The organism is Actinosynnema sp. NPDC004786 (genome assembly GCF_053601135.1).
In genome coordinates this window covers 230,686-288,356 of the sequence record NZ_JBSGBG010000002.1, presented here as the reverse complement: position 1 = coordinate 288,356, position 57,671 = coordinate 230,686, and the positions used below count along the sequence as shown (strand labels likewise).

Below are 57,671 nucleotides of genomic sequence, written 5' to 3'. Positions count from 1 at the left end.
CTCGTCGGCGAGGGCCTTCGCCAGCGGGAAACCGGTCTCGAAGCGGGCCCGCAGCACCACCGGCCCGGCGCCGCAACCGGGGTCGGACACCGGCGTCGCCGACGTCCCGGCGGGGTCCGGGCGGTCGCCGCCGGGCGCCGCGCACCCCGCCAGGAGCGCCGCGGCCACCGCGGCGACGGCGATCGCCCGCGGGCCGGATCGTCGGGGCAAAGTGTTCTCCTCGCTTGAGCTAAATCGTGTTAGCCTCCCGGAGTTTCGAGACGGCACGACGCGGTGTCAAGGACCGCGAGTGTCCCTTGAGGACGGAGGACCGCCGTGGGGCGACGACGCGTCACGCTGGCCGACGTGGCCGCGGCGACCGGTGTCTCGACCACCACCGTGTCGCTCGTGCTGGCCGGTCGCGGCCGCGACTTGCGCATCTCCGAAGAGGTGGAGCAGCGGGTGCGCTCGACCGCGCAGGAACTGGGCTACCGGCGCAACACCCTGTCGGTCGGCCTGCGCACGGGGCGCACCCAGACGATCGGGTTCGTGTCCGACACCGTGGCGTCCTCGCTGCTGGCCGGGAACATGATCAAGGGCGCGCTGGAGGCCGCCCACCGGCGGGGGTGCATGCTGTTCTTCGGCGAGACCGGCGGCGACCCGGACGTCGAGCGCGCCCTGATCGAGGCGATGCACGACCACCGGGTCGACGGCATCATCTTCGCCGCCATGTACACCCGGAAGGTGGCCGTGCCCGAGGGCTTGGACCACGGGCCTGCCGTCCTGCTCAACGCCCTGCCGACGACGTACTCCCCGGTGCCCGCCGTGCTGCCGGACGAGGTGGAGGCGGGGCGGGCCGCCGCCCGCGTGCTCGTGGAGGCCGGTCACCGCGACGGAGTCCACGTGGTCGGCGCGGGTCCCGGGCTCGAGGACGTCCCGCCGAACAGCATCGCCGCCCGCGAGCGGCTGATCGGCATGCGCCAGGTGTTCGGCGCGGCCGGCGTCCGGGTGGTGAGCGCCCACCAGTGCCCGAAGTGGATGCCGGAGGACGGCTACGACACCACCCGGGGACTCCTGCGCCGCCACCGCCCGAAGGCGCTGGTGTGCCTGAACGACCGGCTCGCGTTCGGCGCCTACCAGGCGCTCGCCGACGCCGGGCTGTCCGTTCCGGACGACGTCTCCGTGGTGTCGTTCGACGACCACCCCATCGCCTCCTGGGTGCGGCCGCGCCTCACCACCGTCGCCCTCCCGCACGAGCAGCTCGGCGCGAAGGCGGTGGAGGTGCTCTTCTCCGCGCCCGAGCGGCGCAGGCGCGGCAAGGGCGCGCTCGTGGTGCACCGCGTCCCCATGTCCGTGCGGGTCGGCGAGTCGGTCAGGTCGCTGGTCGAGCCGGCGGGGCGGACCGGCCGACCGGGTTCTGTTCACGTTCACAAGGGCAGTTGATCCGGCGCTGCCGTTCAATGGGCTGAACGGAGCAATTTCCGGCAAAATTCCGTCTAGCTGGGCAAATCGGATCAAGGTGACCTGGCATTCGCGTGGTCCGGACGTGATCGAGCTAAAGTGAGCGCTCACAACTTTAGCTTTGACCGGGCTGTCGGGGCGCGGTTACATTGGCGTGACGATCAAGGCCGCTCCGCGCCGGACGCGACCCCGTCCCGCCGCCGGGCGTCGTCGTGCAGGCCGTCGATGATGACGTGGGGAAGTCCGATGCGACGCAGTCCGCTGTCACCCCGGGAAGGCTCGGCGAAGCCCGGCCGTGCGCGCGGACCGGCCGCGTCCGGGTCGGGTTCGCCGTCGGCTCCACCGCGGCGGGTCCCGCGTCGCGTCCGACCGGCGGGTGCGGCCCGGCCGGGCTCCCGGTCGTCGGCCCCACCGCGGATGGCCCGCCGCCAGGCGGCTGTGGACCGACTCGTCGGTCCGTCGCCGAACGTGCGACCGCTCGCGGACCGCGAGCGCACCGGTCCGGACCGCCCGTCGTCACGTCCCGGCCGACCGGAGTTCCCGACCCCTCGGCCGGGCTGAGCGGCACGCCCGCCGCCGGGGTGCGCCGCCGACCCGACCGCCGCGACCGGCTTCCCGACGTCCCTCCCGGAGGTTCCGCGATGAGATCGACGCTGTTGTCCCCGGTGATCCCCCGGCGCGCCCTCGCCGTGCTCGCCACCGTCCTCTGCGCGCTGGCCCTCGCGCCCGTGACGGCCCGGGCGGACAACCCGATCGTGCAGCACATCTACACCGCCGACCCGGCCCCGCTGGTCCACAACGGACGCGTGTACCTCTACACCGGACACGACGAGGACGGCTCGACCTGGTTCACCATGAAGGAGTGGCGGGTCTGGTCCTCCGACGACATGGTGAACTGGACCGACCACGGCTCGCCGATGAACCTGTCCACGTTCGCCTGGGCCAAGCAGGACGCGTGGGCGGGCCAGGCGATCGCGCGCAACGGCAAGTTCTACTGGTACGTGCCGGTGGTCAACCGGTCCACGGGCCGCATGGCGATCGGCGTCGGCGTGGCCGACAGCCCCACCGGCCCGTTCCGCGACGCGATCGGCCGCCCGCTGGTGGAGAACGGCGAGATCGACCCGACCGTCTTCATCGACGACAACGGCCAGGCGTACCTGTACTGGGGCAACCCGAACCTGTGGTACGTCCGGCTCAACGCCGACATGGTGTCGTTCAGCGGCAGCCCCACCCAGATCCCGCTCACCACGGCGGGCTTCGGCGCCCGCACCGGCGACGCGGCCCGGCCCACCCTCTACGAGGAGGGCCCGTGGGTGTACAAGCGCAACGGCCTGTACTACAACGTCTTCGCGGCGAAGTGCTGCTCGGAGTTCATCGCCTACTCGACCGCGCCGAGCCCGACCGGCCCGTGGACCTACCGCGGCACGGTGATGCCGACGCAGGGCAGCGCCTTCACCAACCACGCGGGCATCGTCGACTTCAAGGGCAGCTCCTACTTCTTCTACCACAACGGCGCCCTGCCGGGCGGCGGCGGCTTCACCCGCTCCGTCGCGGTGGAGCGGTTCAGCTACAACGCCGACGGCACCATCCCGACCATCACCATGACGTCGGGCGGCGCGCCGCAGGCGGGCACGCTGAACCCGTACGTCCGTCAGGAGGCCGAAACCATCGCGTGGGGTTCGGGGATCGAGACCGAACCTTCGTCCGAAGGCGGCATGAACGTCGGGTGGATCGAGAACGGCGACTACATCAAGGTCAAGGGCGTCGCGTTCGGCGGGGGAGCGCGCTCGTTCAACGCCCGCGTCGCGTCCGCCGGCGCCGGCGGCACGATCGAGGTGCGGCTGGACGGTCCGAACGGCACGGTGGTGGGCCGCTGCGGGGTTTCCGGTACCGGCGGGTGGCAGAACTGGGCCACGGTGTCCTGCCCGATCAGCGGTGCGACCGGCACCCGCGACCTCTACCTGCGGTTCGCCGGCGGCAGCGGCTACCTGTTCAACGTGAACTGGTGGCAGTTCAGCGCTTAGCGGGCACGGCGCGACTGACTTCGTTCTCCGAACTTAGATAGTTCGCGCTCACAAACCGCCTTGTCAGCGCTGGTTTCCGGGTGCTGACGCCACGCACATGCACTGTCGGACAAGGCTTCTTGACGGAGGTTGTGACACAGCTTACTGTCGTGAGCGCTAACAATCGGTGTTGAGGCCGAAACTTTCGGACAGGGGGTCCGGGAGGCTCGACCCGGTTCGCGCACACGCCGACCGGCGGTGGCCACCTGCCCGGTGGCCACCGCCCGTCCTCGCACACCTTGGAGAAGCGTCGTGAAACTCCGCTTGCCCCTGCTCGGCACCGCCGCGGTCCTGGCCCTCGTCGCCGCCTGCACACCCGGCACCGGAGGCGGCGGGGGCGGGGACGGGGACGGCAAGTCGTTCGAGTTCTGGTCGTTCTCCGCGATCAACCAGAAGCTGACCGTGGACGCCTACCAGGCGAAGCACCCCGACGTGAAGATCAAGCTGACCGAGGTGGGCACGTCGACGGAGACCGCCCAGTCCCTCACCACGGCGCTGGCCGGTGGGAAGGTGCCGGACCTGGTGCTGATCCAGGGCGACAACCTGCCGCAGTTCGTGGAGCAGCCGCAGAACTTCGTCGACCTGCGGACGCTGGGCGCGGACGACATCAAGGACGACTACCTGGACTGGGTGTGGGAGCAGAGCGTCGCCAAGGGCGGCGAGGTGCTCGGCGTCCCCACCGACGTGGGCGGCATGGCGGTGGCCTACCGGACCGACCTGTTCGCCGCGGCCGGGCTGCCCACCGACCGTGAGTCGGTGAGCGCGCTGTGGCCGACGTGGGACGCGTTCATCGAGACCGGCAAGCGCTACAAGCAGGCCACCGGCAAGGCGTTCACCGACAACGCCGCCACCAGCGTGTTCTACCAGGCCGTCAACCAGGTGTCGGAGAAGTACTACAGCGCGGACCGCAAGCTGATCTACGCGACCAACCCGCAGGTGAAGGCGGCGTTCGACCTGGGCATCAAGGCGGCCACCGCCGGGATCACCGCCGGCCAGTCGTCGTTCGAGAGCGCGTGGAGCGCCGGCATGGCGCAGGGCCAGTACGCGGCCGTGTCCGCGCCGTCGTGGATGCTGAACTCCATCCGCAGCACCGCCCCGGACACCAAGGGCAAGTGGGACATCGCGAAGATCCCCGGCGGCGCCGGCAACTGGGGCGGCAGCTACCTGGCCATCCCCAAGCGCGCGAAGAACCCCCAGGCCGCCTGGGAGTACATCAAGGAGATGCAGTCGCCGCAGGGGCAGCTGGAGCACTTCGCCCGCGTCGGCGCCCTGCCGTCCACCCCGTCGGTGTACGAGGACGCCAAGCTCACCGACGCCAAGGACCCGTTCTTCTCCGACGCGCCGACCGGCAAGATCTACACCGACTCGCTGCTGGGCCTCAAGCCGTTCTACATCGGCCCGGACAGCGCGGCCATCGGCCAGGAGTTCCTCAACGCCATCACCAACGTCGAGCAGAGCGGCGGCAACCCGGCCACGGCGTGGGACGACGCGGTGCGCAACATCAAGACCGCCATCGGCGAGTGACCGACGTGACCGCCACGCTCACCCCGGCCCGCTCGGCCGCGCCACCCCCGCCCGCGCCCCGCAAGGGGCGGGGGCTGGTCGAGCGGCTGTCGCCGTACGCCTACATCGCCCCGTTCTTCGTGATCTTCGGGGTGTTCGGGCTGTTCCCGTTCGCCTTCACGTTCTACGTGGCGCTGTTCGACTGGAACCCCATCGGCGACCAGGTGTTCATCGGCGCGGACAACTTCACCCGCATGTTCGCCGACCCGCGGTTCTGGAACGCGGCCGGCAACACGGTGAGCATCTGGGCGCTGTCGACCGTCCCGCAGCTGGCGCTGGCCCTGGTGCTCGCGCACGTGCTCAACCACGCCCGCCTGCGGTTCGCGCTGTTCTTCCGGATGTCGGTGCTGGTCCCGTACATCACCTCGGTGGCGGCGACGGCGATCGTGTTCGCGCAGCTCTTCGACCGGGACTACGGCCTGCTCAACTGGCTGCTGGGCCTGGTCGGCGTGGAGCCGGTCGACTTCGTCCAGTCCACCTGGGGCAGTCACGTGCTCATCGCGACGATGGTGATGTGGCGGTGGTTCGGGTACACCACGCTGCTCTACCTGGCCTCGCTCCAGGCCGTGCCGCGCTCGGTGTTCGAGGCCGCGGCCATCGACGGCGCGGGCCCGTGGCAGCGCTTCCGGCACATCACCGTGCCGTCGCTGCGGCCGGTGATCATCTTCACCGTGGTCACCTCGACCATCGGCGGGTTGCAGATCTTCACCGAACCGCTGCTGATCGCCACCGGCGCGCCGCTCACCTGCGGCTCGGTGCGGCAGTGCCAGACGCTCACGCTGTTCCTCTACGAGCAGGGCTTCGGGCAGTTCGAGTTCGGCTACGGCTCGGCGATCGGCGTCGCGCTGTTCGCCATGGTCGTGCTGATCGCCGCGATCAACTACCTGCTGTCCACCAGGATCAAGGCGGACCGATGACGAGCACTCCGACACGAAGCCGCGCGACCGCGGCCGGCCGGCGCGTCGGCCGGGTCCGCTGGTGGACCTACCTGCTGCTGTCGGCGGCCACGGTGGTCTGCCTGTTCCCGCTGTACTGGATGTTCATCGTCGCCACCACCGACACCGCCACGGCGACGAAGATGCCGCCCGAGGTCGTGCCCGGCGGCAACTTCTTCCACCTGGTCGGCCTGGTGCTGGAGACGGTGCCGTTCGTGCAGGCGCTGCTGAACAGCCTGTTCGTGGCCACCGCCATCGGCGTCGGGCAGGCGGTGCTGTGCGCGCTGGCCGGGTTCGCCTTCGCCAAGCTGCGCTTCCGCGGCCGCAACGCGCTGTTCCTGGTCGTCGTGCTGACCATGACCGTGCCGACCCAGCTCTCGGTCATCCCGCAGTACATGATCATGTCGTGGCTGGGCTGGGTGGACACCCTCCAGGCCCTGGTCGTGCCCGGCCTGGCCAGCGCGTTCGGCATCTTCTGGATGCGCCAGCACATCACCGCGACCATCAACGACGAGCTGATGCAGGCCGCCCGCATCGACGGCGCGAGCACCTGGCAGGTGTTCTGGCGCATCGCGTTCCCGATCGTCCGGCCGGCCGCGTTCGTGCTGGGCCTGTTCGGGTTCGTCACGGCGTGGAACGACTTCCTGTGGCCGTTCATCGTCCTCAAGTCGCCCGAGCGCTACACCGCGCAGATCGCCATCAAGGCGCTGCAGAACAGCTACGACGTGGACCTCGGCCTGGCCATGTCCGGCTCCTTCCTGGCCACGATCCCGCTCGTCGTGCTGTTCGTCGTGGTCGGGCGGCGCATGGTGGCCGGGATCCTCGAAGGCGCTTTCAAGGGCTGACGCCCACGCACAACAAGGGAAACGATGACCTCACCGAAGCCCGAGGCCCTCTACGACAACCCCGTCATCCCCGGGTTCCACCCCGACCCCAGCGTGTGCCGCGTGGGGGAGGACTACTACCTGGTGTGCTCCAGCTTCGAGTACTTCCCCGGCGTGCCGATCTTCCACAGCCGCGACCTGGTGCACTGGCGGCAGATCGGCAACGTCCTGGACCGCCCGGCGCAACTGCCGCTGCCGGCCGACGCGATGGCGTCCGACGGGATCTACGCGCCCACGATCCGGCACCACGACGGCCGGTTCTGGGTGATCACCACGAACGTCTCGCACGGCGGCAACTTCATCGTCACCGCCGAGCGGCCCGAGGGCCCCTGGTCGGACCCCGTGTGGATCGACCTGCCCGGCATCGACCCCGACCTGGCCTGGGACGACGACGGCGCCTGCTGGGCGGCGTTCGCCGGCGCCAGCGGGCCGTCCTTCTCCGGCGTGCACGTCGCCCGCGTCGACCCGGAGGCCGGGAAGGTGCTGGAAGGCCCGGAGCCCTCGTGGGCGGGGACGGGCCTGCAGTGGCCGGAGGCGCCACACCTGTACCGCATCGGGGACTGGTGGTACCTGATGATCGCCGAGGGCGGCACCGAGCGCGGCCACACCGTGGCCATGGCGCGGGCCCGCTCGCCGCGCGGCCCCTGGGAACCCGCGCCGGCCAACCCGATCCTGTCGCACCGCAGCACGGACCACCCGATCCAGAGCACCGGCCACGCCGACCTCGTCACCACCCCGGACGGCGACTGGTGGATGGTCCTGCTGGCCACGCGCCCGGTCGGGTACAGCCCCAAGTTCCACGTCCTGGGCCGGGAAACGTTCCTCACCCCGGTGGCGTGGGAGGACGGCTGGCCCCGCGTCGGTCCGGTCCGGTCGCGGGAACGCGCGCCCCGCGTCCTGCGCCCGGTGGAGGCGGCCCCGCGCCGCGACGACTTCGACGCCCCCGTGCTCGACCCGCGCTGGATCTCGCCGCGGGCGCGCGAGGACGGCTCCTGGTCGCTGACCGAGCGGCCGGGCTGGCTCGCGCTGCACGCGACCGGCCCGTCGCTGGACCGGCCGGGCTGCACCTTCCTCGGCCGGCGCCAGCAGCACCCGGAGAGCCGGACGGCCGTCCTGCTCGACCACGCCGCCGGTCGGGCGGGTCTCACCGTGCGGTTGGACGAGGGGCACCACTACGACCTGGAGGTGGCCGACGGGCAGGCCGAGGTCGTCGCCAGGATCGGACCGCTGCGGCACACCGTGGCGACGCGCCCCGTGCCGCCGGGCCCGGTGACGCTCGCGATCACCACCCGGCCGTCCCGGACGTGGGCCGAGGGCGAGGAGCGGCGGTCGGGCCTGCACGTCGCCGCGCCGGACTACCTCACCTTCCACGTGGGCGACGACCCGGAGCCACTGGCCGAGCTGGACGGCCGGTACCTGTCGACCGAGGTGGCCACCGGCTTCACGGGCCGGGTGATCGGCATGTACGTCACCGAGGGCACGGCCTGGTTCGACTGGTACGACCACGGCCCGCTCGACGGGTCCTGACCCGAGCCCGCGACGTCCCGGCCACGGGGGTGGCCGGGACGTGTCGGTCGGGGTCGCAGGTGCACGAGCCGAGGGCCGGGGCGGGTGGTGTTGCCGCGGTGCACGAGCCGGGTGGCCGGGACGCGCCGGCGTCGGTCTCAGCGTTCCAGGCGGCCGGGGTCGCCGGCGCCGCTGCGGCGCACCAGCCACGCTTCGGTGATGTGGGTGAACATGGCCTCGGCCGCGCCGGCGGGGTCGCGGGCGGCGATGCGCTCGTAGACGCGGCGGTGCCCCTGGTTGGAGGCGACGCACAGGGCGCGCTCGCTGCGCCCCATGTAGCGGGCGGTGTTGATCACCTGGCTCTCCAGCGAGCGCACGACGCCGCGCGCGATCCGGTTGCCGGACGCCTGCATGACGGTGTCGTGGAAGGCCCGGTCCTGCTCGCGGTAGGCGACGGGGTCGTCCACCAGCTCGTCCATGCGGTCCACCAGGGCGCGCAGCCGCTCGACGGTCTCCTGGTCGGCGGTGCGGGCCGTGACCTGGGCCATGTCCGATTCGAGCAGCCGCCGGGTGACCACCAGGTCGTCCAGCACGGCGAGCGTCTCGTCCTCGGCGATGGTGGCCGCGAGCACCATCTCGTCGAGCATGTTCCACGTCGTCGGCGGGGTGACGGTCGTGCCGGCCCCCTGCCGCACCTGGACCAGGCCCTTCTCCTGGAGGATCTTCACCGCCTCCCGGATGACGGTCCGGCTCACCGAGAAGGTCTCGCCCAGCGCGGGTTCGGGCGGCAGCGGCGTGCCGGGCGGGTGCACCCCGCGCACGATCCGCTGCACGAGTTCCGCGGTGACCGCCCTGGCCAGGTTGGCCGGCCGCCGCGTCCACTCCGGGGGAGCGGGTGAGCTTCCGGTCGGTTCCTGGCTCGCTGCCGTCATGTGCCCTCCGGTCGCCCCGCACCACGCCCACCCGCGGTTGGATCAGTATACGTAGTACGTTGGCGTGCCGGTTCGGTCACGGCCCCGCGGGCGACCCCGTCCGGTCGGGCGCGCAGTCGGGCTCGCCGAGCAGGCCGCGGACCAGGTCGGCCACGGTGTGCGCCTGCACGTCGGTGAGCGGGTCGGTGGTGAACCGGCCGGCGACGGCCCGCACGTGGTCCTGCGCGGGACCGGCGAGCCCGTCGTACACGGCCGCGAACAGCTCCCTGGCCGGCTCGCGCGGCCATCCCGGCGGGAGCAGGTCCAGGGGCAGCCTCGGGTCCAGGATCGGCAGGCGGCGGTAGGTGTCCATCACCTCGGTGCGGGCGCGGACCGCCTGGACGCCGGTGATCCGGGCGGCGCGGATGTCGGGCAGCAGCGGCCGCCAGCGCCGGAGGAAGCTCTCGTAGTGCCGGGCGATCTCGCCGGTGTCCCAGGCGTCGAGCGGGTCGCGGCCGGTCGACGCGCCGAGGTCCACGTGCCGGGCGCGGAAGACTGTCATCGTGCCGGGGGCGAGGTCGGCCACCTGCGCCCTGGCCCGGTCGGTGAGGTCGTGCGGCGAGATCCACAGGCCGTCGTAGAGGGGCGCGCAGCCCAGCCACCGCAGCTTCCCGCGGAGGTCGCGCCGCCGGCCGACCTCGTCCTGGGGCAGGGAGAACGCGATCAACGTCCACCACCGGTCCCACGGTTCGTCGTCGGCCCCGGCGGAGATGATGGCCCGACCGCCGGCGGCCAGGTTCAGGGCGGCGGTGACGGTGAGCCGGTAGGAGCTGTTGCGGCCCTGCCTGCTGCCCTCCAGCACGCCCCGGCGGGCCAGTCGGCTGATGGTGGCGCGGGCGCCGGCGTGGCTGACGCCCGCCTCGCCGAGCAGCGCGACGATGGCCGCCGACGGGAGCCAGGCCCTGGTCCGCAACGTGTAGTCGGCCAGCAGGGTCACCGCGAGGCCCTGCGGCGAGTTGCCGGACTGCCGGCGCGGGAGCCGGACCGCGTCGCCCGGGAAGATCTCCTCGATGTCGTAAGGGCTGGTCACGGCGGCTCCGGCGGTCGGCTCGGGGACGGTTGCCACCGACTGTAACCGGCTCCGAGTGGAGCACACCGCGCTGTCGAGACGGTTGATTGACAGTTCGTTGGCCGGCGTGCACGCTAAGTGTCACGCGACTGCCGGCCTCGATCAGGCCGGGCGCCATCGGCGGCACGTCCACGCGTGGGACCGCGCTCCGCCGCGCCGCGGGTCGCACCGGTCCGCGGCACCTCACCTCCCTTATCCGGTCGTGCGCGAAACAAAGGAGTCGAGCGCATGAAGGTCAGATCGAGCCTGTTACTGGCCGCGGCGGCGTCGTTGCTCGTCGGCGGCCTCGTCACGGCCGTGCCCACGCCCGCGTCCGCGGCGTCGTTGACCGAGGTCACCAACTTCGGCGCGAACCCGGGCGGGATGCGCATGCACGTCTACGTGCCGGACTCCCGTCCGGCCAACCCCGGCATCGTGGTGGCCATGCACGGCTGCGGCGGCTCGGGTCCCGGCTTCTACTCGGGCAGCGAGTTCGCCTCGCTGGCCGACCGGTACGGGTTCGTCGTCATCTACCCGAGCGCCCAGCAGGAAGCGGGCTTCGGCAAGTGCTTCGACACCTGGTCCGACGCCGCGAAGCGCCGCGGCGGGGGCAGCGACCCGGTGTCGATCGTGTCGATGGTGACCTACGTCCAGCAGCGCTACGGCGGCGACCCGAACCGCGTCTACGCCACCGGCTCGTCCTCGGGCGGCATGATGACCAACCACATGCTCGCGCTGTACCCGGACGTGTTCAAGGCCGGCGCGGCGTTCATGGGCGTGCCGTTCAACTGCTTCGCCAACGCCGCCGACTACCCGCCGGGCAGCAGCCGGTGCACCGGCAACGGCGGCGCGAACCGCACCCCGCAGCAGTGGGGCGACGCCGTCCGCGCGGCCTACCCCGGCTTCACCGGGACCCGGCCCCGCGTCCAGCTCTGGCACGGCACCGCCGACACCCTCGTGCCGTACGCGCTGCTCCAGGAGTCGATCGAGCAGTGGACCAACGTGTTCGGCCTGAGCCAGACCCCGTCGTCCACCGACACGCCGCAGACGAACTGGAACCGCCGCCGCTACAACGACTCCTCCGGCACGACGCAGGTCGAGGCGTACAGCATCCAGGGCGCGGGCCACAGCCTGCCCTCCGGCGGCATGGCGGCGCGGGCCATCTCGTTCTTCGGCCTGGACGGCACCGGCAACCCGACGTCCACCACCACGACCACCACGACCACGACGACGACCACCACCACGACCACGACGACCACGACGACGCCGGGCGGGTCGGGCTCGTGCCGCGTCACCGCGACGGTGAACGCGTGGAACAACGGCCTGACCGAGAGCATCACCATCACCAACACCGGGGCCACCGCGGTCAACGGCTGGTCGCTGGCGTTCACGCTCCCCGGCGGCCAGACCATCACCAGCGGCTGGAGCGCCACCTACTCGCCGACGTCCGGGCAGGTGACCGCACGCAACGTGGCCTACAACGCCTCGATCCCGCCGAACGGGTCGATCGGCATCGGCTTCCAGGCCACGCACACCGGCGACACCGCCAAACCCGCGTCGTTCACCCTCAACGGCGCGCCGTGCGCCACCGCCTGACCGGCGGCGCGGACGGGACCTGAGCCCGACCCGGCACCGCGCGCGGTGTGCGGCTGCCCTCCCGCACCGCGTTCGGTCGGGATGGGGGCGAGGCGGCCCGGAGCACGCTCCGGGCCGCCTCGTGGTGGTCAACGACAGGTGCGCGCGTCGTACCGGGCCGGAACCCGGACCGACACCTCGCTCCCGTCGACCGTCGCCGTCGCGGTGACCGTCGCCGAACCGGCGGCCACGCTCCGCTCGTGGGTCGTGAACGGGTGCGAACGGGTCTTGCCCGGCTGGACGTTGTGGAACGACTTCGAGCCGTACGGCGTCTCGACCTCCACGTCCACCGGCCGGGACTCGTCGTTGGTCACCTCCACGGTCAGCTTGACGTTCGGGCCGGCGCACCGGGTGTCCGCCGCCGCCGCGACCTTCAGCGACGGCTTGGTGAACCGCCAGCTGTCGACCTCGACCAGGTCCTGGCCGTCCGGCCCGACGAACGTGAAGTACACGTCGTGCACCCCGGAGACGCCGTCGAGCGCGGCGCCGACCTCGGTCCACTCGCCGACCGGCCCGTCCACCGGGATGGTGGCCACGACCGGCCCGGTGCGGTCGTCCAGCCGGAGCTGGATGCTGCCGCCCGCGACCAGCGGCTTGACCCGCGCCGACACGCCGGTGGCGCCGGAGCCGAAGTCGGCCGCCGACAGCGACGTCCAGTCGCCGTTGTCGACGTCGTGCAGGGCGAGCGCCGGCACGTCGTTCGGCGCGTTGAGCCGCTTGGTGGCCAGACCCTGCTGCCAGGCGATCGTCTCCGCCTCGATCACCCGGTACGGGTCGAGCCGGCGGATCTGCTCCACCCCGTCGAACGTGCCGAGCACCTCCTTGATGGTGCCGTCGGCGTTGAACTCCAGCTTCGCGATGTGCGGGCTGCGGAAGCCCTGCGTCGCGCCGCCGGTGATGCGGCGGTTCAGCGTCTGGGCGTGGTAGGTGAAGTAGTACTCCCCGTTCAGCTCGAACACGGACTGGTGGTTGTTGCCGCCCGCGCCGAAGTAGACGCCGGGGTTCTTGAAGATGACGCCCGCGTACTTGTCCGGCGTCCACGGGCCCATCGGGTTGTCCGCCACCAGGTAGGCGATGGCCCCGGTCGGCGGCCCGTTCGGGTCGATCGGCCCGCCGAAGCCGAAGTTGGACGAGTAGGAGTAGTAGTACTTGCCCTCGCGCTTGAAGACGTGGCCCGCCTCGAACATCAGCGGCGCGTCGATGGTCTCGGCCGCGCCCTCGATGCTGATCATGTCGTCGCCGAGCTTGATCACCCGCGTCGACTTCGGGTGGTTGGTGTTCTCGTAGGAGTTGGAGCCGTCGTTGCCGCCCCCGCCGAAGTAGAGGTAGCCCTGGCCGTCGTCGTCGATGAACACGCCCGGGTCGAACAGCCAGTTGCGGCCGTCCGAGGCGCCGGGGGTCTGGCTCGTGATGAGCAGGCTGCCGCGCTCGTCGCGCCACGGGCCCAGCGGCGAGTCGCCGACCAGCACGCCCGTCGCCGCGCCGTTGTTGGCGAAGTAGAGGAAGAACTGCTCCTTGCCGTTGACGACGCGGCTCTCCACGGCCGGGGCCCACGACTGCGACGCGTACTTGGCGAGGCCGTTCGGGCCGGCCACCGGGATCTCGCCGTGGTCGGTCCAGTTCACCAGGTCGTCGGACGAGATCACCGTGATGGTGTTGATCCCGCCGTAGGTGTTGGTGGGCGACGTGCCGTCGGGACCCGGGTTGTAGACCTGGGTGTCGTTGGTCATGTAGAGGTAGACCCGGCCGTCGTGCACGAAGGCGTTGCCGTCCGCGCCGAACTTGTGGGAGATCAGCGGGTTCCCCTCACCGGGGTTCTTGCCGAGGACCTCGATCGTGGTCGACGGCGTGAACTCGCGCAGCACGACGTCGTCCACCTTGAAGTCCATCAGGTGGGTCGCCGGCGCGGCCGCCGGGTCCGCCGTCCACGGCGTCTCCACGAAGATGCGCGGCGTGGCGACGCCCTGCCCGGCCGGGATGGTGAACGTGCCCTGGAGCAGGCCCCACTGGCCGCGCGGCACCGTGCCGGTGCCGAGGTTGGTGTAGGTCGAGCCGCCGTAGTGCATGGTCACGAAGAACTGCTTGGTGGCGGGGCTCGCGGGGTTCTCGTACTTCACCCGCGCGGTGACCGTGTACGTCTTCCCGGCCTGCACCTTGCCGGCCAGGTCCTGCGCCGGGCCGGACCCGGTGGTCTTGCGGTTCGTCACCAGGACCGCGCCCGAGCCCGCGTAGGCGTCGGTGGTCGGGGACAGGGTCGCGCCGTCCGTGGGGTTGCCGTTGTTCACGGTCCAGCCGGACAGGCCGTCCTCGAAGCCGGGGTTGGCGATGAGGTTCGGACCGGCGGCCGACGCCGCGGGGGCGACCACGAGCCCTCCGGTCAGCAGGGCGCCGACGGCGGCGAGGACGACGGCTCTGCGCCGCCCCGACCACTGTGGACGTTGTCGATGCACTGGGTTCTCCTTGTCAGCGGTGTGGATCACTCGCCCGCGGCGCGCCGGGGCCGAGGTACTGGGGGTGTGGGTGTCGGAGGTTCCGGGTTGTGGGCTGCCGGCAGCCGCCGGAAGCCGCCCGGTGGCCGCCGGATCCCGGACGCCGGCTGCCGCCCGCTGGCCGCACGGCCGGCAGCCGCCGCAAGCCGCCCGCTGGCCGCCGGGCCGGCCCGGCCGCTGCCCGCTGGCCGCCGCCTGCCGCCCGCCGGGCACGGGTCACTGGCTACCGGTGGCCGGCAGCTGGTCGCTGGCCACCGGTAGCCGGCTGCTGGTCGCTGGCTGCTGGTCGCCGCTCGCTGGCCGCCGGGCCGGCCTGGCCGCTGCCCGCTGCCCGCTGGCCGCTGGCCGGCTTGGCCGCCGCCCGCTGGCCGCCGCCCGCCCGCCACCCGCCGGCAGCCAAGAGCCGGAAGCCCTCGCCGGAGCCGGAAGCTGTGCCGCCGAGAGCCGGACACCGGCCGCCGGGCCGCCGGCGGTGGTTGGCGGTGCCGGGTGCGGGTGGCCTTGCGGGTCCGGGGTGCCGCCGCCGGTGGAGCGGGTCGGGAAGGCCGGGGGAGGGCGGCGCACGCCGGTCGGTGTGCGCCGCCCCGGCGGTCAGCGGCAGGTGTGCGCCTCGTACGGCGCGTTCAGCTCGACCGACCGCGCCTCGCCGTCCACCGTCGCCGTGGCGGTGACCGTCACCGACCCCGCCGGCAGGTTCCGCTCGTGCGTCATGAACGGGTGCGAGCGGGTCTTGCCGGGCTTCACGTCGTCGAACGACTTGCTGCCGTACGGCGTCTTCACCGTGACGTCGACCGGCACCGCCTCGTGGTTCGTCACCTCGACGGTGAGCTTCGCGTTCGGCCCCGCGCACCGGGTGTGCGCGGACGCGCCCACCGCGACCGGGAACCTCGCCACGCCCAGCCGGGCCAGCTCCAGGCTGAGCGCCCGCTCCGGCGCGTCGAGCTGGTTCTGGGTGCCGAACCGGGACGCCCGCACCGCCTTGGCCTTCGCCAGCGCCTCGCGCATCGCGGTCCACGCGTCCGCCGGGTAGTGGTCGCGGTCCAGGCGCTCGGCGTGGGCGATCGCCGCGTCCAGGGCGTTGGTGTCGAGCGGCTTGCCCTCGGCGGTCACCGTGTCGCTGAGCAGGTAGTGGTCGAAGTCCACGTGCCCGCCCGCCTGCCGGGTCGCGTAGTTGAACAGGCCCCACCGGTGGCCCATGAAGTGCGCCAGGCTGCCGTCCAGCGCCTGCGGCCCGACCCGGTCGCCGAGCTGGTGCCACGACAGGCCGTCCAGGCTGTAGTAGAACGTCGTCCAGCCCTGCCCGGTCGGCGCGTCGAACCGGACGTCGCCCTTGAGGTGCACCTCGGTGGCGTCGCCCAGCGGCACCTCGGTGCCCGGCACGAACGCCTCCGCCGTGGCCTGGTCGAAGGCGACCGGGAACGGCTGCACCCGGTTCACCACGCCGACCGTGCGCTGCCCGTTGACGCGCTTCACCGCGACGTAGGAGAAGCCCCGGTTGTACATCGCCAGGCCGGCGACGTCGCCGTCCCGCATCCCGGAGACGTCGAGCTTCGTCTCCGCCGACCCCTTCGGGCCGAAGACCCGCTGCGACAGCGTGTTGCGGGCCTCCTCGAACCACGTCAGCTCGGCCCGGTTCGACAGCTTGGTGTAGACGTAGTCGCCGGTGACGACCTTGCCGGTGGTGAGCCGCAGCCAGCCGTCGCGGTCCGTGAGCGACCAGTGGCGGTTGTCCGGCGCGTGGTTCCACTCCCAGACCAGGCCCAGGCGCGAGCCGTTGGGCTCGACCTCCTCCCGGGTCGGGTGCTCGGTGGTCACCGGCTGCCCGACGACCGACACGTCGTCCAGCAGGTACTCGACGCTCGACGACGGCGGCTGCGGGTTGGCCCACGGCGTCTCGACGGCGAACTTCACCTTGGCGGTCGCGGCGTTGGCGGGCACGGTGTACCGGCCGGAGACCGTGGTCCACCGACCCGCCGGCACGTCACCGGACGCCATCACCTGCACGCCCGACCCCCAGTCCGCGACCAGGTTGAACCGCACGCTCGCCGGCCCGGCGGAGTACTTGACCTTCGCCGACACCGCGTAGGTCACGCCGCGCTGCAACACCCCGTCCAGGGACTGGTTCGGCCCCGAGCCGTTGAGCGTCCGGTTGGCCACCCGGAGGGCCGTCGACCCGCCGGCGGCGTCGGTCGGATCGAGTGCGAGCGTCGCGCCGAACTGACCGGCCCACGGCGACACCGAGCCGTCCTCGAAACCGGGGTTGCGCACCAGCTCCACGCCGAGCAGCGACTCGTCGAAGTCGGGCGGCTCGGGGATGGTCCACCGCTCGTCCATGTACGCCTTGTGCGGCGCGTCGTTGGCGAAGTCGTCCGAGGCGACGACGGCCTTCTGCCGCTCCAGCGCCGCCTGCGCCGGGCTCAGCTCGATCGGCTTGGCGAACACCCCGTTCACCGGCACCACGCCGCGGTCGCCGAACGTCGGCCAGCCGTCCTGCCAGGTCGCCGGGATGAGCGCCGGGATGCGGCCGACCGGGAACGAGTCGCGGAAGAACATGCCGTACCAGTCGGTCCGGCCGCCGTCGCGGGCGATCGGCACGAGGCTGCCCTGCGCGAAGCCGTTCGAGTTCAACGCGCCACGCGCCTCGTACGGGTTGGCGCCGTCGGCCGTCGCGTACCGCCCGAGCAGGTGCGGCGAGCGGAACAGGACCACCTGCCGGCCCTGCCCCGACGGCCACGTGATGATCACGATGTAGTAGTTGCCGTCGATGTACTGCACCTGCGCGCCCTCGAACAGCCCGCCGAGGAACGGCGAGCCGGGGTAGTCGGCCGGCCGCAGGATGTTCGGGTACTCCGCGACCACGCGGGTCAGCCCGGGGTCCAGCTTCACCGCGCTGGTCGAGCCCGACCCGTAGAAGATGTACGGCGTGCCGCCGTCCCGCTCGTCGAAGAACAGCGACGGGTCGTGGAACGCGCGGCCCAGGGGCAGCCGCGTCCACGCGCCGTTCTCGATGTCGTCGGTGCTGTAGAGGTAGGAGCCGCCGAGGTTGTTGGTGTTGAACGCGACGTAGAACCGGCCGGCGTGGTAGCGCAGCGACGACGCCCACTGGCCCTGCCCGTAGGAGTTCTGGCCGTTGCGCAGCGAGAACGAGTCGCCGATGTCCGCCCGGTCGAAGACGTAGTTGACGATCTCCCAGTTGACGAGGTCGTACGACTTCATGATCGGCGCGCCGGGGCTCAGGTGCATGGTCGTGCTGATCATGTAGTAGAGGTCGCGGCCCTCGTCGTTCTCCGCCGCCGGCACGCGCTCCACGCTGACGTCCGGCACGTCGGAGTTGAGCAGCGGCACGGAGTAGGTCCCGTCGCCCCGGTCGGTCGACGTGTACGACGGCTTCGGGGACCACTCGCCCGCCGCCCGGGCGGGCGGGCCGACCGACGCGAGGGACGCGGCGAGCAGGGCGGTGGCCGCGAGGGCGGTCAGCAGCACGCGCCCCGGGCGCCGGACGAGCGGACGAAGGCGGGCGGTCAGCGGCATGGACGACTCCAGACGCGGTGTGGGCGGCGAACCGTGCGGTGGGGAGGCGGTCGGGGACCGGCCGGCGGCGCGTTCCACCGGCGGAACGCGCCACGCTGTCCACTCAGGACAGAGCAGAGCGGTGTCCGAAACTTTCGGACACGGCCGACCGCGGGCGCTGTGATCGCTAACATGCCGCCCGCATCGGCCACGCTGCACGTGGTGTGTCGAAGTAACAGGGTTTGGTCAAAACGGTCAATATCGTGTTGCCGGACAGTGTTAGCGATAACACAAATGGGTGTCAAGCCTGTCGCCCGAGTGGACGGTTGCCGTCCACACGCGACGGTCGGCTGCTAAAGAAAGACGGCTCAACATTTAGCGCACAGCCGCGTTGACTGGCCAAAACCCGCTGGATAGATTGACGTGTCGATCACCGTCGATCGGCGGGGGGTTCGAAACTTTCGGTCGTCGGTGGACGTCCACGCGGCGGTGCCCGGTCGGTGTTCGCGCCGGGGCCGGCCCGGTGCGACGGGACCGGCGGCGCGGTCGCGCGTGGATGGGGCGGGTTGTGGAGAACAGGACATCCGGTGCGCCCGCGATGGCTGACGTCGCCCGGCTCGCCGGGGTCTCGCACCAGACCGTGTCGCGGGTGCTCAACGGCCACCCGTACGTCCAGGAGCAGACGCGCCTGCGCGTGCAGGCGGCGATCGAGGAGCTGGGCTACCGCCCGAACCGGGTCGCCCGCGCGCTGGTGACGGGCCGCTCGCAGCTGATCGGCGTGGTCGCCCAGAACACCACCCTGTGCGGCCCCATCTCGCTGCTCGCGGCGTTCGAGCAGGTGGCGGCGGAAGCCGGGTTCGTGGTGACCGCGCACCGGGCCAACGTGCTGGACCGCGAGTCGATCACCAAGGCCCTGGAGCGGCACCGCGACCAGCGGGTGGCGGGCATCGTCGTCATCGCGCCGACGGCCTCGGCGCACGACGCGGTCGACGCCGTCCCGCCGAGGGTCCCGCTGGTGATGGTCGACGGCGACTCCCGGCGCGAGACCCCGACGGTGACCGTCGACCAGGTGGCGGGCGCGATCGCCGCGACCGAGCACCTGCTGGAGGCGGGCCACCGCACGGTGTGGCACGTGTCGGGTCCGCCGGACTGGTTCGACAGCGCGGGCCGGATCGAGGGCTGGCGGATGGCGCTGGAGGCCGCGGGCGCGGAGGTGCCGCCGATCGTGCCCGCGGACTGGAGCGCCGCGTCGGGGTACCGCGCGGGCCAGGTGCTCGCCCGGATGCCGGAGGTGACGGCGATCTTCGCGGCGAACGACCACCTGGCGCTGGGCATCCTGCGGGCGATGAGCGAGCGGGGCCGCAAGGTGCCGCAGGACGTGAGCATCGTGGGCTTCGACGACGTGCCGGAGGCCGCCTACTTCATCCCGCCGCTGACGACCGTCCGGCCGGACTTCGCCGCCGTCGCCCGCGACGCCCTGGCCCTGCTGATGGCGGGGATCGAGGGGACCGAGGTCGCCGGGCTGCGGCGCGTCACCCGCCCCACCCTCGTGCCGCGCGACAGCGTCCGCCCGCCGTCGCGGTGAGGGCGCGGGCGCTCAGCCCGCCCCGTTCGTCGCGATCACCACCGCGGCCCGGGTGGTCCAGCCCAGGGACGCGTAGAGCGCCCGGCCGTCCGGGCTCGCGACCAGGACGCCGTCGCGCGCGCCCAGGTCGACGGCACCCTCGGCCAGGGTCGCCATCACCACGCTGCCCAGGCCGCGGCGGCGGTGGGCCGGCGCGGTCTCGATCCGGTCGAAGACGGCGTCGCCGCGGCCGACGGCGGCCTGACCGCGCGCCGCCGGCGCGTCGGACCCGTGCCCGTGCCACACCTCGACCGTGAGCAGGCCCGTCCCGCTGGTCGTCGTCCGCGCCCGGTAGGGCGACGGGGCCGTGCGCGGGGGATGGGTGGCCAGGGCGCGGGTCATCAACCACTCGCGGGTGGCCTTGACGTGCAGGCCGGCGTCGCGGAGGACCGGTTCGACCTCGTCGGGGCGCGTCGTCGGCACGGTCAACCAGGTCGGGTCGCGGTCGCCGGCGGCTTCCCCGGCCAACGCCCGCAGACCGGGCAGGTGGTCCGGGCGCAACGCGACGATCTCGCGGTGGCGGCCGAGCCGGCGTGGCAGGAGGTGCAGCGCCTCGCGCTCCTCGCGCGGTGGTTCCCAGCCCCGGCACGCGCGCCAACCCCGCTCCCAGCGGCGCACGAGGTCGGTCAGGTCGGCGTCGGTCGCCGGGGAACGGGTCGTCATCGTTGCCACTCTATTGCAACAACGTCGGCGACGGTGGTCAGGCGGTCCCGGGGGTGTGCCGGACGGTCAGCAGGGCTATGTCGTCGGGCGCGGGGTGGTCGCCGATCAGCGTGTTCATGATCCGGACGCAGGCCGTCTCCGGCGGCGCGGGCGTCACGACCTCCCGGAGCTTCTCCAGCCCGCGGTTCAGCTCCTGCCCGCGGCGCTCCACCAGCCCGTCGGTGTAGAGGGCGAGCAGCGCGCCGGTCGGCACGTCGAACCGCGTGCTCCGGCGGCCGGTGACGGCCAGGTGGTAGCCGACGGGCGGGCCGACCGGGGCGTCCACGAACCGCGCCGGCTGGTCCGCCCGGGCCAGGATCGGCGGCAGGTGCCCGGCCAGCGCGAGGTCCGCCTGTCCGGTGCCCCGGTCGATGACCGCGTAGGCGACCGTGGCCATGGTGTGCTTCTCGAAGTGGCTGGCCTTGCGGTCGAGCTTGCCGAGCACTTCCGCGGGTTCGGCGAACTCCAGCGCGTAGGCGCGCAGCGCGCTGCGCAACCGCCCCATCACGATCGCGGCCGGCAGCCCGTTGCCCGCCACGTCGCCGATGACCAGGCCGAGGCGGTCGTCGGGGAGGTCGAACACGTCGTACCAGTCGCCGCCGACACCGCTGTCGGTGCCGGGGACGTAGCGGGCGGCCAGCTCCCAGTCGGCGGTCGACGGCAGCGTGCTCGGCAGGAGGCTTTCCTGGAGCATGGTGGCGGCCGCCCGCTCGGAGTGCGACCGGTGCATGTGCGCGGCGGTGGCGAGCCGGTCGGCGACCAGTTGCAGCAGCTCGATCTCCCCGTCGCCGAACCTGCGCGGGGTGGTGCTGCCGACGTGCAGCACGCCGATCAGGTCGCCCTGCGCCACCATCGGCACGCCCAGCAGCACCTTGAGGCCGCGCTCCCACAGCAGGGGGTTGACCACGGTGGACTCGTCGACGTGGTCGAGCCACACCGGTTCCCGCAGGTGGGCGACCCGCCCGGCGAAGCCCGAGCCGACCGGCACCCGGACGCCCTGGAAGACCTCGGCCTCCAAACCGGACGCCGCCTTGGCGACGAGTTGCCTGCCGGAGGTGTCGATCAGCAGGACGGTGGCCGTGTCGACCTCGAACAACTCGCGCACCTGCCACAGCAGGACCTCCAGCACCTTGTCCAGCTCCAGCTGGCGCAGGGCGCTGTCGGTGACGGCCTCCAGCACGCGCAGGCGCATCTCCGGCCTCTGCGGATCACCCATCCGTCAACCCCGTCCACTGCCGATCAGGTACGTCGTGCGAACAGCACGAGCCCGTGACGAATGCCAGGCGCGCAGGTGCCGAACACCTCAGGGTACCCATCCGGGTGGTGATCGAAACGGACCGGTTCCGCAGCGGCCGGCCGTCGCCGCCGGTCGGATCGGTTCCGCGGCGGGAGCGGGGTGGCGGTGGCGACGGCACCGGGCGGGCGGCGATGGGGGTGGTGGCGGCGGCACCGGGATCGGTGGCGACGCGGTCGCCGGCGGGCGGGTCGTCCGCGTCGCCGTTCGCCCGCGCCGGGGTTCGTGCGCGAGCGGGTGGGCGCTACTTGTGCTGCGCCAACTGGATCAGGTTGCCGCAGGTGTCGTCCAGCACCGCGATCACGACCGTGCCGACGTCCAACGGCTCCTGGGTGAACCGCACACCGAGCCCGCGCAGCCGCTCGAACTCCGCGTGCACGTCGTCCACGGCGAACGCGGTGATCGGGATGCCGTCCTCGACCAACGCCTCCTTGTACGGCTTCACCGCCGGGTGGCCGTCGGGTTCGAGCAGCAGTTGCGTGCCGTCGGGGTCCTCCGGCGACACCACGGTCAGCCAGCGGTCCGGTCCGACCGGGACGTCCTCCTTCTTCGCGAAGCCGAGCACGTCGGTGTAGAAGCGCAGCGCCTTCTCCTGGTCGTCGACCGGCACGCTGGACAGGTGGATCCTCATGGGTTGTGCTCCGGTGCGTCGGGCTTGAGCCACCTCGTGACGATGTGCTCAAGCGGTTCGGTGTTGAGGTGGTGGAACTTGTAGCGGCCCTCGCGCCGCGTGCGGACCAGGCCCGCGGCTTCCAGCACGGCCAGGTGCTGGCTCACCGCCTGCCGGCTCAGCACGACGTCGTGCCTGCTCAGCAGCCGTGCGCACAGCTCGAACAGGGTCTGACCGTCACGTTCGGACAGCTCGTCGAGGATGCGTCGGCGGTTGGCGTCGGCCAGCGCCTTGAACAGCTCGTCCGGCATGCCGCCACAATAGGCAAGTGAACACTTGCCTGACAAGTCGTCACCGGAGCCGTGACCTCCAGAACCCTGGCTCCTGCCCCCGCCCTCGGCCCTCGGCTCCGGGCCTCGGACCCGCCCCGCCCCGCTCCGGTCCCGCCCCGCTCCGGCTCCGCCCGCCCCGGCCCCGCCCCGGCCCCGCCCCGGCCCCGCCCCGCCCCGCCCCGCTCCGGTCCCGCCCCGGCCGTACCCGGCCCCGCCCGGACCCGCGCCGGACCGGACCCGCGCGAGACCGGACCCGCCCCGGGCGGGGGTTACGCGTCGTACGCCGTGTCGGGCACCGACGCCTCCACCAGGCCCGGCAGCCCGGCCGCCTCGTGGTAGACCCGCAAGGTCTCGGCGGCGACCCGGACCGCGCTGTACCGGGCCTCGACGCGGTCGGCCCCCGCGACCCCGTACGCCTCGCGCCGGGCACGGTCGGCCAGCAGGGGGCGCAACGCGCGGGTCAGGGCGCGGACGTCGTCCGGCGGCACGAGCAGGCCCGTGATGCCGTCCACCACCGTGTCCGCCGCACCGCCGGCGGCCACCGCCACCACCGGCACGCCGCACGCCATCGCCTCCAGCGGCGTGACGGCGGCGCTGTCCGGCGCGGCGCACACGACCACGTCGGCGGACCGCAACAGCGCGGGCATCGCCACCTGCGGCACGCGGCCCACGAGCCGGACCCGGTCACCGACGCCCTGCTCGCGGGCGTGCTCCCGCAGCGCCCGCACGTCCTCCGGCCGCCCGCCGACGACCACCAGCTCCGTGTCCCACACCGACCGCAACGCGGTGATCGCGTCACGCCCGCCCGCGGCCGGCGAGATCACCCGGTGCGGTGACGCCCGGTTCAGCCGCGGCCCCTCCGGCCTGAACCGCTCGACGTCCACCCCGGACGGCACGACCGCGATCCGCGCCCGCGGCACGCCCAGGCGCACGAGCTGCGCCTTCTCGTCCGTGCACCGCGCCACGACCCGGCTCGCCTCGCGCCCGATCAGGCGCTCGGTGGACAGCCGCGCCTCGGGCACGGTCTCGTCGCCCGCCTGCCGGGCCACCGCGCCCAGGGAGTGGAACGTCTGCACCACGGGCACGTCCAGGCCGTTGGCCGCCAGCACCGAGGCCACGCCCGACGTCCAGTAGTGGGCGTGCACGACGTCCGGCCGGTCGGCGCGCCACCGGTCGCGGAGGAACCAGGTGAACTCGTCCAGGTGAGCGAGCAGGTCGTCCGGGTGAAGCGGGCTCGGCGGCCCGGCCGGCACGTGCACCACGTCGTAACCCGGTCGCGTGCGCACCGCGTCCGGCAGCCGAGGGGAGTCACGCCGCGTGTGCACCACCACGTCGTGGCCGAACGCCACCAGGGCCGCCGCCAGCTCCGCCACGTGGACGTCCTGACCGCCCACCTCGGCATCGCCGAGCACGGGCAACGGGCTGGCGTGCGCCGAGACGACTGCGATCTTCATGGGTTGTCCTCCAGTCACGGGTGCGGGCACGCCGCATCACGCCGGACCAGGCTGTCGTCTCAACCCCCGACACGGACCGTACAAGCAACCCCCGGCACCCGCCACTCAGAGCGACCGGCCATCCGGCGGTTGACGGCGTCGCTGCCGGGTATGGCACTGGGCGATCGCATTCGACACGACGACCGAGGAGGCGCCATGGCCACCGGGGAGACCGGCTTCGACGACGTCAGCTACGACCTGATCTCCGTGCAGTACCACGCCCTCAAGGCGGGGCACGACTACGGCCAGTACGTCCGCGACGCGGAGAACGCGGGCAAGCAGGAGATCGCCGACTTCTTCCGCCGGGTGATGGAGGAGGACTCCGCCCGCGCCAAGCAGTGCCACGAGTTCCTCAAGGAGCTGTCCGGCAGCTCCGAGTCGGGCCCGGCCCTCACCTGACCGGGTTCCGTCACGATGCGGGTGGTCGTGCTGTCCGACACCCACGCGCCCCGGCGCTGGAAGTCGTGCCCGCCCGCGGTGGCGGAGCACCTGCGCCGCGCGGACGTCATCCTGCACGCGGGTGACGTCTGCGTGGCGTCGGTGCTGGACGAGCTGGCGCAGTACGCGCCGGTGACCGCCGTGTGCGGCAACAACGACGGCCCGGACGTGGTCGAGTGGGGCGCGCCGGAGACCGTCGAGCTGGACCTGGGCGGGGTGCGGGTGGCGATGATCCACGACAGCGGGCAGGCCGCCGGCCGCACCGCGCGGATGCGCCGCCGGTTCCCCGACGCGGACCTGGTGGTGTTCGGCCACTCGCACATCCCGATGGACGTGACCGGCGACGGCGTGCGCGTGTTCAACCCCGGTTCGCCGACCGACCGCCGCCGGCAACCGCACGGCACGGTCGGGCTGCTCGACATCTCCGACGGCGCGCTGGTGTCCGCCCAAATCGTGCCCGTGACCTGACCGCGGGCCCGGTCACCGGCGGCCGAAGAGCACGCCGCCGGGCACCTCCTGGTCCGGGTCGACCAGCACCTGGGCCTCGATGGCGAAACCGGCGTCGCGCAACCAGCCCGCGACCCGCGCCACCGGCCGGCGGTGCACGTGCAGCGACATGGGGTGGCCGCCGTAGCCCTCGGTCTTGAGGTGGTGGCGGTCGCCGACGTGGAAGCCGACCGCGACGACGCCGCCGGGCCGCAGCACGCGGTGGAAGCCCGCGAACACGCGCGGCACCTCGGCGTCGGGGACGTGGATGACGGAGTAGAACGCCAGCACCGCGCCCACCGAGCCGTCGGCGAGGTCGAGGTCGGTCATGGAGCCGACCCGGAAGCGCACGTCGGGGTGCTCCCGGCGGGCGATGTCGACCATCCGGGGCGAGAGGTCGATGCCGACCACGTCCAGGCCCTGCCCGTGCAGGTGACCGCTGATCAACCCGGGGCCGCACCCGATGTCGGCGACCGGTCCGCCGGCCGCGCGGGCGGCCTCGGCGAACATCGCCAGCACGCCCCGCAGCACCGCGTGCCGCGCCAACGCGTCGCGGGCGAAGTCGGTGTAGCTCTCGGCCACCGTGTCGTAGGAGGTGCGGGTGTCGGCCAACCAGTCCTGTGCGGTCACCGGCGAGACGTTAGCGCTCCCGTGAGCGGGGCCGCGCCCGGCCGGGGCGCCTCGCGCGGGAGGGATGTCGCGGCAGGTCGCAGGACTCGCGCCAAGGCCGGGGCATCGCCCTGCGGCAGCGCGGTGATCACCCGCCTGCGGCGGCTTGTGCTCCCGGCGGAAGCGGGGTGATTGTCCGGCTCCGGCTCCGGCTCCGGCTGCGGGTGCGGCTCCGGCTGCGGGTGCGGCTGCGGGTGCGGCTGCGGGTGCGGCGGCGACGCGCGGCAGCGCGTGCAATGCGGCGGCGTTGTGCTGCCCGGTGATCGTCCGGCTGGTCCGGCGTTGTCCGTGTCGCCGGCGGCGGCGGGCGGTCGTTGCGGCGGCGTTGTGCCGGCCCCGCCGCAGGCGTGCGGCCCACGGGCGGTGAACCCGTGGGCCGCGGGGCCGGATCAGCCCATCGCCGCCCGCAGCGACGCCGGCCGCATGTCCGTCCACACCTCGTCGACGTGCGCGGAGCACTCGTCCTTCGTGCCCTTGGTCCCCTCGAACCGCCACCCGGCGGGCACGTCGTGGTGCGCGGGCCACAGCGAGTACTGGCCCTCGTCGTTGACCAGGACCTGGTAGGTGATGTCGTCCCTCATGCTTCCTTCTCCTCCTGTGCTACCGCGTACCCGCGCAGAGTCGGGCTGACTGTGACGAAAACCGTGATCACGACTATGCCGACCGCGCACGCCACGACGGCGGTCCGCGCGGACAGCGCTTCGGTCAGCACACCGCCGACGAGGGGGCCGACGGCCCCCGCCGTGCCGACGACGACGCCCATCACCCCGCTGAGCCGCCCGCGCAGCTCGTCGGGGGTGAGCAACAACTGGTGCGTGCCGATGGTGGTGTTGGCCGTGGGCGCGAGGAAGCTCATCAACGCGAAGAGCACCCCGAGCAGGTACGCCGACTCCACCACCAGCGCCACCGGGACCAGCAGCGACAGCACCCAGAACACCGAGGCGATCGACCGGTGCGGCCCGAGCGCGCGGTGCAGCGCCGGCGCGGCCAGCGCGCCGAGCACGCCGCCGACGCCGAGCATCGCCGCCATCACGCCGATCTCGCCCTCGGACGCGCCCCCGTCCCGCACCAGCACGATGACGACCAGGTAGAACGCGGTGAAGAACAGGTTCAGCACGACCGCGCACAACGCGGTCACCCGGATCTCCCGCCTGGTCCACACCCACCGCAGGCCCTCGCCGATCGACCGCAGCAGGTGCGGGTGCGACTCGACCGGCGCGGACGGCGGCACGCGCAGGAACAGCAGCGCCACGAACGCCACCACGTGCGTGACCAGGTCCACCAGGAACGGCAGCCACCGCGCCACGGCGAGCAGCACACCGCCCAGCGCCGTGCCCGCCATCTGCCCCAGCGACGACCGGGCCCCGTTCAGCGCCACGGCCGTCGCCAGCTGCGACTCCGGCACGAGCCGGGGCAGGCACGCGTCCTCGGCCGGCTCGAACAACGCCCGGCACACGCCGAGGACCGCGGCGACCGCGAGGACGTGCGGCACGGTGACCGCGCCGGCGACCACCGCCACCACGAGCCCGCCGAGCGCCAACGCCTGGGCGGCCTGGCACGCCAGCATGATCCGGCGGCGGTCCCACCGGTCCACCAGCGCGCCGGCGGGCAGGCCGACCAGGAGCTGCGCGGCGGCGTCCACCGTCAGCACCAGGCCGGACAGCACCGGCGACCCGGTCAGCGCCAGCACCAGCAGCGGCAGGGCGAGCACCGTGGCGCTCGACCCCACCTCGGCCAGGGCCTGACCGCTCCACAACAGCGTGTAGTTGCGGTTGCGGGCCAACGACGTCGTCACAGCGCACCCCGGCAGTCGGCGGCGATCGCCCGCAGCGCGGCGGCGAAGTCCGCGGCCGCCGCCCCGACCTCCGCGGCCGACAGCGCCGACGGGTGGTAGTACCAGGTGAAGCCCAGCGTCCGGCCCGCCTCGCCGACCACGTCGAGCAGGTGGTCGCCGACGTCCGACGGGTCGTGCGCCTCGCCGACCGACGGCCGCACCGCCCGGTACAGCCCGGTCGACTCGGCCGACCCGCCGTCGAACTGGCCCAGGTAGTTGAACGACACCGAGGGCCGGCCGGTGTCGGGCACCAGGCCGTGCTGCCGCAGCGCCCCGTACCCGAACCCGTTGGCCGGCACCGCCCGCAGCTGCCGGCGCACCGCCTTCACCCGGTCCCGCCACGTGCCGTCGGGGACCTCCAGCGACACCGGGAACACCGTGGTGAACCAGCCGACGGTGCGCGAGAGGTCCACGTCCAGCACGTCCTCGCGACCGTGGCCCTCCAGGTCCACCGCGACCCGCGACGAGCCGGTCCACCGCGACAGCGCCCACGCCAACGCGGTCAGCAGCACGTCGTTGATCCGCGTGCGGTAGACGGCGGGCGCGCCGCGCAGCACCGCTTCGGTGTCCTCTTCGGACAGCTCCACGGTGACCGCCTCGGGCGCGTCGGACGGCGGCGGGAACGGCGGGAACTCGCGCGTCCAGTAGCCGACCTCGTCGTCCAGCGCGCCGCCGAGCACGTGCTCCTCCAGCCGCCGCGCCCACTCCCGGTAGGACGTGGTCTTCGCGCCCAGGTCCCCGCCCCGGTAGGCGGTCTCCAGGTCGTCCAGCAGGATCCGCCACGACACCCCGTCGACCACCAGGTGGTGCGCCACCAGCAACAACAGCGGCTGTTCCCGTCCCGGCCCGAACAGCACGGCCCGGAACAGCGGCCCGGACGCCAGGTCGAACGAGGCGTGCACCTCGTCCGCGACCCGCTCCAGCGCCGCCGGGTCGTCCACGACGGTCAGCACGTCCACGTCGCGGACGTCGTCGTTGTGCTGCCGCCACACGCCGTCCTCCAGGGTGAACCGCAGCCGCAGCGCGTCGTGGTGCGCGACCAGCACGCCCAGCGCCCGCCGCAGCGCGTCCACGTCCACCGCCGGGTCCAGCTCGACCAGGTGCGACTGGTTGAAGTGGTGCGGGTTGCGCCGCCCGGAGTGCAGGAACCAGTGCTGGATCGGCGTCAGCGGCACGTCGCCCACCACCGGCGCGCGGTCGGCCGCCGACGACACCTCCACCGCGACCACCGGCGCGAGCGACGCCACGGTCTGGTGGGTGAACAGGTCGCGGGTGCTGAACCGGTACCCGGCCTGCCGCGCCCGCGCCACCACCTGCATGCTCAGGATCGAGTCGCCGCCGAGGGTGAAGAAGTTGTCCTCCGCGCCGACCCGCGGCACGCCCAGCACGTCCGCCCACACCGCGGCCAGCACCTCCTCCACCGGTCCGGAGGGCGCGACGTACTCCGCGCCGCCCGCGGCGGTGAAGTCCGGCTCGGGCAGCCGGGCCCGGTCCACCTTCCCGTTGGGGCTCACCGGCAGCTCGGCCAGCGGCACGAACGCCGACGGCACCAGGTAGTCGGGCAGCGTCTCGCCCAGGAACTCCCGGAGCTTCGCCACCTCGCCCACCACGTAAGCGACCAACCGCTTGTGCCCGCGCGCGTCCGCCCGCGCCACCACGACCGCCTCGCGGACGTCCGGGTGCGCGAGCAGCGCCGTCTCGATCTCGCCCAGCTCCACCCGGAACCCGCGGATCTTGACCTGCTCGTCGGCCCGGCCCACGAACTCCAGCGACCCGTCGCGCCGCCACCGGACCACGTCGCCGGTGCGGTACATGCGCGACCCGGGCGGGCCGAACGGGTCGGCCACGAACCGCTGCGCGGTCAGGCCCGGCCGGTCGAGGTACCCGCGGGCCAGGCCGACGCCGGACACGTACAGCTCGCCCGGCACGCCGACCGGGGTGGGCCGCAGCGCCGCGTCCAGCACGTGCACGGTGGTGCCGGGGATCGGCCGCCCGATCGGCGGCGCGCCGCCGCCCGGTTCCAGCGGCCCGCTCCACGACGTGACCACGGTCGACTCGGTCGGGCCGTAGGCGTTGATCATCCGCCGGCCCGGGGCCCACCGCCGCACCAGCTCCGCCGAGCAGGCGTCGCCGCCGACGACCAGCGTCCGCAGCGTGGGCAGGTCCGCGCCGTCGGGCACGGTCGCCAGCGCCACCGGCGGGATCAGCGCGTGCGTCACGCCGGCCGACGTGACGACGTCGGCCAACTGGTCGCCCAGCAGCGGCCCCGGCGGCGGCACGACCAGCGCCGCGCCGGCGGGCCAGGACAGGCACAGCTCCAGCACCGAGGCGTCGAAGCTGGGGGAGGCGAACTCCAGCACCCGGTCGCCCGGCCGCACCCCGAAGTGCTCGACCTCCGCCGCCGAGAACGTCGCCAACCCGGCGTGGGTCACCACGACGCCCTTCGGCCGCCCGGTCGAACCGGACGTGTAGATCACGTACGCCGGGTGCTCCGGCCGCACGGCCACCACGGGGTCGGTGTCGGGGTGCGCCGAGGTGTCCACCGGCCCGTCCAGCACGACCAGCGGCTTCGCGTCGGCCAGCATGAACTCGATCCGGTCCGCCGGGTAGGCGGGGTCCACCGGCAGGAACGCCGCGCCCGCCTTGAGCACCGCCAGCTCGGCCACGAGCAGGTCCGCCGAGCGCGGCAGGCGCAGCGCGACCACCCGCTCCGGTCCCGCGCCCAGCCCGATCAGGTGGTGCGCCAGCCGGTTCGCGCGGGCGTGCAGCTCGGCGAAGGTCAGCTCCGCCGCGCCGGTCACCGCGAGCGCGTCCGGCGTCCGCGCCACCTGCGCCTCGACCAGCCCCACGAGCCCCGGGCCCCAGCGGCCGGGACCGCCGGAGCCCCACGACTCCAGCAGGTCCCGCTCGCCCGCGGGCAGCACCGGCAGCGCCCACAGCGGGCGGTCGGCGTCGGCCGCGATGCCGGCCAGCAGCACGCCCAGGTGCTCGACCAGCCGCTCGACCGTGGCCGCGTCGAACAGGTCGGTGTTGTACTCGACCGACCCGTCCAGCCCGCCGCCGTCGGTCTCGGTGAACTCCACCGTGACGTCGAACGCGGTGCTCGTCACCGGCTGGGCCACGTCCTCCGCGACCAGGCCGGGGAAACCCGGGGCCTGCGGCGCGTTCTGCAACGCGACCACCGCCTGGAACAGCGGCGTGCGGCTGGTGTCGCGGTCGGGCTGCACCGCGTCCACGACCCGCTCGAACGGCACGTCCTGGTGGGCGAACGCGTCCAGCACGGTGCGCCGCGTCCGGGCCAGGAACGCCGGGAAGCTCTCGGCGGGGTCGATCCGCGCCCGCAGCGCCAGCGTGTTGACGAAGAACCCGACCAGGTCCTGCGTCTCGGGCCGCTCGCGCCCGGACGCCACCGTGCCGATCGCGAAGTCGTCCTGCCCGGACCACCGGTGGAACAGCACCTGGCAGGCCGCGACCAGCGCGGTGAACAGCGTGCCGTCCGCCGCGCGGGCCAGCTCGCGCAGCCGCGCCACCACGGGCGCGGGCACCGCGAAGTCGGTCCGCGTGCCGGCCGTGGTCTGCACCGGGGGCCGGGGCCGGTCGGTCGGCAGCTCCAGCGCGGGCACGCCCGCGAGCTGGTCCCGCCAGTACCCGAGGTGCTCGTCCAGCGGCTGCTCGCGCTGCCAGGCCGCGAAGTCGCCGTAGCGGACGGGCAGCGGCGGCGGCTCCTCGCCGCCGTAGAACGCGGCGAGGTCGGACATCAGGACCCCGCTCGACCAGCCGTCGGTGACGATGTGGTGCATGGTCAGCGCCAACGTGTGGTCGTCGTCCGCGTGCCGCACCAGCACCGGCCGGAACAGCGGACCGGTGGTCAGGTCGAACGGCTCCACCGCGGGCATCCCGTCCACCACGGGCAGCGCCACGTCCGCGGGCGGGTGGACCTCGGCCACCGGCAGCCCGTTCTCCGCCGGGAACGTGGTCCGCAACTGGTCGTGCCGGGCCACGAGCGCCGTCAGCGCCCGCTCCAGCCGCGGCACGTCCAAGTCGCCGCGCAGCCGCACCGCCAGCGGCGTCACGTACTCGGTGCCGCCGGGGGAGAACTGGTCGAGGAACCACAGCCGCTGCTGGGCGAACGACAGCGGCGGACGCCCCTCGACCCGCGGGATCACCGCGTGGTCGGCCGCCGAGAGCCGGGCGGCCAGCGCGGTCACGGTCGGGTGGTCGAACACGTCGCGCGGCGACAGGTCGAACGTCGAGCGCAGCTTCGACACCACCCGGATGCTGGAGATCGAGTCGCCGCCCAGCGCGAAGAAGTTGTCCGTCGCGCCGACCGCGTCCAGCCCGAGCACTTCGGACCACACGGCCGCGACGAGCCGTTCCGCCTCGGTGCGCGGCGCGACGAACCCGCCGGCCGCGGACGCGTCCCGCTCGGGCGCGGGCAACGCGGCCCGGTCCAGCTTGCCGTTGGCGTTGAGGGGCAACCGGTCCAGCGCCACGTACGCGGTCGGCACCATGTAGTCCGGCAACGACCGCGCCGCGTGGTCACGCAACTCCGCCGCGCTCGCCGCCCGGGTGGCCGCGCCCGCCGCGCCGGTGCTCGCCGCACCGCCCGAACTCGCGCCCGCACCGCCCGAACTCGCGCCGGTCGCGGCCGGGCCGCCCGCACCCGCGCTGGCCGCGGCCGGGCCGCCCGCGCCTGCACCGGCCGCACTCGCTCCGGTGCCTGCCGCGTCGGCCGTGCCGGTGCTCGACGTGCCGGTGCCTGCCGCGCCCGCACCGCCCGTGCCCGCACCGCCCGTGCCCGCACCCGCGGGCACGTGGTAGGCCACCAGCCGGTCCTCGCGCACCACCACGGCCACCTGCGCCACGGCGGCGTGCCGCGCCAGCACCGCCTCGATCTCGCCCAGCTCGATCCGGAACCCGCGGATCTTCACCTGCTGGTCGGCGCGGCCGAAGTACTCCAGCCGGCCGTCCACCCACCGGGCCAGGTCGCCGGTCCGGTACATCCGCGAGCCGGGCGGCCCGAACGGGTTCGCCGGGAACCGGGACGCGGTCAGGCCGGGCCGCTTCAGGTACCCGCGCGCCAGGCCCGGCCCGGCCACGTACATCTCGCCCACCACGCCCGGCGGCACGGGCCGCAGGTCCTCGTCCAGCACGTAGACCCGCAGGTCGGGGATCGGCACGCCGATCGTGCCGTCGGCCTCGGTCCACGTGACGTGCACGGTGGTCTCGGTGATCCCGTACATGTTGATCAACCGGCCGGGTCCGCGCCACGCCGCCACCTTGCGCACGTCGAGCGCCTCGCCGCCGAAGACCACGTACCGCACCGACGGCAGCTCGGGCGTCTCGGCCAGGAGCTGGTAGAACGCCGACGGCGTCTGGTTGAGCACCGTCACGCCCTCGTCCCCGATCAACCGGGCGAAGTCGCGCGGCGACCGCGACACCTCGAACGGCACGACGACCAGCCGACCGCCGTACAGCAGCGGTCCCCACAGCTCCCACACCGAGAAGTCGAAGGCGTAGCTGTGGAACAGCGTCCACACGTCGTCGGGGCCGAACCCGAACCAGTGGTCGGTCCGCGACATCAGCCGCACCACGTTGGCGTGCGGCACCACCACGCCCTTGGGCTTGCCGGTCGAGCCGGACGTGTAGATCACGTACGCGGCGTTGTCCGGCGACAGCGCCACCTCCGGCGCGGTGGCGGGCAGCGCCGCCAGGTCCGGCAGCGCCTGCAGCGTCAGCACCGGCCACGCGTCGGCGACCATGTACGCGACCCGGTCGGCCGGGTAGTCCGGGTCGATCGGCAGGTACGCCGCGCCGGCCTTGAGCACGCCCAGCACCGCCACCACCAGGTCCAGCGACCGCGGGAACTTCAACGCCACCAGCGTTTCCGGCCCCGCGCCCGCCCGGACGAGGTGGTGGGCGAGCCGGTTGGCGCGCTCGTCCAGCTCCCGGTAGGTCAGCGACTCGCCCCGGCAGGTGACCGCCACCGCGTCGGGCGTGCGCGCGACCTGCCGCGCGAACAGCGACGGGATGGTGTCGGCCACCGGTTCGGCCGGCGCGGCGCCGTTCCACGAGACCAGCACCTGCTCCAGCTCGCCGTCGGACAGCCACGGCAGGTCCGCCACGCGGCGGTGCGGGTCCGCGCCGAGCGCGTCGAGCAGCCGGGCCAGCCGGTCGCCCAGCGCGGCGATCGTGCGCTCGTCGAACAGCCTCGGGTCGTAGGTCAGCTCGACGTGCAGCGACCCCTCGGCGTAGGCGCGCACGGTCAACGGGAACGTGGTCGTGTCCAGGCTGTCGATCTCGCCCACGGCGGGCGCGTCGTCGGGCGTGTCGGCGTCCGCCGGGTAGTTCTCGAACGCCAGCAGGCTGTCGAACAGGCGGGTCCCCGCCCACTGCTGCACCTGCGCCAGCGACACGAAGTCGAACCGCCGCGACTCCATCTGCTCGGCCTGGAGCCGGCGCAGCCAGTCCACCGCGGTCGCGTCCGGGTCCACCACCACGCGCGCGGGCACGGTGTTGATGAACATGCCGGCGATCGACTCGACGCCGGGCAGCTCGGCCGGGCGGCCCGACACCGTGCTGCCGAACACCACGTCACGCCGGCCGGAGGTGCGGGCCAGCAGCAGTGCCCACGCGCCCTGCACCAGCGTGTTCACCGTCAGGCCGGACGCGCGGGCCACCGCGTCGAGCCGGTCGAGCGGCAGGTCGAGCGCGACCTTCGCGGACGACTCCGCGCGGTGCGCCTGCGCGGGCTCCCGGTCGAACGGCAGCGGCGTCGGCGACTCGACGCCCGCCAGCACGGCGCGCCAGTGCGCCTCGGCGTCGCCCTGGTCCTGCTCCGCGAGCCACGCCAGGTAGTCGCGGAACGGCCGGCGCGGGGTCGGCGCGCCGCCCGCGTACTCCGCCAGCACGTCGCCGAACACCTGCGGGGTGCTCCAGCCGTCCAGGATCAGGTGGTGCGAGGTCCACAGCACGTCGACCTCGGTGTCGGACACCCGCCCGATCACCACCCGCATCAGCGTCGGCGCGGCCAGGTCCAGCCCGGCCGCGGCGTCGGCGGCGACCAGCTCGTCGGTCACGTCCGCGTAGGTCACCGGCAGCCGCACGCCGCGCCGCACGACCTGCACGGGCTCGTCCAGGCCCTCCCAGGCGACGCCGGACCGCAGCACCGGCGTGCGGTCCACCACCCGCTGCCACGCCTCGCCGAGCCGGCGCGGGTCGGTCACGTTCGACAGCCGCACCCGCATCTGGTTGAGGTACGCCGTGCCGTCGTCGACGAGGTCGTGGAACAGCATCCCCGCCTGGAGCGGGGTGAGCGGGTAGACGTCCTCCACGTCCGGGTCGGCGATCCGGTCGACCTGCTCCTGGGTCAGCCGCGCCAGCGGGAAGTCCGACGGGGTGCGGCCCCACGCGCCGGGCCGGGCGCAGAACTCGGCGATGCCGCGCAGCGCGTCGAGCATCCGGTCGGCCAGCGCCCGCACCGCGGCCTCGTCGTGCGCGGAGGTGGAGAACTCCCACTCCACCACCAGCTCGCCGCCGGACACCGCGGCGGTGATGTCGAGCAGGTGCGGTCGCACGAAGTCGTCCGGCACCTCGCGGCCCGACGCGGCCTCGGTGACCGAGCCGTCCCACTGGCCCAGGTAGTTGAAGCACACCCGGGGCAGCGACCCGGTCAGGCCCCGGTCGTCGTACCGCAGGGCCTCGTAGCTCAGGCCCTTGTCGGGCACGGCGCGCAACTGCTCCTTCACCGCCTTCAGCGCGGTGTCCCAGTCGCCGGCCGGGAGTGCGAGCGCCACCGGGAACTGCGCGGTGAACCAGCCGACCGTGCGCGAGAGGTCCACGCCGTCGAACAGCTCCTCGCGGCCGTGGCCCTCCAGCGCCACCAGCGCACGCCCGTCGAACGCCGACGCCAACGCGGTCAGCAGCACGTCGTTGACCTGCGTCCGGTACGCCTCGGGCACCTCGCGCAGCAGCGCGTCGGTCTCGGCGCGGCCGAGGCGGACGGTGACGCTGCGCGCCGTGTCCGCCCGCGTCGGCACGGGCTCCTCGACCGGCACGTCCGCCCAGTGCGGCAGGGCCGCGTCGAACCCGCCGGCGCGGACGTGCCGGTCCAGCCGCCGCGCCCAGTCGGCGAACGCCGTGGTCTTCGGGCCGAGCGCGCCGCCCGCCAGCAGGGTCTCCAGGTCGGAGACGATGATCCGCCACGACACCGCGTCCACCACGAGGTGGTGCGCGGTCAGGAACAGCCGCCCGTCGGGCAGCAGCACCGCGCGCAGCATCGGCCCGTGGCGCGGGTCCAGGCCCGCCCGCGCGCGTTCCGCCTCGGTGCGCAGGTCGTCGGCGCCGATCCGGAAGACATCCGCGTGCTCGGCCTCGGCGACCTCCTGCCGCCACGTGCCGTCCACCAGGGTGAACCGGGTGCGCAACGCGTCGTGGTGGGCCACGACGGCGTGCACGGCGTCCCGGACCGCGGCCGGCGGCACGTCGCCCGGTTCCACGACCACCGACATGGTGAAGTGCGCCAGCGGTCCGTGCTCGGTGAAGAACCAGCGCTGGATCGGGGTGAGCGGCACCGGACCGGTGACGACCTCGTGCACCCGCCCGACGTCCTCGGTGACCGCGAGCGCCAGGTCCTCGACGGTCTGCCGCAGGAAGATGTCCTTGGACGTCAGGCCCAGCCCGGCCTGCCGGGCGCGGGACACCACCTGCATGGACAGGATCGAGTCGCCGCCCAGCGCGAAGAAGTTGTCGTGCGCGCCGACCCGCTCCACGCCCAGCACCTCGGCCCACACCTCGGCCAGCCGGGCCGCGACGCCCGCGCTGGGCGCGACGTAGTCGGCGCGGTCGGCGAACTCCGGCGCGGGCAGGGCGCGGCGGTCCACCTTGCCGCTGGGCGTCAGCGGCAGCCCGTCGAGGGCGACGAACGCCGAGGGGACCATGTGGTCGGGCAGCCGTTCCTTCAGCCACGGCCCGAGGTCGGACGCCGGGCCGACGGTGTAGGCGACCAACCGCGGGTGGCCGTGGTGCTCGCGCACCGCCACCGCGGCCTGCGCCACGTCCGGGTGGGCCAGCAGCGCGGCCTCCACCTCGCCCAGCTCGATCCGGAACCCGCGGATCTTGACCTGGTCGTCCGTGCGGCCGAGGTACTCCAGGCCGTCGGGGGTCCACCGGACCCGGTCGCCCGTGCGGTACATGCGCGAGCCCGGCTCGCCGAACGGGTCGGCCAGGAAGCGGGACGCGGTCAGACCGGGTCGGTCGAGGTACCCGCGCGCCACCTGCGCGCCGGCGATGTACAGCTCGCCGGGCACCCCGGTGGGCACCGGCCGGAGGTCGTCGTCCAGCACCCGGGCGACCAGGTTCGCCAACGGCGCGCCGATGACCGGCCGGTCGCCGACCACGCGGCAGGAGACCGCGTCCACGGTGGTCTCGGTGGGGCCGTAGAAGTTGTGCACCGCGGTGTCCACCCCGGCCAGCTCCCGCCACAGCGGTCCGGGCAGCGCCTCGCCGCCCAGCATCAGCACCCGGGGCCGGTGCTCGCCGGCGAGCAGGCCGGCGGGGATGAGCTGCTGCGCGTACGACGGCGTGAGGTCGAGGAAGTCGATCCGGTGCCGCCGCACGTAGTCCACCAGCGCGGCGGGCTCCAGGCGCACGTCGTCGGTGAGCAGGTGCAGCTCGTGGCCCGCGGCCATGAGCACCGGGCCCTCCCACGAGGTGTCGAACGAGAACACCGCCGACAGCGCGACCCGCAGGTGCTCCCGGGCGAAGTCCGTGACGTGGTTGTGCAGCAGGTTCACCAGCTGCCGGTGCTCCACCACGACGCCCTTGGGCGTGCCGGTGGAACCCGACGTGTAGATGACGTACGCGGCGTGGTCGGGCCGCACCGCGACGCCGGGGTCGGTGGCAGGGAGCCCGGCCAACTCCGGCCACGACTCCAGCACCAGCGCGGGCCGCGCGTCGCGGAGCAGGAAGTCCACCCGCTCGCGCGGCAGGCCCCGGTCGACGGGCAGGTAGACCGCGCCCGCCTTGTGCACGCCGAGGATGGCCACCACGGCGTCCGCCGTCCTGGGCAGCATCACCGCCACCACCCGCTCGGGTCCCGCGCCGCGCTCCACCAGCCAGTGCGCGAGCCGGTTGGCCCGCGCGTCCAGCTCGGCGAACGTCAACCGCTCGTCGCCGCACACCAGCGCGGTCGCGTCCGGCGTCCGCGCGGCCTGCGCGGCGAACACGGCGGGGAACGTGGTGTCCGGGACGTCCAGCGCGCGACCCCGGCCGTCGGGCTCGTCGCCCAGCAGCAGCGGCACCGCCGACAGCGGCCGGGCCGGGTCGGCGACGACGCCCGCCAGCAGCGCGAGCAGGTGCCCGACCACCCGGTCCACCGAGGACGCGTCGAACAGGTCGGTGCTGTACTCGACCGCGCCGCGCAGCACGCCGTCGGAGGCGTCGAACTCGAACGTCAGGTCGCACGTGGACGTGAGCTGGGGCAGCCGCACCGGGCTCAGCTCCAGCCCCGGCAGCCGGGGCGGTTCGCCGCTCGCGTTCTGCAGCAGCACCATCACGTCGAACAGCGGGTTGCGGCTCGGGTCGCGTTCCGGCCGCACCGCGTCCACCACGCGCTCGAACGGCACGTCCTGGTGGGCGAACGCCTCCCGCGCGGTCACGCGCACCCGCGCCAGCAAATCCTCGAACGACCCGTCCAGGTCCACGGTGGACCGCAGCACGACGGTGTTGACGAACAGGCCGACGACGTCGTCCAGCTCGGCCCGGCCGCGGCCGGAGACCGCCGTGCCCACCGCGATGTCGTCCTGCCCGCTGTACCGCGCGAGCAGCGCCTGGCAGGCGGCGACCAGCGCGGTGAACACCGTGTCGCCGCGCTCGCGCACCAGCACGCCCAGCGCGTCCGCCACGTCGTCGGGCACGGTGAACTCGCGCACCGCGCCCGCCGTGCCGCGCACCGCCGCCCGGGGCCGGTCGGTGGGCAGCTCCAGCGGCGGCACCCCGGCCAGCTGCCCGGCCCAGTAGTCCACCGGCGGGTCCTGCCGCCACGCCGCGTAGTCCACGTACTGCACCGCCGGCGGCGCCGGCGCCTCGCCCGCGTACAGCGCCTCCAGGTCGCGCATCAGCACGCCCGTCGACCAGCCGTCGGTCACGATGTGGTGCACCGCCAGCGCGAACACGTGCTCGTCCTCGGCGACCCGCACCAGCCGCACCCGCAGCAGCGGGCCCCGCTCCAGGTCGAACGGCGTGCCGGCCTCCTCGCGCAGCACCGCCTCCCACGGGGCGTCCTCGACCTCCAGCGGCACCGGGAACGGCTCGTGCAGCACCTGCACGCCGTCGGCGAAGGTGGTGCGCAGCGACTCGTGCCGCGCGACCAGGCCGTCCAGCGCCCGCCGCAGCGCCGCCACGTCCAGCGGTCCCCGCACCCGCCACGCCGCGAGCGTCACGTACTCCGTGCTGCCGGGCTCGAACCGGTCCAGGAACCACAGCCGCCGCTGCGCGGGGGTCTGCGGGTGGACGCCATCGCGCGGGATCACCGGGATGGCGTCCACCACCTGCTCGCCGGAGATCGCGGTCGCGAGTCCGGACACCGTGGGGTTCTCGAACAGCGCGCGGGGCGAGAGCTGCACGCCGAACCGCTCGCGCAGCCGCGAGGTCACCCGCATGCTGATGATCGAGTCGCCGCCGAGGGTGAAGAAGTCGTCGTGCGCGCCGACCCGGTCCACGCCCAGCACGTCGGCCCAGACGTCGGCCACGGCGCGCTCGGCGTCGGTGCGCGGCGCGACGTACTCGCGCTCGCGGGTCGGCTCCGGGTCGGGCAGCGCCCGCCGGTCCACCTTCCCGTTGCGGCTCAGCGGCAGCTCGTCCAGCAGCACGAACGCCGCCGGCACCATGTAGTCGGGCAGCTCGCGCCGGGCCATCCCGGCCAGCTCCGCCACGTCGGGCCGCCCGGAGCCCGCGACCACGTAGGCGACGAGCCGCTTCACGCCCTGCGCGTCCTGGCGGGGCGCCACCACGACCTCGGCGACCGCCGGGTGCGCGGCCAGCACGGTCTCGATCTCGCCCAGCTCGACCCGGAAGCCGCGGATCTTCACCTGCTCGTCGGCCCGGCCGACGAACGCCAGCTCGCCGCCCGCCGTCCAGCGCACCAGGTCGCCCGTGCGGTACATGCGCCCGCCCGACCCGCCGAACGGGTCGGCCACGAACCGCTGCGCGGTCAGGCCCGGCCGGTCGAGGTACCCGCGCGCCAGGCCCTCGCCCGCGAGGAACAGCTCGCCGACGACGCCGGGCGGCACGGGCCGCAGGTCGCCGTCCAGCACGTACGCGCGCATGCCGTCCAGCGGCGTGCCGATCGGCACCGGGTCCGGCACCTCCTCGACCGCGGTGAACACCCGTCGGGTGGCGTAGGTGGTGGTCTCGGTGGGGCCGTAGACGTCCACGACGGCCGTGCCGGGGCAGGCGGCCAGCACCCGCCGCACCGCCGCGGCGGGCACCACGTCGCCGCCGGTCCACACCTCGCGCAGGCCCGCCAGGCAGTCCGGCGCGTCCTGCGCCAGCGCCCGGAACAGGCCCGCGGTCAGGAACACGGCGGTGACCCCGCCCTCGGCGACCGCCCGGCGCAGCACCTCCGCGTCCACGTCCACCGGCGGCGCCACCACGACCGCGCCACCGCGCAGCAGCGGTACCCACACCTCGTAGGTGGAGGCGTCGAACGCCGTGGGGGAGTGCATCAGGACGCGCTCGTGGCCGCGGTCGAACGAGCGGTCGAGCGCCAGGCCGACCACGTCCCGCTGCCGCACCGCGACGCCCTTCGGCGTGCCGGTCGAGCCGGAGGTGTGCACGACGTAGGCCAGGTGGTCCGGGTGCGCCACGACGCCGGGGTCGGTGTCGGGCTCGTCGGGCACGACGTCGAGCGGCACCACGACCCCGTCGTGGACCTCCCGCGCCGTGTCCACCCAGCCGGCGTCGGCCAGCAGCACGGCGGCCGAGGTGTCGGCGAGCAGCAGCCGGAGCCGGTCGCGCGGGGCCCGGACGTCCAGCGGCACGTACGCGCCACCCGCCTTGACCACCGCGAGCAGGCCCACGACCAGGTCCACCGAGCGGGCGGCCAGCAGGGCGACCCGCTCGTCGGGCCCGACGCCCAGCCGCACCAGGTGGTGCGCCAGCCGGTTGGCCCGCGCGTCCAGCGCGGCGTAGTCCAGCACGACGTCGCCGGACACCACTGCGGCGGCGTGCGGCGTGCTGCGGACCTGTGCGGCGAACGCGGCCGCGATGCCCGCGGCCGTCCCGCCCGCGCCGGTGTCGTTCCAGTCCACCAGGACCGCGCGCAGCTCCTCGTCGGTGGCCATCGGCAGCGCCCGCACCGGCCGCTCGGCGTCCTCGGCGAGCCCGCGCAGCAGCACCCCGAGGTGCGTGGCGAGCCGGCGCGCGGTGCCCTCGTCGAACAGCTCGGCGTCGTACAGCAGCCGCGCGGCGAGGTGGTCGGTCAGGTGCGCGACCAGCGTGAGCGCGAAGTTCGTGCCCTCCTCGGCGTCCACGTCGCGCACCCGCACGCCCGTGGTCTCGGTGACCTCGCTGAGCGGGTAGTTCTCGAACACCACGGCGCTGTCGAACAGCGGGCCGCCCACCCACTGCCGCACCTGCGCCAGCGACACGTAGTCGAACCGCCGCGACTCGCTCTGCCCGGCCTGGAGGTCGCGCAACCACTGCGCCGCGGGCATGTCGCCGTCCACCACCACCCTGGTGGGCACGGTGTTGATCAACATGCCGATCATCGACTCGACGCCCGGCAGCTCCGCGGGCCGGCCGGACACCGTGCTGCCGAACACCACGTCCTGCTCGCCCGAGTGCCGGGACAGCAGCAACGCCCACAGGCCCTGCACCACCGTGTTGACCGTCAGCCCGTGCCGCCGGGCGGTGTCGCGCAGCGCCGCGGACTCACCGGGGGTCAGCGCGAGCCGGACCACCTCGGTCCGCCGCGTGCCGTGCTCCCCGGTCGGCAGCCGGTCGAACGGCAGCGGCGTCGCACCGTCCACACCGGACAGCACCGAGCGCCAGTGCGCCTCCGCCTCGGCCGGGTCCTGCTCGGCCAGCCAGCCCAGGTAGTCGCGGAACGGCCGGCGGGCGGGCAGGTCGGGCGCGTCGCCCGCGGTGATCGCGCGGTACTGCTCCAGCACCTCGGCGAACACCTGCGCGGTGCTCCAGCCGTCCAGCAGCACGTGGTGCGAGGTCCACACGACCTCGACCCGGTCGCCCGCCAGCGGCGTGACGCCCACCCGCAGCAGCGGCGCGGCCGTCAGGTCGAACCGGTCGGACACCTCCTCGGCGCGGGTCACGGGCAGCTCGACGCGCCGGTGCACCACCTGCACGGGCCGGTCCACCTGCTCCCACACCACGCTGGTGCGCAGCACGGGCGTGCGGTCCACGACGCGTTGCCACGCCCGCGCCAGCGCCGCCGAGTCGGTCACGCCGTCGAGCACCAGCCGCGTCCGGTCCACGTACGCGCCGGGCTCCACCAGGCTGTGGAACACCATGCCGGCCTGGAGCGGGGTGAGCGGGTAGACGTCCTCGACGTCCGGGCCGGCGATCCGGTCGACCTGCTCCTGGGTGAGCCGCGCCAGCGGGAAGTCGCTCGGCGTGCGCCCGCCGACGCCCGGCCGGGCGCAGTGCGCCACGATCGCGCGCAGGTGGTCGAGCACCCGCTCGGCCAGCCGCCGCACGGTCGCCCCGTCGTGCAGGTTCGCCGAGTAGTGCCAGGTCAGCTCCAGCTCGCCGCCCTCGACCAGGCCGGTGACCTCCAGCAGGTGGTCGCGGGTCGCGTCGGGGTCCACGTCCGCGCCGACACCGCGCCGCGCCCGGTAGAAACCGCCGTCGGCCACGTCGAACCGGCCGTGGTAGTTGAACGAGAGGTCGGGCAGCCGGTGGCCGCCCGGCTGCCCGAGCGCGCCGTGGCTCAGGCCGCGGTGCGGCACCGCGCGCAGCGACTCCTTGACCGCCTTCAACGTCCGGTCCCAGTCCTCGTGCGTCGGCAGCACCACCGGGAACTGGGTGGTGAACCAGCCGACCGTGTGGGACAGGTCCACGCCGGGCAGCAGCTCCTCGCGGCCGTGGCCCTCCAGCGCCACGCTCACCGCGTCCCGCCCCGTCCACTCGGCCAGCGCCCGGCCCAACGCGCTCAGCAGCACGTCGTTGACCTGGGTGCGGTAGACCGGCGGCACGGCGGTCAGCAGCGCGTCGGTGGTCGGCTTGTCCAGCCGCACCGACACCTCGCGGGTCGAGCCCGCGGTGTTCGCGCCGTCCCGGTCCACCGGCAGCGACCCCGGCTCGGGCAGCGACTCCCAGTACGACCGGGCGTCCTCCAGCGCGCCGGACCGGACGTGCTCGTCCAGCAGGTGCGCCCACTGCGTGAACGGCGTGCCCACGGGCTCCGGCGGCAGACCCCGGTAGGCCTGTTCCAGGTCGGCGAGCAGCACGCGCCACGACACGCCGTCCATCACCAGGTGGTGCACGACCAGCAGCAGCTCCGGCCGCTCGCCGGGGAGGAACACCGCCCGCAGCAGCGGCCCGGCGGTCACGTCCAGGCCCCGCTGCGCCTCGCGGGCGACGGTCTCGGCGTCGGCGTCGCGCTCGACCCGGAACACCTCGCCCGCCTCGGCCGCGACCTCCTGCACCCACCGCCCGTCGACCTGGCGGAACCGCAGCCGCAACGCGTCGTGGTGGCCGACCGCGGTCCGCACGGCGGCCCCCAGCGCCTCGGCGTCCACGCCCGGCTCCAGCTCGACCAGCAAGGTCATGGTGTAGTGCGGCATCGGGCCGTGCTCGGCGAAGAACCAGCGCTGGATCGGGGTCAGCGGCGCGGGCCCGGTGAACACCCGCTCCGGTTCGGCCTCGGTCGCGGTGGAGACCACCAGGGCCAGCTCGGCGATCGTCTGGTGGCGGAACACGTCCCGGGAGGTCAGGCGCAGCCCGGCCTGCCGGGCGCGGGACACGAGCTGGATGGACAGGATCGAGTCGCCGCCGACCGCGAAGAAGTTGTCGTCGACGCCGATGCGCTCCACGCCGAGCACCTCGGCCCAGAGCCGGGCCAGCTCGGCCTCGACCGGGGTGCGGGGCGCGACGAACTCGCCGTCGGCCACCACCTCCGGCGCGGGGAGCGCCGCCTTGTCCAGCTTGCCGTTGGGGGTGAGCGGGATGCGGTCGAGCACGACGAACGCCGACGGCACCTGGTACTCCGGCAGCGACGGGCGCAGGTGCGCGCGCAGGTCCGCCGGCCCGTCGGTCACCACGTAGGCGACCAGCCGGGTGTGGCCCTGGTCGGCGCGGGCGACGACGACCGCTTCGCGCACGGCCGGGTGGGTGAGGATCGCGGCCTCGACCTCGCCGGGCTCGATGCGGTACCCGCGGATCTTGACCTGGTCGTCCGCGCGCCCGAGGTATTCGAGCACCGGGGACCGCTGGTCGGTTCCGCCGGTGTGCGCCTGGTCGGCTCGGTCGGTGTGAGCCTGGTCGGTTCCGCCGGTGTGAGCCTGGTCGGCTCGGCCGGTGTGCGCCTGGTCGTGCGCTTGGCCGGCCCCGTCCACGGGAACCCACCGCACCCGGTCGCCGGTGCGGTACATCCGCGTCCCCGGCTCGCCGTACGGGTCGGGCAGGAACCGCTGCGCGGTCAGCCCCGGCCGGCCGAGGTAACCGCGCGCCACCTGCGCGCCGGCGATGAACAGCTCGCCCGGCACCCCCACCGGCACCGGCCGCAGGTCCTCGTCCAGCACCCGGACCGCCAGGTTCGCCACCGGGCGGCCGATCACCGGCCGCTCGCCGAACACCGGCGTGGTCACCGCGTCGACCGTGGCCTCGGTGGGGCCGTAGAAGTTGTACGCCCGCACGTCCGGCCGCGCCGCCAGCTCCCGCCACAGCGCCGCGCCCAGCGCCTCGCCGCCCAGCGACAGCACCTCCGGCACGTGCCCGCCCGCCAACAAGCCCGCCGGCAGCAACTGCTGCACGTACGTCGGCGTCACGTCCATGAAGTCGATCCGGTGCCGCCGCACGTACGCCACCAGCGCGTCCGGGTCCAGCCGCACCTCGTCCGTGATCACGTGCAGCTCGTGCCCGTCCGCCATCAGCAGCGGGCCTTCCCAGGACGTGTCGAACGAGAACACCGCGGTCAACGCCACCCGCATGCGCCCGCGGACGAAGTCGGTGACGTGGTTGTGGAAGAGGTTCACCAGTTGCCGGTGCTCGACCACCACGCCCTTGGGCAGGCCCGTGGACCCGGAGGTGTAGATCACGTACGCGGCGTGGTCCGGGCCGAACGGCACCTCCGGCCTGGTCGCCGGGTACGCCGAGGTGTCCACCGGCCCGTCGAGGACCACCACCGCGCCCGAGTCGCCGAGCAGGTGCTCCCGGCGCGCCGGCGGCAGGCCGGGGTCGACGGGCAGGTACACCCCGCCCGCCTTCATGATGCCCAGGATGCCCACGACCGACTCCACGCCGCGCGGCAGCGACAGCGCCACCACCTGCTCGGGCCGGACACCGCTCGCCACCAGGTGGTGCGCGAGCCGGTTGGCCCGCGCGTCCAGCTCGGCGAACGTCAACCGCTCGTCGCCGCACACCAGCGCGGTCGCGTCGGGCGTGCGCCGGGCCTGGGCCTCGAACAGCCCGGGGAACGTGGTCGGGGGCACCTCCAGCACGCGGCCCCGGCCGTCCGGCTCGTCGCCGAGCAGCAGCGGCACCTCGACCACCGGCCGGTGCGGGTCGGCCGTGACGCCCGCCAGCAGCACCAGCAGGTGCCGCGCCATCCGCTCGATCGTGCCCGCGTCGAACAGCTCGGTGCTGTACTCGACCAGGCCGTGGATGCCGTCGGCGGTGCGGGTGAAGTCGATGCTCAGGTCGAAGATCGACCGGTCCCGGCCGAGGGGGTGGTCCTCGACCACGAGGCCGGGCAGCCGGGGCAGCGCGCCGCCGGTGTCCTGCAACGCCACCATCACGTCGAACAGCGGCGACCGGCTCGGGTCGCGGGTCGCGCCGACCGCCTCCACCACCCGGTCGAACGGCACGTCGTCGTGCGCCAGCGCGTCCAGCGTGGTGCGGTTGACCTCCGCCAGGAACTCGGTGAACGACCGCGACAGGTCCACAGTGGACCGCAGCACGACGGTGCCGACCAGGAAGCCGACCAGCCCGGCCAGCTCCGGGCGGTTGCGCCCGCTGGTCACGGTGCCGATCGCGATGTCGTCCTGCCCGGAGTAGCGGGCCAGCAGGAGCTGGCACGCGGCGGTCAGCGTGGTGAACAGGGTGGTCTCGTTGACCCGTGACAGCTCGACCAGGTCGTCCGCGAGCCGGGCGGGCACCAGGAACTCGTGCGTGGCCCCCGCCGAGGAGCGCTCCGCGGGCCGGGGCCGGTCGGTGGGCAGCTCCAGCGGCACGACGCCGCGGAGCCGGTCGACCCAGAAGCCGGTGTCCACCGGCCGTCCCCGCTGCCAGACGGCGTAGTCGGCGTACTGCAACGCGGGCGGGTCCAGCTCCTCGCCGCGGTACAGCGCGCCCAGCTCGTCGGCCAGCACGCCGAGCGACCAGCCGTCCACCACGATGTGGTGCGAGGCCAGCAGCAGCACGTGCACGTCGGCGGACTCGGTGCGCAGCGCGGCCCGGAACAGCGGCCCCTGCCGCAGGTCGAACGGCCGGTCCAGCTCCGCTTGCAGGTCGTCGACCTCGACCAGGTCGAGGTCGACGTGGTCGTGCACCACCTGCACCGGGAGGCCGTCGACCTGGTCGAACGTGGTGCGCAGCGACTCGTGCCTGGCCACCAGCCCGCGCACCGCGTCGGTCAGCCGGGCCACGTCGAGCGGACCGGTGAGGCGGAACGCGACGGCGCTGGTGTACTCGGTGCTCTCGGGCTGGAACTGGTTGAGGAACCACAGCCGCTGCTGGCCCGCCGACAGCGGCAGCGGCCGGTCGCGCGGCGCGGGCGGGATCACGTCGGCGCGGGGCGCGGCGCGACCGGCGAGCCGGTCCCGCAGCCGTGCGCGCAGGTGCTCCGGCAGCGCGGAGATCCGGTCGTGCTTGGAGGTGGTCATGTCCGGTCACGCCTCCGTGTCGGCAACGAGAGCTTCGAGGTCCGCGAGCACCAGGTCCTCGACCAGGTCGGCCAGGGCGGAGACGGTGCGGGCGGTGAGGACGTCGCGCGGGGAGAGGTCGACGCCGAACGCCGCCTTGGTCCGGGACGTGATGTGCAAACTGCGGATCGAGTCGCCGCCCAGGGCGAAGAAGCCGTCCTCGACGCCGACCCGCTCGACGCCCAGCACGTCGGCCCAGATCGCGGCGATGGCCTCTTCGGTCTCGGTGCGCGGCGCCACGTACTCGCCGGACGTGACCGCGTCGCGCTCGGGCGCGGGGAGCGCGACGCGGTCCAGCTTGCCGTTCGCGGTCAACGGCATGCTCTCCAGTGCGACGAACGCCGCCGGGACCATGTGGTCGGGCAGGACCCTGGCCGTGTGGTCGCGCAGCTCCGAGGCCGTAGTCGGCTTGTCCGGCACGAAGTACGCGACCAGGCGGTGTTCGTTCGCCAGTACAACGACCTCGGCGACGGCGGGATGCGCCCTCACGGCGGCTTCCACCTCGCCGAGTTCGATCCGGAACCCGCGGACCTTCACCTGTTGGTCCGCTCGGCCCAGGTAGTGCAGCCGTCCGTCGGACCACCGGGCCAGGTCGCCGGTGCGGTACATCCGCGAGCCGGGCGGCCCGAACGGGTTGGCGGGGAACCGGGAGGCGGTCAGGCCCGGCCGGTTGAGGTAGCCGCGCGCCACCCCCGGCCCGGCCACGTACATCTCGCCGGGCACCCCGGCCGGGACCGGTTTCAGGTCCTCGTCCAGCACGTAGACCCGCAGGTCGGGGATGGGCACGCCGATCGAGCCGTCCGCGGGCGTCCACGTGACGTGCACGGTGGTCTCGGTGATCCCGTACATGTTGACCAGCTGTCCACGGCCGCGCCACGCGTCGAGCTTGCGCACGTCCAGGGCCTCGCCGCCGAAGATCACGTACCGGACGGACGGCAGCTCGGGGTCCTCGGCCAGCAGCGGGTAGAACGCCGACGGCGTCTGGTTCAGCACGGTCACGCCCTCGTCGGCGACCAGGCGGGCGAACTCGCGCGGCGACCGGGACACCTCGTAGGGCACGACGACGAGCCGCCCGCCGTGCAGCAGCGGACCCCACAGCTCCCACACGGAGAAGTCGAAGGCGTAACTGTGAAAAAGCGTCCACACGTCGTCCGGCCCGAAGCCGAACCAGTGGTCGGTCCGGCTGAACAGCCGGACCACGTTGGCGTGCGGGATGACCACGCCCTTCGGTTTGCCCGTCGAGCCGGAGGTGTAGATCACGTACGCGGCGTTGTCCGGCCCCACCGGCGCGCCGGGGTCGGTGTCGGGGTAGGCCGAGAGGTCCGGCAGCCGGTCCAGCGTGTGCACGGGCCGCGCGTCCTCGATCATGTGCGCGAGGCGTTCCGCCGGATAGGAGGCGTCCAGCGGCAGGTACGCCGCGCCCGACTTGAGCACGCCGAGCACCGCCACCACCAGGTCGACCGACCGGGGGAACCGCAACGCCACCAACGACTCCGGCCCCGCGCCCGCGGCGATCAGGTGGTGCGCCAGCCGGTTGGCCCGCCGGTCCAGCTCCCGGTAGGTCAGGCTTGTGCCTTCGCAGGTCACCGCGACCGCGTCGGGGGTGCGCGCGGCCTGCGCGGCGAACAGCGACCCGATGGTGCCCTCGACCGGCTCGCCGGCGGACGTGCCGTTCCAGTCGACCAGCACCTCCCGCAGGTCGGCGTCGGACAGCCACGGCACGTCGGCCACCGGCCGGTCCGGGTCCGCGACCAGGCCCACCAGCAGCGCGCGCAGCCGTCGGCCGAGCCGTTCGACGGTGGCCTCGTCGAACATCGCGGGCTCGTAGCCCAGCAGCACGCCGAGCCGTTCGTGGGGGTAGACGGTGGCGCTGAGCGGGAAGCTCGTGGTTTCCACGGCGGACAGCTCGCGCAGCCCCATGCCCCCGTGCCCGGACAGGGCGGCGAGGTCGGCCGGGTAGTTCTCGAACACCACCACGCTGTCGAACAGGGCGGTGCCGCGCTCGACCGCGCTCCACGCCTGCACGTCGGTCAGCGGCACGTGCTCGAACCGCCGCGACTCGGCCTGGGCGTCCTGCAACGCGCGCAGCCAGTCCGCGACCGGCGCCGCGCCGTCGACCCGGACCCGCACCGGCAGCGTGTTGATGAAGATGCCGGTGATCTCGTCCACGCCCGGCAGGTCGGCCGGGCGGCCGGAGACCGTCGCGCCGAAGCACACGTCGCGCCGGCCGCTGGACCGGGCCAGCAGCAGCGCCCACGCGCCCTGCACGACCGCGCTCGGCGTGAGGCGGTGCCGGCGGGCGAACTCGTACAGCGCGTCGGACTCGGCCGCGGTCAGCTCCACCGGCAGGCGGCGCGACGACGTGCCGTGCTCGCCCGGCCGGTCGGCGGGCAGCGGCGTGGGCGAGTCGAAGTCGCCGAGCACGCCGCGCCAGTGCGCCTCCGCCGCGGCCTCGTCCTGCCCGGCCAGCCAGGCCACGTAGTCGCGGAACGGGCGGCGCGGCGCCGGCTCGCCCGCGCCGAGGACGTCCGACAGGACGTGGAAGACGCTCCAGCCGTCGAGCAGCACGTGGTGGAACGTCCACAGCACCTGGACGCTGGTGGGGGACAGGCGGGCGATCGCGACCCGCATCAGCGGCGGCCGCGCGAGGTCGATGCCGCGCGCCCGGTCCTCGGCCAGCAGGTCCCGCAGCCGGTCGGCGCGGGCCGTCGCGTCGAGGTCGGTCCAGTCCAGGATCGTGACGGGCAGCCGGACGTGCTCGTGCACCACCTGCAACGGCTCGCGCACGCCCTCCCACAGCACGCTGCTGCGCAGCACCGGCGTCCGGTCGACCACCCGCTGCCAGGACTCGGCGAACGCCGCCGGATCGGTGACGCCGTCCACCACGAACGTCGTCTGCTGGAAGTACACGCCCCGGTCGCCCAGGCCGTGGAACACCATGCCCGCCTGCATCGGGGTGAGCGGGTAGGCGTCCTCGCCGGTGATGCGGTCCACCTCGGCCTGGGTGAGCCGCGCCAGCGGGAAGTCCGACGGCGTGCGGCCGCCCGCGCCGGGCTCGGCGCAGTGCGCCAGGATGCCGCGCAGCGCGGCGGCGAACCCGTTCCCGAGGTGCGTGATCGTCTCCCGGTCGTGGGTGTGCTCGCTGTAGGAGAACGTGAACTCCAGCCGGTCGCCGCGCACCTGGCCCACCACGTCGAGCAGGTGGGGCCGGGGGGCGCGCGGGTCCGCGGACAGCTCCAGCTCGCGCTGGTCCTCGGCGAACCGGCCGAGGTAGTTGAACGAGACCCGCGGGTCGCAGGCGGGCGCGGTGCGGGCCAGGTGGCGCAGCGCGCCGTACCCGATGCCGCGGCCGGGCACCGCCCGCAGCTGCTCCTTCACCGATTTGAGCGCGGCGCCCCAACCGCCCTCGTCGGGCAGGTCGAGCGCGACCGGGAAGACCGTGGTGAACCAGCCGACCGTGCGGGACAGGTCCACGTCGTCGAACAGCTCCTCGCGGCCGTGGCCCTCCAGGTCCACCAGCACGCGGGAGCGGCCGGTCCAGTCGGCCAGCACCCGGCCCAGCGCGGTCAGCAGCACGTCGTTGACCTGCGTGCGGTACACGCCCGGCACGTCGCGCAGCAGCGCGGCGGTCTCCTCGGCGGTGAGCCGCACGGTGACGTCGCGCTGCGAGCCGACCGTGTTGGGGCCGTGCCGGTCCACCGGCAGGTCGGTCGGCGTGGCGGCCACCGCGGTCCAGTGGTCCAGCTCGGCGTCGAAGCCGTGCGCGGCGTGCTCGGCGAGCCGGGTCGCCCAGTCGCGGAACGACGTCGTCTTGCGCCCGAGGTCGACGGCCTGGCCGGCGCGGGCCTGGCGGTAGGCGGTGGTCAGGTCCTCGACCAGCACGCGCCACGACACGCCGTCGACCACGAGGTGGTGCGCGGTCAGCCGGACCGACCGGGCGTCGAGCACCTCGGCCCGCAGCAGCGGTCCGCGGGTGAGGTCGAAGCCGGTCGGTGCCAGCGGGTCGGCGTCCGTGACCGGCTCGACCACCTGGCGGTCGCCCTGGAACCGGGTGCGCAGCGCGTCGTGGTGCTCGAGCAGCGCGGCCAGGGCGGTGCGCAGGGCCGGCACGTCCAGCTCGCCGTCCGCGCCGAGGTCGGCGACGACGGACTGGTCGAAGTGCTCGGGCCGCACCGCGTGGCTGTCGAGGAACCACCGCTGGATCGGGGTGAGCGGCGCGTCGCCGGTGACCACGCCCTGGTCCGCGGCGGGCGGCAGGTCGCGGGTCACGTGCGGCGCGATGGCCGCGATGGTCTGGTGGGCGAAGATGTCCCGCGAGGTCAGCACCAGGCCCGCGCGCCGGGCGCGGGTGACCACCTGGATGCCCAGGATCGAGTCGCCGCCCAGGGCGAAGAAGTTGTCCCGCACGCCGACGCGGGTCGCGCCGAGCACGTCGGCGAACACTTCCGCCAGCACCGCCTCGACGGGCGTGCGCGGGGCCACGTACCGGGTCTCGAGGCGCTCGTCCGGGGGCGCGGGCAGCGCGTCGCGGTCGAGGTGGTCGAGGCCGACGAACGTCGTGGGCACGGCGTGCGCGGGCAGCACCTGGCCGAGGAACCCCTGGAGCGCCGCGGGGCTGATCGGCGGCGTCACGTACGCGACCAGCCGCCGGTCGGCCGGCACCACGACCGCGTCGGTCACCTCGTGGTGCCGCCGGACCGCCCGTTCCACCTCGGCGAGGTCCACCCGGTAGCCCCGGACGCGGACCGTGTCGTCGGGCGGGAAGTCCAGCTCGACCAGGCCGCGCAGCGGGCGGTCCGGGTCCTCCACGACCAGGCGCAGCAGCGCTTCCAGGTCCGCGCCCAGGGCGTCGATCGTGGCGGCGTCGAACAGGTCGGTGTTGTACTCCAGGGTCAGCGCCAGGTCGTCGCCGCGCGGCCAGAACTCCACCACCAGGTCGAACCGGGCGACCGGTCGGGGCAGGTCGTGCTCGACCGCGGTCAGGTCGCCGAACCGCGCGTCGCGCAGCAGCGGCTGGTGCAGCGCCACGACGGCCTGCACGAGCGGCGTGCGGCTCGGGTCCGGGTCGGGCCGCAGCTCCTCCACGACCCGGTCGAACGGCACGTCGTCGTGCGCGAACGCCTCCAGCGTCGTGTCGCGGACCTGGTCGAGGAACGCGGTGAACGGCAGGTCGGGGTCCACCCAGGAGCGCAGCACGAGCGTGCGGACGAAGAAGCCGACGGCCCGTTCCAGGTCGGCGCGGTCGCGCCCGGAGCTGACCGTGCCGACGGCGATGTCCCGCTGCCGGGCCCGCGCGGACAGCAGCACCTGCACGGCGGCGGTCAGCGTCATGAACAGGGTGGCGTCGTGCGCGCGGCCCACGCCCGCGAGCCGGCGGACGAGGTCGGCGGGCAGCGCGCGGCGCAGCACCGCGCCCGCCGTGGTGCGCAGCGGCGGCCGGGGGCGGTCGGTGGGCAGGTCCAGCGCCTCGACGCCGTCGAGCCGGTCGCGCCAGTACGCCACGTCGCCGACGGGTCGGGCCCGGTCCCAGGCGGTGAAGTCCGGGTACTGCACGGCGGGCTCGGCCGGCCGGTCGCCCGCGTACAGCCCGGCCAGCTCCTCCAGCAGCACCTGCACCGACCAGCCGTCGGTCACGATGTGGTGCTGCACCAGCACCAGCAGGTGCTCGTCGCGGCCGAGCGGGGCGAGCACGGCCCGGGTCAGCGGCCCGCGCCGCAGGTCGAACGGCTCGTCCAGGCCGAGGTCGGCGGTGGTCGGGCGGTCGGTCAGCACGCGCAGCGGGATCGTGCCGTGCGCCGCGACGACCTGCACCGGCTCGTCGCCCACCACGTCGAACGTGGTGCGCAGCGCGTCGTGGCGGTCGGCGAGCGCGTCGAGCGCCGCGGCCAGCCGCGGGACGTCCAGGGGGCCGGTGAGCCGGATCCCGACCGCGGTGTTCTGCTCGGCCGTGCCGTCCAGGGAGAACAGCCGGCGCTGCGCCGACGACAGCGGCAGCGGCGACACCCGCGGCACGCGCGGGATCGGCGTGGCGTCCGGGCGGCCCTCCGCCGGCCCGTCCAGGTGCCCGGCGAGCGCGGCGACCGTGCGGTGGTCGAACAGGGCCCGCACCGGCAGCCCGCCCAGCCGCGACAGCGCCCGCACGGCCAGGATCGAGTCGCCGCCCAGGGCGAAGAAGTCGTCGTGCGCGCCCACGTTGGGCACGCCGAGCACGTCCGACCACACGGCGGCGACCCGGCGCTCGCCGTCGGTGCGCGGCTCGACGAAGCCCTCCGGCACGTCCCCGATGACCGGCTCCGGCAGCGCGTCGCGGTCCAGCTTGCCGTTGGGCGTCAGTGGGAACGCTCCCAACGCGACGAACGCGGACGGCACCAGGTAGTCGGGCAGTCTCGCCGCCAGCGCGGCCCGCAACCGCGCCACGTCGTCGGCCAGGGCCGGCTCGCCGACGACGTAGGCCACCAGCCGCTTCGGCTCGCCGCGCGCGACCACGACGGCGTGCTCGACGCCCGGCTGCTCGCGCAGCAACGCCTCGATCTCGCCGGGCTCGACCCGGAAGCCGCGGATCTTGACCTGGTGGTCGGCACGGCCGACGAACTCCAACTGCCCGTCGGGGCGGGTGCGGACCACGTCGCCGGTCCGGTACATGCGCGCGCCGGGCTCGCCGAACGGGTCGGCCAGGAACCGCTGCGCGGTCAGGCCCGGCCGGCCCAGGTAGCCCCGCGCCAGGCCGAGGCCCGTCACGTACAGCTCGCCCTCGGCGGCCGGGCGCAGCTCGTCGTCCAGCACCCGCACCTCGGTGCCCGGGATGGGTCTGCCGATGGGCGGCGTGCCGCCGGGCGTCAGCGGCTCGCTCCACGAGGTGACCACAGTGGACTCGGTCGGCCCGTAGGCGTTGATCATGCGACGGCCGGGCGCCCACTTCGCCACCAGGTCGGGCGGGCACGCGTCACCGCCGACGACCAGCGTGCGGAACGCGGGCAGCTCCACGTCCGGCACGGTGGCCAGCGCCACCGGCGGGATGAGCGCGTGCGTGACGCCGAAGTCCGCGATCACCCCGGCGAGCTGCTCGCCGAGCAGCGGGCCGGGCGGCGGCACCACGAGCGCCGCGCCGGCGGGCAGGGCCATGCACAGCTCCAGCACCGAGGCGTCGAAGCTGGGGGAGGAGAACTGGAGCACCCGGTCGCCGGGGCGCACGTCGAAGTGCCCGACCTCGGCGGCGGAGAACGCGGGCAGCCCCCGGTGCGGCACCACCACGCCCTTGGGCCGGCCCGTCGAGCCGGACGTGTAGATGACGTAGGCCGGGTCGTCCGGCCGGATCGTGACCTCCGGCGCCGTGGCCGGCTGCCCCGCGAGGTCGGGCAGGCCGTCGAGCACGAGCAGCGGGTCGGCGTCGTCCACCATGAACGCGATCCGGTCGGCCGGGTAGGCCGGGTCGATCGGCAGGTACGCGGCCCCCGATTTCAGCACCCCGAGCCGCGCCACCACGTTGTCCACCGACCGCGGCATGGCCACCGCCACCACCCGTTCGCGGCCCGCGCCCTTGGCGATCAGCAGGTGCGCGAGCCGATTCGCGCGGCGGTCCAGCTCCCGGTAGTCGACCACGCCCTCCGCGGATATCACCGCGGGTGCGTCGGGGGTGCGCAGCGACTGCTCGGCGATCAATTCCGGCAGTGTGCGGGCATGCGTCATCGCGAGGGGTGCCTTTCTGGCTCAAGGGCGCGCGTTACCCATTGCGCGAAGAGTTAGAGTCAAACGTGAATTTCAGTGCATTGTCGCCACGTGCTTGCGGGCCAGCCGGCCGCCGATCTGGATCCAGCGGATGCCACCGTCGTCGGGGTCCCGCAGGAATCGCCCGGTCTGGTTGGTGTCGCCGGTGTCGGAATCACGCATGGCGAACACCAGGCCGTCGAACAGCGACAGGTCGGCGAACGGCTCGCCGTCCACCGTGAGCGCCAGGCGTTCCCGGTCCACGGCCCGCACCGCGTACTCGACGTCGCCGTTGCGGAAGCGGCCGGTGCAGTCCGGCGGGGGCGCGATGGGGCGGCTCAGGCCGCGCAGGCCGTCGTAGTCGGCCACCGGCAGACCGGCGTCGGCCAGCTCGCCGACCAGCTCGCGCCACAGCGCGAAGCCCGTGCTGCCGTTCGTGGTCAGCGCGACCGCGGTCCCGTCGGCCGGGTTGATCCGCAGGTGGCAGGACGTGCCGTCGGCGGTGCCGTCGTGACCGACCCAGCGCACGCCGTCGCGCTGGAACAGCGCCAGGCCGAGGCCCCAGCCGTCGGCCATGCCGAACGGCTCGGCGTGCCGGACCGGCTCGCGCATCAGCGCCAGGTCGTCCGGCGCGACGAGGTGCGGCGTGCCGCCCGCGAGCATCCGGCCCAGCCGGACGAGGTCGGACGCGCTGGCGGCGAGGGCGCCCGCGGGCGCGTCGACCGGGGCCAGCGACTGCGCCACCGGGACCGCCCGGCCCGTGCCGGCGTTGACCGCGTGCCCGCTGACCACCTCGGGGTCCGGGCCGGTGGTGAACCGGGCGCGGATCCCGAGCGGCCGCAACAGGACCGCCTCGACCGCTTCCGCCCACGTCATCCCGGTCGTCACCTCGATCAGGTGGCCGACCAGGTCGTAGCCGATGTTGGAGTAGGAGAAGCCCGCGCCGGGCTCGTGCAGCGGGTGCAGCTCGCGCAGGGCCTGCCGGACGTGGTGGCGCAGCGACGTGGTGCGCACGTCCTCCGGGTTCGACGGCAGGCCGCCGGTGTGGCTGAGCAGGTGGCGCAGCGTCAGCTCGTCGGCGACGCCGGGCAGGTGGTCCGACAGCGGGGCGTCCAGCTCCAGGTCGCCGTCCGAGACCAGGGCCATCGCCACGGTCGCGGTGAACGTCTTGGTGATCGAGCCGATCGGCACGGCGGCGTCCGGTGGCAGGCCGACTTCGTGCGTCCACGTCCGCCCGCCGTGGTGCACGGCGAGCTGCGCTCCGGGTACCGCGTGCGCGCGGGCCAGCGCCGCTAATCGCGCGGCGATGCGTTGGGTGTCCATGCCTGATCCCTCTGAGAATGAGCCACAGTGAATGAGTAACAGGGCTGCGGACCCTACGTTGACGGTCGGCGCTTGATCGTCGCGACCGCCGAACGGAGCATTCTTCGAATGCTCGAACCCTATTTTGCGGGGATCGCGACGACGTGTCAGAAGACACACTTCGGGGATTCACTCGAACGGCCGGTTTGGACCGTCTCGTCTCGTAAATAAGCCCTGTACGCGAGGGTTATTCGCAGTCGGGTGGCAACGTGCTCCGAGGGGCGCGAGGATGTCCGTCGGGGGCGCGAAATGTACTTCCTGCGCCGTTCAGACGGATTTCTTGTGATGTTTCGCGAAGACCGTAACCAAAGGGCTTTCGGGTCGTTTGGCGTTACCCGGCCGTAGGCGGGGTCCGGTGCGTCGTCCGCCGGCGGGGCCGTGCGGCGCGCGGGCCTTCAGGAAGTACAGGGCACACTCCGGCGCGTGGCAAGCCCCCGGCCGCCGCACGCCCGGCCTCGGCGCGCACCCGGGCCGAGCCGGCAGGGGTGTCGGGGGCGGCTCGGCCCGGGTGGGCGACGGTGGGCACGGGTGTCGGCGGCAATGGCCGCGGGTGTGGGTGTGGGCGCGGGCGGCAGTGGCCGCGGGTGTGGGTGTGCGCGGCGGTGGGCGCGGGTGTCGCGGCGGTGGGCGCGGCGTCGGCACCTCGGGCGCGGATGTCGGAAGCGGTGCCGGCTTGGACGCGGGTGGGCTGCGGTCCGGGTGTCGGCAGGCGGCGGAGGGGCGGCGGAGGCGGCTTGGGCGCGGGTCAGTCCCGCTGCACCTCGTGGTGCAGCGACTCCATCCGCGCGTCCAGCTCGGCCGCGATGGCGGCGGTCGCGGTCAGCTCCTCGACGAAGCCGGCGGGCACCTGGTCGTCGTACTTGTAGTACAGCTTGTGCTCCAGGGTGGCCCAGAAGTCCATCGCGATGGTCCGCAGCTGCACCTCGACCTTCACGTGCTCCACCCGGTCGGACAGGAAGACCGGGATGCGCACGATCAGGTGCAGGCTGCGGTAGCCGTTCGGCTTCGGCGCGGCGATGTAGTCCTTGGTCCGCAGGATCTCGACGTCGTTCTGCCGGGCCAGCATGTCGCGCACCCGGTACACATCGGACACGAACGGGCACACCACGCGCACGCCCGCCACGTCGTCCAGGTGCTCCGCGGCGAGCGACAGGTCCGCCGGGAGCCCCTTGCGCCGCAGCTTGTCGAGGATCGCGTCGGGCCGCTTCACCCGGTGCGTGACGTGCTCGATCGGGTCGTGCCGGTGCACGAGGTCGAACTCCTCGCTGAGGATGCGCAGCTTCGTCAGGAGTTCGTCCACCGCGAACTTGTAGACCACGAGGGACCGCCGCAGCAGGTCATCCGCGACGCCGATGTCCATGATCCCACGATACCGGGACGTCGGTGGGCTAGGATGCCGGTCGTGAACACCCACTGGCACGTGGTCCTCCCGCCGCCGTGCGCCTGACCGGGCGCACTCGCTGACGCACACCTCCACGCCTGCCTGATCGCGCAGTGCGCCCGTTCGCGCCCTCTTCTCTTCTCGCGAACGGAGACCCAGTGTCGACCCTTGCCGTTGTCCCGGCACGCCCTCGTTCCACCCGCGGACCGCTGCCGATCCTGGCCGCGTGCGTCCTGTGGGGCACGACGGGCACCGCCAGTTCGTTCGCACCCGCCTCCGCGCCGGCCTCGGCCGTCGGCGCGGCGGGCCTCGTGCTCGGCGGGTGCCTGCTCTTCCTGACCGCGCGCGGCACGCGCGCCGTGCTGCGGACCGCCGACCGGCGGTTGCTGCTGCTCGGCGCGCTCACCGTGGCGGGCTACGCGCTCGCGTTCTACCCGGCCGTCGAGCGCACCGGTGTGGCCGTGGCCACCACCGTGGCGCTGGCCACCGCGCCGATCGTGCTCGGCCTGCGCTCCCGGCCGGCGGTCACCTCGACCGCCGTGGTCGGCTGCGCGGTGCTCGTGCTCGGCGGCGGCGACGCCCACGTCGACCTCGTCGG

Annotated in this window: 28 protein-coding genes (2 of these 28 only partly in view); 11 read left to right on the top strand and 17 right to left on the bottom strand. The window is 73.9% G+C overall.

What is annotated here, in order from left to right:
- A protein-coding gene (locus tag ACWEFJ_RS03320; RefSeq protein WP_449712783.1) for an ABC transporter substrate-binding protein crosses the window boundary here: on the bottom strand, positions 1–210 show its 5' end (the start). The gene continues 1,137 nt to the left of window position 1, outside the view; only the first 210 of its 1,347 coding nucleotides appear in the window; its start codon is at positions 208–210; the stop codon falls past the left edge of the window.
- A 105-nt stretch (positions 211–315) separates the two neighbouring features.
- Here ACWEFJ_RS03320 and ACWEFJ_RS03315 point away from each other — a divergent pair, with 105 nt between their 5' ends.
- From ACWEFJ_RS03315 to ACWEFJ_RS03290, 6 genes are all read left to right on the top strand, one after another.
- The gene (locus ACWEFJ_RS03315) at positions 316–1,422 is read left to right on the top strand and encodes a LacI family DNA-binding transcriptional regulator (protein ID WP_449712782.1); all 1,107 of its coding nucleotides are present in this window, start codon (positions 316–318) and stop codon (positions 1,420–1,422) included.
- A 659-nt stretch (positions 1,423–2,081) separates the two neighbouring features.
- Positions 2,082–3,464, top strand: coding sequence for a glycoside hydrolase family 43 protein (locus ACWEFJ_RS03310; RefSeq protein ID WP_449712781.1), 1,383 nt, complete (start codon positions 2,082–2,084; stop codon positions 3,462–3,464).
- Positions 3,465–3,755: 291 nt separating this feature from the next.
- Positions 3,756–5,027, top strand: a complete 1,272-nt coding sequence (locus ACWEFJ_RS03305) for an extracellular solute-binding protein (RefSeq protein WP_378094415.1) — start codon at positions 3,756–3,758, stop codon at positions 5,025–5,027.
- Positions 5,024–5,983: a carbohydrate ABC transporter permease gene (locus ACWEFJ_RS03300; protein WP_378094417.1), complete on the top strand. Its 960-nt coding sequence runs from the start codon at positions 5,024–5,026 to the stop codon at positions 5,981–5,983. Before ACWEFJ_RS03305 ends, ACWEFJ_RS03300 begins: the two co-directional genes overlap by 4 nt.
- Positions 5,980–6,846 (top strand): carbohydrate ABC transporter permease, encoded by an 867-nt coding sequence (locus ACWEFJ_RS03295; RefSeq protein WP_378094419.1) that lies wholly within the window; start codon positions 5,980–5,982, stop codon positions 6,844–6,846. The genes ACWEFJ_RS03300 and ACWEFJ_RS03295 overlap by 4 nt, the downstream gene beginning before the upstream one ends.
- A 24-nt stretch (positions 6,847–6,870) precedes the next feature.
- Entirely contained in the window at positions 6,871–8,412 is a 1,542-nt protein-coding gene (locus ACWEFJ_RS03290; RefSeq protein WP_449712780.1) for a glycoside hydrolase family 43 protein, read from the top strand.
- 137 nt (positions 8,413–8,549) lie between these two features.
- Here ACWEFJ_RS03290 and ACWEFJ_RS03285 read toward each other — a convergent pair whose 3' ends face one another.
- Both ACWEFJ_RS03285 and ACWEFJ_RS03280 read right to left on the bottom strand, forming a co-directional pair.
- A complete protein-coding gene (locus ACWEFJ_RS03285; RefSeq protein ID WP_378094423.1) occupies positions 8,550–9,323 on the bottom strand; it encodes a FadR/GntR family transcriptional regulator in 774 nt (257 codons plus the stop codon).
- Positions 9,324–9,399: 76 nt separating this feature from the next.
- On the bottom strand, positions 9,400–10,392 hold the full coding sequence (locus ACWEFJ_RS03280) for a PaaX family transcriptional regulator (RefSeq protein WP_378094425.1): 993 nt from the start codon (positions 10,390–10,392) through the stop codon (positions 9,400–9,402).
- 267 nt (positions 10,393–10,659) lie between these two features.
- Here ACWEFJ_RS03280 and ACWEFJ_RS03275 point away from each other — a divergent pair, with 267 nt between their 5' ends.
- Positions 10,660–12,006: an extracellular catalytic domain type 1 short-chain-length polyhydroxyalkanoate depolymerase gene (locus ACWEFJ_RS03275; RefSeq protein WP_378094427.1), complete on the top strand. Its 1,347-nt coding sequence runs from the start codon at positions 10,660–10,662 to the stop codon at positions 12,004–12,006.
- A 128-nt stretch (positions 12,007–12,134) separates the two neighbouring features.
- Here ACWEFJ_RS03275 and ACWEFJ_RS03270 read toward each other — a convergent pair whose 3' ends face one another.
- Together ACWEFJ_RS03270 and ACWEFJ_RS03265 are read right to left on the bottom strand one after the other, a co-directional pair.
- Complete coding sequence (locus ACWEFJ_RS03270) at positions 12,135–14,495, bottom strand: family 43 glycosylhydrolase (RefSeq protein ID WP_449712779.1); 2,361 nt, start codon at positions 14,493–14,495, stop codon at positions 12,135–12,137.
- 630 nt (positions 14,496–15,125) lie between these two features.
- Positions 15,126–18,065 (bottom strand): beta-xylosidase family glycoside hydrolase, encoded by a 2,940-nt coding sequence (locus ACWEFJ_RS03265; RefSeq protein WP_449712778.1) that lies wholly within the window; start codon positions 18,063–18,065, stop codon positions 15,126–15,128.
- Positions 18,066–18,642: 577 nt separating this feature from the next.
- Here ACWEFJ_RS03265 and ACWEFJ_RS03260 point away from each other — a divergent pair.
- Positions 18,643–19,629 carry a LacI family DNA-binding transcriptional regulator gene (locus tag ACWEFJ_RS03260; RefSeq protein ID WP_378095942.1) on the top strand — a complete coding sequence of 329 codons (987 nt, stop codon included), beginning with the start codon at positions 18,643–18,645 and terminating at the stop codon, positions 19,627–19,629.
- 12 nt (positions 19,630–19,641) lie between these two features.
- Here the strand turns inward: ACWEFJ_RS03260 and ACWEFJ_RS03255 are convergent, their stop codons facing one another.
- The 5 genes from ACWEFJ_RS03255 to ACWEFJ_RS03235 all read right to left on the bottom strand — a co-directional run bounded on the left by ACWEFJ_RS03255 (position 19,642) and on the right by ACWEFJ_RS03235 (position 24,060).
- Positions 19,642–20,331: a GNAT family N-acetyltransferase gene (locus tag ACWEFJ_RS03255; RefSeq protein ID WP_449712777.1), complete on the bottom strand. Its 690-nt coding sequence runs from the start codon at positions 20,329–20,331 to the stop codon at positions 19,642–19,644.
- 37 nt (positions 20,332–20,368) lie between these two features.
- A complete protein-coding gene (locus ACWEFJ_RS03250) occupies positions 20,369–21,586 on the bottom strand; it encodes a PP2C family protein-serine/threonine phosphatase (RefSeq protein WP_378095948.1) in 1,218 nt (405 codons plus the stop codon).
- Positions 21,587–21,908: 322 nt separating this feature from the next.
- Positions 21,909–22,295 carry a VOC family protein gene (locus tag ACWEFJ_RS03245; protein ID WP_449712776.1) on the bottom strand — a complete coding sequence of 129 codons (387 nt, stop codon included), beginning with the start codon at positions 22,293–22,295 and terminating at the stop codon, positions 21,909–21,911.
- Positions 22,292–22,585 carry an ArsR/SmtB family transcription factor gene (locus ACWEFJ_RS03240; protein ID WP_449712775.1) on the bottom strand — a complete coding sequence of 98 codons (294 nt, stop codon included), beginning with the start codon at positions 22,583–22,585 and terminating at the stop codon, positions 22,292–22,294. The genes ACWEFJ_RS03245 and ACWEFJ_RS03240 overlap by 4 nt, the downstream gene beginning before the upstream one ends.
- 290 nt (positions 22,586–22,875) lie before the next feature.
- Positions 22,876–24,060 carry a glycosyltransferase gene (locus ACWEFJ_RS03235; protein ID WP_378095958.1) on the bottom strand — a complete coding sequence of 395 codons (1,185 nt, stop codon included), beginning with the start codon at positions 24,058–24,060 and terminating at the stop codon, positions 22,876–22,878.
- 195 nt (positions 24,061–24,255) lie between these two features.
- Here ACWEFJ_RS03235 and ACWEFJ_RS03230 point away from each other — a divergent pair, with 195 nt between their 5' ends.
- Positions 24,256–24,498 (top strand): acyl carrier protein, encoded by a 243-nt coding sequence (locus tag ACWEFJ_RS03230; RefSeq protein WP_378095961.1) that lies wholly within the window; start codon positions 24,256–24,258, stop codon positions 24,496–24,498.
- A gap of 15 nt (positions 24,499–24,513) precedes the next feature.
- The gene (locus ACWEFJ_RS03225) at positions 24,514–25,005 is read left to right on the top strand and encodes a metallophosphoesterase family protein (RefSeq protein ID WP_449712774.1); all 492 of its coding nucleotides are present in this window, start codon (positions 24,514–24,516) and stop codon (positions 25,003–25,005) included.
- Between the two features lie 12 nt (positions 25,006–25,017).
- Here the strand turns inward: ACWEFJ_RS03225 and ACWEFJ_RS03220 are convergent, their stop codons facing one another.
- The 7 genes from ACWEFJ_RS03220 to ACWEFJ_RS03190 all read right to left on the bottom strand — a co-directional run bounded on the left by ACWEFJ_RS03220 (position 25,018) and on the right by ACWEFJ_RS03190 (position 57,052).
- Positions 25,018–25,653, bottom strand: a complete 636-nt coding sequence (locus tag ACWEFJ_RS03220) for a class I SAM-dependent methyltransferase (RefSeq protein WP_449712773.1) — start codon at positions 25,651–25,653, stop codon at positions 25,018–25,020.
- Positions 25,654–26,081: 428 nt separating this feature from the next.
- The gene (locus tag ACWEFJ_RS03215) at positions 26,082–26,273 is read right to left on the bottom strand and encodes an MbtH family protein (RefSeq protein ID WP_233826766.1); all 192 of its coding nucleotides are present in this window, start codon (positions 26,271–26,273) and stop codon (positions 26,082–26,084) included.
- On the bottom strand, positions 26,270–27,487 hold the full coding sequence (locus tag ACWEFJ_RS03210; protein ID WP_449712772.1) for an MFS transporter: 1,218 nt from the start codon (positions 27,485–27,487) through the stop codon (positions 26,270–26,272). Before ACWEFJ_RS03210 ends, ACWEFJ_RS03215 begins: the two co-directional genes overlap by 4 nt.
- Positions 27,484–46,587 (bottom strand): non-ribosomal peptide synthase/polyketide synthase, encoded by a 19,104-nt coding sequence (locus tag ACWEFJ_RS03205; RefSeq protein WP_449712771.1) that lies wholly within the window; start codon positions 46,585–46,587, stop codon positions 27,484–27,486. The genes ACWEFJ_RS03210 and ACWEFJ_RS03205 overlap by 4 nt, the downstream gene beginning before the upstream one ends.
- A 6-nt stretch (positions 46,588–46,593) precedes the next feature.
- Positions 46,594–54,285: an amino acid adenylation domain-containing protein gene (locus ACWEFJ_RS03200; protein WP_449712770.1), complete on the bottom strand. Its 7,692-nt coding sequence runs from the start codon at positions 54,283–54,285 to the stop codon at positions 46,594–46,596.
- A 99-nt stretch (positions 54,286–54,384) separates the two neighbouring features.
- On the bottom strand, positions 54,385–55,653 hold the full coding sequence (locus ACWEFJ_RS03195) for a serine hydrolase domain-containing protein (RefSeq protein WP_449712769.1): 1,269 nt from the start codon (positions 55,651–55,653) through the stop codon (positions 54,385–54,387).
- A gap of 784 nt (positions 55,654–56,437) precedes the next feature.
- Positions 56,438–57,052, bottom strand: coding sequence for a GTP pyrophosphokinase (locus ACWEFJ_RS03190; RefSeq protein ID WP_378093808.1), 615 nt, complete (start codon positions 57,050–57,052; stop codon positions 56,438–56,440).
- A gap of 179 nt (positions 57,053–57,231) precedes the next feature.
- Between ACWEFJ_RS03190 and ACWEFJ_RS03185 the strand changes: the two genes are divergently transcribed.
- On the top strand, positions 57,232–57,671 hold the 5' portion of the coding sequence (locus tag ACWEFJ_RS03185; protein ID WP_378093810.1) for an EamA family transporter. 409 nt of this gene lie beyond the right edge of the window; only the first 440 of its 849 coding nucleotides appear in the window; it begins with the start codon at positions 57,232–57,234; the stop codon falls past the right edge of the window.

Coding starts and splice junctions, on each gene's coding strand:
- ACWEFJ_RS03310 (WP_449712781.1), top strand. CDS start 2,082: ATGAGATCGACGCTGTTGTCCCCGGTGATCCCCCGGCGCGCCCTCGCC.
- ACWEFJ_RS03295 (WP_378094419.1), top strand. CDS start 5,980: ATGACGAGCACTCCGACACGAAGCCGCGCGACCGCGGCCGGCCGGCGC.
- ACWEFJ_RS03290 (WP_449712780.1), top strand. CDS start 6,871: ATGACCTCACCGAAGCCCGAGGCCCTCTACGACAACCCCGTCATCCCC.
- ACWEFJ_RS03285 (WP_378094423.1), bottom strand. CDS start 9,323: ATGACGGCAGCGAGCCAGGAACCGACCGGAAGCTCACCCGCTCCCCCG.
- ACWEFJ_RS03275 (WP_378094427.1), top strand. CDS start 10,660: ATGAAGGTCAGATCGAGCCTGTTACTGGCCGCGGCGGCGTCGTTGCTC.
- ACWEFJ_RS03265 (WP_449712778.1), bottom strand. CDS start 18,065: ATGCCGCTGACCGCCCGCCTTCGTCCGCTCGTCCGGCGCCCGGGGCGC.
- ACWEFJ_RS03260 (WP_378095942.1), top strand. CDS start 18,643: ATGGCTGACGTCGCCCGGCTCGCCGGGGTCTCGCACCAGACCGTGTCG.
- ACWEFJ_RS03255 (WP_449712777.1), bottom strand. CDS start 20,331: ATGACGACCCGTTCCCCGGCGACCGACGCCGACCTGACCGACCTCGTG.
- ACWEFJ_RS03250 (WP_378095948.1), bottom strand. CDS start 21,586: ATGGGTGATCCGCAGAGGCCGGAGATGCGCCTGCGCGTGCTGGAGGCC.
- ACWEFJ_RS03245 (WP_449712776.1), bottom strand. CDS start 22,295: ATGAGGATCCACCTGTCCAGCGTGCCGGTCGACGACCAGGAGAAGGCG.
- ACWEFJ_RS03240 (WP_449712775.1), bottom strand. CDS start 22,585: ATGCCGGACGAGCTGTTCAAGGCGCTGGCCGACGCCAACCGCCGACGC.
- ACWEFJ_RS03235 (WP_378095958.1), bottom strand. CDS start 24,060: ATGAAGATCGCAGTCGTCTCGGCGCACGCCAGCCCGTTGCCCGTGCTC.
- ACWEFJ_RS03230 (WP_378095961.1), top strand. CDS start 24,256: ATGGCCACCGGGGAGACCGGCTTCGACGACGTCAGCTACGACCTGATC.
- ACWEFJ_RS03225 (WP_449712774.1), top strand. CDS start 24,514: ATGCGGGTGGTCGTGCTGTCCGACACCCACGCGCCCCGGCGCTGGAAG.
- ACWEFJ_RS03215 (WP_233826766.1), bottom strand. CDS start 26,273: ATGAGGGACGACATCACCTACCAGGTCCTGGTCAACGACGAGGGCCAG.
- ACWEFJ_RS03205 (WP_449712771.1), bottom strand. CDS start 46,587: ATGACCACCTCCAAGCACGACCGGATCTCCGCGCTGCCGGAGCACCTG.
- ACWEFJ_RS03195 (WP_449712769.1), bottom strand. CDS start 55,653: ATGGACACCCAACGCATCGCCGCGCGATTAGCGGCGCTGGCCCGCGCG.
- ACWEFJ_RS03190 (WP_378093808.1), bottom strand. CDS start 57,052: ATGGACATCGGCGTCGCGGATGACCTGCTGCGGCGGTCCCTCGTGGTC.